General features: G+C 71.0%; 42 protein-coding genes and 2 pseudogenes (1 of these 44 running past the window's edge). 24 read left to right on the top strand and 20 right to left on the bottom strand.

Annotation, left to right across the window (positions count from 1 at the left end; genetic code table 11):
* Positions 1–82 precede the first annotated feature (82 nt).
* Positions 83–178 (bottom strand): annotated as a pseudogene (locus ACZ68L_RS32480) (LysR family transcriptional regulator); the annotation flags it as partial.
* 80 nt (positions 179–258) lie between these two features.
* On the opposite strand from ACZ68L_RS32480, the gene ACZ68L_RS32475 reads away from it, so the two are divergent.
* The gene (locus tag ACZ68L_RS32475) at positions 259–1,524 is read left to right on the top strand and encodes an MFS transporter (RefSeq protein ID WP_469584134.1); all 1,266 of its coding nucleotides are present in this window, start codon (positions 259–261) and stop codon (positions 1,522–1,524) included.
* Here the strand turns inward: ACZ68L_RS32475 and ACZ68L_RS32470 are convergent.
* Both ACZ68L_RS32470 and ACZ68L_RS32465 read right to left on the bottom strand, forming a co-directional pair.
* A complete protein-coding gene (locus tag ACZ68L_RS32470) occupies positions 1,514–1,831 on the bottom strand; it encodes a cupin domain-containing protein (RefSeq protein WP_469584131.1) in 318 nt (105 codons plus the stop codon). The two genes, ACZ68L_RS32475 and ACZ68L_RS32470, sit on opposite strands and share 11 nt — an antisense overlap.
* Positions 1,832–2,187: 356 nt before the next feature.
* Positions 2,188–2,670, bottom strand: coding sequence for a GNAT family N-acetyltransferase (locus ACZ68L_RS32465; protein ID WP_469584128.1), 483 nt, complete (start codon positions 2,668–2,670; stop codon positions 2,188–2,190).
* 231 nt (positions 2,671–2,901) lie between these two features.
* Between ACZ68L_RS32465 and pgm the strand changes: the two genes are divergently transcribed.
* Positions 2,902–4,542, top strand: a complete 1,641-nt coding sequence (pgm, locus tag ACZ68L_RS32460) for a phosphoglucomutase (alpha-D-glucose-1,6-bisphosphate-dependent) (protein ID WP_469584125.1) — start codon at positions 2,902–2,904, stop codon at positions 4,540–4,542.
* 39 nt (positions 4,543–4,581) lie between these two features.
* On the opposite strand, the gene ACZ68L_RS32455 is transcribed toward pgm, so the two are convergent.
* The gene (locus ACZ68L_RS32455; protein ID WP_469584121.1) at positions 4,582–6,267 is read right to left on the bottom strand and encodes a PHP domain-containing protein; all 1,686 of its coding nucleotides are present in this window, start codon (positions 6,265–6,267) and stop codon (positions 4,582–4,584) included.
* Positions 6,268–6,494: 227 nt separating this feature from the next.
* On the opposite strand from ACZ68L_RS32455, the pseudogene ACZ68L_RS32450 reads away from it, so the two are divergent.
* The 3 genes and pseudogenes from ACZ68L_RS32450 to ACZ68L_RS32440 all read left to right on the top strand — a co-directional run.
* Positions 6,495–6,884 (top strand): annotated as a pseudogene (locus ACZ68L_RS32450) (ATP-binding protein); the annotation flags it as partial.
* 137 nt (positions 6,885–7,021) lie between these two features.
* Entirely contained in the window at positions 7,022–7,633 is a 612-nt protein-coding gene (locus ACZ68L_RS32445; RefSeq protein WP_469584118.1) for a TetR/AcrR family transcriptional regulator, read from the top strand.
* A 75-nt stretch (positions 7,634–7,708) separates the two neighbouring features.
* On the top strand, positions 7,709–9,412 hold the full coding sequence (locus ACZ68L_RS32440) for an acyl-CoA dehydrogenase family protein (protein ID WP_469584116.1): 1,704 nt from the start codon (positions 7,709–7,711) through the stop codon (positions 9,410–9,412).
* Between the two features lie 286 nt (positions 9,413–9,698).
* Here the strand turns inward: ACZ68L_RS32440 and ACZ68L_RS32435 are convergent, their stop codons facing one another.
* Positions 9,699–10,820, bottom strand: a complete 1,122-nt coding sequence (locus ACZ68L_RS32435) for an XdhC family protein (RefSeq protein ID WP_469584113.1) — start codon at positions 10,818–10,820, stop codon at positions 9,699–9,701.
* A 144-nt stretch (positions 10,821–10,964) separates the two neighbouring features.
* Complete coding sequence (locus ACZ68L_RS32430; protein ID WP_469584111.1) at positions 10,965–11,264, bottom strand: DUF1876 domain-containing protein; 300 nt, start codon at positions 11,262–11,264, stop codon at positions 10,965–10,967.
* A 166-nt stretch (positions 11,265–11,430) separates the two neighbouring features.
* Here ACZ68L_RS32430 and ACZ68L_RS32425 point away from each other — a divergent pair, with 166 nt between their 5' ends.
* From ACZ68L_RS32425 to ACZ68L_RS32415, 3 genes are all read left to right on the top strand, one after another.
* Positions 11,431–12,261, top strand: a complete 831-nt coding sequence (locus tag ACZ68L_RS32425) for a PP2C family protein-serine/threonine phosphatase (protein WP_469584108.1) — start codon at positions 11,431–11,433, stop codon at positions 12,259–12,261.
* A gap of 66 nt (positions 12,262–12,327) precedes the next feature.
* On the top strand, positions 12,328–13,326 hold the full coding sequence (locus ACZ68L_RS32420) for an MASE1 domain-containing protein (RefSeq protein WP_469584105.1): 999 nt from the start codon (positions 12,328–12,330) through the stop codon (positions 13,324–13,326).
* Positions 13,327–13,665: 339 nt separating this feature from the next.
* Positions 13,666–15,213: an exopolysaccharide biosynthesis polyprenyl glycosylphosphotransferase gene (locus ACZ68L_RS32415; RefSeq protein WP_469584103.1), complete on the top strand. Its 1,548-nt coding sequence runs from the start codon at positions 13,666–13,668 to the stop codon at positions 15,211–15,213.
* Between the two features lie 114 nt (positions 15,214–15,327).
* On the opposite strand, the gene ACZ68L_RS32410 is transcribed toward ACZ68L_RS32415, so the two are convergent.
* Positions 15,328–16,311, bottom strand: coding sequence for a GDP-L-fucose synthase family protein (locus ACZ68L_RS32410; RefSeq protein ID WP_469584100.1), 984 nt, complete (start codon positions 16,309–16,311; stop codon positions 15,328–15,330).
* 116 nt (positions 16,312–16,427) lie between these two features.
* Here ACZ68L_RS32410 and gmd point away from each other — a divergent pair, with 116 nt between their 5' ends.
* From gmd to ACZ68L_RS32385, 5 genes are read left to right on the top strand one after another with little or no spacing between them, the layout of a single operon-like run.
* Positions 16,428–17,441 carry a GDP-mannose 4,6-dehydratase gene (gene gmd / locus ACZ68L_RS32405; protein WP_469584097.1) on the top strand — a complete coding sequence of 338 codons (1,014 nt, stop codon included), beginning with the start codon at positions 16,428–16,430 and terminating at the stop codon, positions 17,439–17,441.
* Complete coding sequence (locus tag ACZ68L_RS32400) at positions 17,438–17,749, top strand: hypothetical protein (RefSeq protein ID WP_469584094.1); 312 nt, start codon at positions 17,438–17,440, stop codon at positions 17,747–17,749. The genes gmd and ACZ68L_RS32400 overlap by 4 nt, the downstream gene beginning before the upstream one ends.
* Positions 17,746–20,007, top strand: a complete 2,262-nt coding sequence (locus tag ACZ68L_RS32395; protein ID WP_469584091.1) for a LamG-like jellyroll fold domain-containing protein — start codon at positions 17,746–17,748, stop codon at positions 20,005–20,007. The genes ACZ68L_RS32400 and ACZ68L_RS32395 overlap by 4 nt, the downstream gene beginning before the upstream one ends.
* On the top strand, positions 20,004–20,693 hold the full coding sequence (locus ACZ68L_RS32390) for a hypothetical protein (RefSeq protein ID WP_469584088.1): 690 nt from the start codon (positions 20,004–20,006) through the stop codon (positions 20,691–20,693). The genes ACZ68L_RS32395 and ACZ68L_RS32390 overlap by 4 nt, the downstream gene beginning before the upstream one ends.
* A complete protein-coding gene (locus ACZ68L_RS32385; RefSeq protein WP_469584085.1) occupies positions 20,690–21,517 on the top strand; it encodes a glycosyltransferase family 2 protein in 828 nt (275 codons plus the stop codon). The genes ACZ68L_RS32390 and ACZ68L_RS32385 overlap by 4 nt, the downstream gene beginning before the upstream one ends.
* Before the next feature lies 1 nt (position 21,518).
* Here ACZ68L_RS32385 and ACZ68L_RS32380 read toward each other — a convergent pair whose 3' ends face one another.
* Positions 21,519–22,688: a glycosyltransferase gene (locus ACZ68L_RS32380; RefSeq protein WP_469584083.1), complete on the bottom strand. Its 1,170-nt coding sequence runs from the start codon at positions 22,686–22,688 to the stop codon at positions 21,519–21,521.
* 104 nt (positions 22,689–22,792) lie between these two features.
* Between ACZ68L_RS32380 and ACZ68L_RS32375 the strand changes: the two genes are divergently transcribed.
* A complete protein-coding gene (locus tag ACZ68L_RS32375) occupies positions 22,793–24,301 on the top strand; it encodes a hypothetical protein (protein ID WP_469584080.1) in 1,509 nt (502 codons plus the stop codon).
* Here ACZ68L_RS32375 and ACZ68L_RS32370 read toward each other — a convergent pair.
* The 3 genes from ACZ68L_RS32370 to ACZ68L_RS32360 are packed head-to-tail and all read right to left on the bottom strand — an operon-like array spanning position 24,270 to position 28,464.
* Complete coding sequence (locus ACZ68L_RS32370; RefSeq protein ID WP_469584076.1) at positions 24,270–25,514, bottom strand: MATE family efflux transporter; 1,245 nt, start codon at positions 25,512–25,514, stop codon at positions 24,270–24,272. The two genes, ACZ68L_RS32375 and ACZ68L_RS32370, sit on opposite strands and share 32 nt — an antisense overlap.
* Entirely contained in the window at positions 25,511–27,202 is a 1,692-nt protein-coding gene (locus tag ACZ68L_RS32365) for a P-loop NTPase family protein (RefSeq protein WP_469584073.1), read from the bottom strand. The genes ACZ68L_RS32370 and ACZ68L_RS32365 overlap by 4 nt, the downstream gene beginning before the upstream one ends.
* Entirely contained in the window at positions 27,199–28,464 is a 1,266-nt protein-coding gene (locus tag ACZ68L_RS32360) for a glycosyltransferase (protein WP_469584071.1), read from the bottom strand. The genes ACZ68L_RS32365 and ACZ68L_RS32360 overlap by 4 nt, the downstream gene beginning before the upstream one ends.
* Positions 28,465–28,675: 211 nt before the next feature.
* On the opposite strand from ACZ68L_RS32360, the gene ACZ68L_RS32355 reads away from it, so the two are divergent.
* The gene (locus tag ACZ68L_RS32355; RefSeq protein ID WP_469584068.1) at positions 28,676–29,125 is read left to right on the top strand and encodes an FAD synthase family protein; all 450 of its coding nucleotides are present in this window, start codon (positions 28,676–28,678) and stop codon (positions 29,123–29,125) included.
* Here the strand turns inward: ACZ68L_RS32355 and ACZ68L_RS32350 are convergent.
* On the bottom strand, positions 29,091–29,822 hold the full coding sequence (locus tag ACZ68L_RS32350; protein WP_469584066.1) for a CDP-alcohol phosphatidyltransferase family protein: 732 nt from the start codon (positions 29,820–29,822) through the stop codon (positions 29,091–29,093). The two genes, ACZ68L_RS32355 and ACZ68L_RS32350, sit on opposite strands and share 35 nt — an antisense overlap.
* A 205-nt stretch (positions 29,823–30,027) precedes the next feature.
* Complete coding sequence (locus ACZ68L_RS32345; protein ID WP_469584062.1) at positions 30,028–30,723, bottom strand: ribonuclease H family protein; 696 nt, start codon at positions 30,721–30,723, stop codon at positions 30,028–30,030.
* Between the two features lie 132 nt (positions 30,724–30,855).
* Here ACZ68L_RS32345 and ACZ68L_RS32340 point away from each other — a divergent pair, with 132 nt between their 5' ends.
* Positions 30,856–31,047, top strand: a complete 192-nt coding sequence (locus ACZ68L_RS32340) for a DUF6381 family protein (RefSeq protein ID WP_469584059.1) — start codon at positions 30,856–30,858, stop codon at positions 31,045–31,047.
* Positions 31,048–31,206: 159 nt separating this feature from the next.
* Here the strand turns inward: ACZ68L_RS32340 and ACZ68L_RS32335 are convergent, their stop codons facing one another.
* Positions 31,207–31,773 carry a nucleoside deaminase gene (locus tag ACZ68L_RS32335; protein ID WP_469584056.1) on the bottom strand — a complete coding sequence of 189 codons (567 nt, stop codon included), beginning with the start codon at positions 31,771–31,773 and terminating at the stop codon, positions 31,207–31,209.
* Here ACZ68L_RS32335 and ACZ68L_RS32330 point away from each other — a divergent pair.
* The 6 genes from ACZ68L_RS32330 (at position 31,765) to ACZ68L_RS32305 (ending at position 39,235) form a co-directional block, all read left to right on the top strand.
* Complete coding sequence (locus tag ACZ68L_RS32330) at positions 31,765–32,817, top strand: antibiotic biosynthesis monooxygenase (RefSeq protein ID WP_469584052.1); 1,053 nt, start codon at positions 31,765–31,767, stop codon at positions 32,815–32,817. The two genes, ACZ68L_RS32335 and ACZ68L_RS32330, sit on opposite strands and share 9 nt — an antisense overlap.
* A 66-nt stretch (positions 32,818–32,883) precedes the next feature.
* Positions 32,884–34,263, top strand: a complete 1,380-nt coding sequence (locus ACZ68L_RS32325; protein WP_469584049.1) for an FAD-binding oxidoreductase — start codon at positions 32,884–32,886, stop codon at positions 34,261–34,263.
* Positions 34,264–34,604: 341 nt separating this feature from the next.
* Positions 34,605–35,561: a DUF6807 domain-containing protein gene (locus ACZ68L_RS32320; RefSeq protein WP_469584047.1), complete on the top strand. Its 957-nt coding sequence runs from the start codon at positions 34,605–34,607 to the stop codon at positions 35,559–35,561.
* Between the two features lie 105 nt (positions 35,562–35,666).
* A complete protein-coding gene (locus ACZ68L_RS32315; protein ID WP_469584044.1) occupies positions 35,667–36,101 on the top strand; it encodes an FAD-dependent oxidoreductase in 435 nt (144 codons plus the stop codon).
* A 95-nt stretch (positions 36,102–36,196) separates the two neighbouring features.
* Positions 36,197–37,306, top strand: a complete 1,110-nt coding sequence (locus tag ACZ68L_RS32310) for a Gfo/Idh/MocA family protein (RefSeq protein WP_469584041.1) — start codon at positions 36,197–36,199, stop codon at positions 37,304–37,306.
* A 213-nt stretch (positions 37,307–37,519) separates the two neighbouring features.
* Positions 37,520–39,235, top strand: coding sequence for a serine/threonine-protein kinase (locus tag ACZ68L_RS32305; protein WP_469584038.1), 1,716 nt, complete (start codon positions 37,520–37,522; stop codon positions 39,233–39,235).
* Between the two features lie 12 nt (positions 39,236–39,247).
* Here the strand turns inward: ACZ68L_RS32305 and ACZ68L_RS32300 are convergent, their stop codons facing one another.
* From ACZ68L_RS32300 to ACZ68L_RS32285, 4 genes are all read right to left on the bottom strand, one after another.
* The gene (locus ACZ68L_RS32300; RefSeq protein WP_469584035.1) at positions 39,248–39,889 is read right to left on the bottom strand and encodes a hypothetical protein; all 642 of its coding nucleotides are present in this window, start codon (positions 39,887–39,889) and stop codon (positions 39,248–39,250) included.
* Positions 39,886–40,596, bottom strand: coding sequence for a hypothetical protein (locus ACZ68L_RS32295; RefSeq protein ID WP_469584033.1), 711 nt, complete (start codon positions 40,594–40,596; stop codon positions 39,886–39,888). The genes ACZ68L_RS32300 and ACZ68L_RS32295 overlap by 4 nt, the downstream gene beginning before the upstream one ends.
* Before the next feature lie 113 nt (positions 40,597–40,709).
* On the bottom strand, positions 40,710–41,684 hold the full coding sequence (locus ACZ68L_RS32290) for an acetylxylan esterase (protein ID WP_469584030.1): 975 nt from the start codon (positions 41,682–41,684) through the stop codon (positions 40,710–40,712).
* Between the two features lie 622 nt (positions 41,685–42,306).
* Positions 42,307–42,678 (bottom strand): hypothetical protein, encoded by a 372-nt coding sequence (locus tag ACZ68L_RS32285; RefSeq protein ID WP_469584028.1) that lies wholly within the window; start codon positions 42,676–42,678, stop codon positions 42,307–42,309.
* Positions 42,679–42,834: 156 nt separating this feature from the next.
* On the opposite strand from ACZ68L_RS32285, the gene ACZ68L_RS32280 reads away from it, so the two are divergent.
* Entirely contained in the window at positions 42,835–43,437 is a 603-nt protein-coding gene (locus ACZ68L_RS32280; RefSeq protein WP_469584026.1) for a hypothetical protein, read from the top strand.
* 117 nt (positions 43,438–43,554) lie between these two features.
* Here the strand turns inward: ACZ68L_RS32280 and ACZ68L_RS32275 are convergent, their stop codons facing one another.
* Positions 43,555–44,559, bottom strand: coding sequence for an alpha/beta fold hydrolase (locus ACZ68L_RS32275; protein ID WP_469584022.1), 1,005 nt, complete (start codon positions 44,557–44,559; stop codon positions 43,555–43,557).
* Between the two features lie 207 nt (positions 44,560–44,766).
* Between ACZ68L_RS32275 and ACZ68L_RS32270 the strand changes: the two genes are divergently transcribed.
* Positions 44,767–45,900 carry a PP2C family protein-serine/threonine phosphatase gene (locus tag ACZ68L_RS32270; protein WP_469584019.1) on the top strand — a complete coding sequence of 378 codons (1,134 nt, stop codon included), beginning with the start codon at positions 44,767–44,769 and terminating at the stop codon, positions 45,898–45,900.
* A 20-nt stretch (positions 45,901–45,920) separates the two neighbouring features.
* On the opposite strand, the gene ACZ68L_RS32265 is transcribed toward ACZ68L_RS32270, so the two are convergent.
* Positions 45,921–46,681, bottom strand: the 3' portion of a protein-coding gene (locus ACZ68L_RS32265) for an FUSC family protein (RefSeq protein ID WP_469584017.1). 445 nt of this gene lie beyond the right edge of the window; the window shows 761 of its 1,206 coding nt (coding positions 446–1,206); the start codon falls outside the window, past its right edge — the gene reads right to left on this strand; it ends in the stop codon at positions 45,921–45,923.

The raw sequence follows: 46,681 nt of genomic DNA, 5'->3' as shown, positions 1-46,681 counted from the left end.
CCGGGTGCATGCGGCGGGCGGCAACATGCCCCGGGACGGACGGTGAACTGAACAACCTCACCTGGGACAGCGACAAGAAGACGAGGGACGGGACAACGACGAGACACCGCTTCGCCGCGCGGGTGAAGCTGCCCAATTCGGCCACCGCGACGACGTATCGCATCTGCTGAAGTTCCATCCATCCATCGTGAACCACGATCGATGGAATGAAAAACATGTGTTGGACTCATGAATGATGGATCCCCGAGGCTGAGGGACATGGCTCATTCCACACACGGGACCCGCAACCGGGCCGTCCCCCGCGTTCTCCCCGATCCGCCCGTCGCCGGCCGCGGCCTGGTCCTGCTGATGGCCCTCGCCGCAGGTCTCTCGGTCGCCGGGAACTACTTCGCGCAGCCGCTGCTCGACATCATCGAGCAGAATCTGCACATCGGCGTCACCGCGGCGGGGCTGATCGTGACCGCCGCCCAGGCCGGTTACGCGCTGGGCCTGATCCTGCTCGTTCCCCTCGGGGACATCGTGGACCGCCGACGGCTCGCCGTCGTCCTGTTCGCGCTCACCGCTCTCTTCCTCCTGCTGACCGCCGCGGCGCCGTCCGGCCCCCTGCTGATCGCCGCGACCCTGCTCACCGCGCTGACCTCCGTCGGGGCCCAGGTCGTGGTGCCGTTCGCGGCGGCCCTCGCGGCGCCGGCCGAACGCGGCAGGACCGTCGGCCTCGTCATGTCCGGTGTCCTACTCGGCGGGCTGTTCGGACGGCTGGCCTCCGGTGCGCTGTCCGAGCTCGGTGGCTGGCGGACCGTGTACGGGGTGAACGCGCTGCTCGTGGCCGTCATGGCGATACTTCTGCACAACCGGCTCCCCCGGCTGCCACGGCCGGACGACGCGGCCCCGATGCCGTACACCGGACTCCTGCGCTCCACGCTGGCCCTGCTGCGGCAGGAACCTCTGCTGCGCTGGCGGGCGGCCATCGGTGCGTTCTCCATGGCCTCGTACAGCGTGCAGTTGACGGCGCTGACGTTTCTGCTGACCCGGCCCCCCTTCCACTGGAACGCGGCCGCGATCGGACTCTTCGGGCTGGTGGGCGTCATCGGGGTGGTGGGCATGAACTTCGCGGCCCGGTTGAGCGACCGCGGCCGGGTGCAGGCCGTGTCGGGAACGGCGGCCGCGCTCCTCACCCTCTCCTGGCTGCCCCTCCTGGCCGGCGAGTCCTCCCTGTGGTGGCTGGCTGCCGGGGTGATCTCGCTGAACATCGCCCAGCAGGCGGGGCTCAACAGCGCTCAGAACGTGATCTACGGGCTCCGCCCGGAGGCCCGCAACCGGATCAACTCCGGGTTCATGACGCTCTTCTTCATGGGCGGGGCGACCGGAGCCGCACTCACCTCGGTGGTCTGGTCGCGTGCGGGCTGGGGCGGCGCCTGCCTCCTGGGCGGCACGCTGGCCGCCGGAAGCCTCGTCCTGTGGGTCCTGGAGCGCGTCCGGATGTCCTCACTCGCACGTACCGGGGCCGGCACCGTCATTCGTTGACGGTCGTCAGCAGCACCACGGCGTCCTCCAGCGCCAGCAGCCCGTGCCGCTCCTGCGGGATCGGGTGGAGCACGCCGGTGCCCAGCTCCACGTCGCCCGAGCCCGCCGTGAGGCGCACCCTGCCGCGGAGCACCTGGAGGGAGGCCGCGGCGGGTGCGTTGTGCTCGTCCAGGGCGGAGCCCGAGGTGAGGGCGATGACGGTCTGGCGCAGGGGCTCCTCATGCAGCAGGCGGTGAGCGCTGCGGCCGTGCGGGGAGGTGCGGGCCGCGGCCAGATGCTCGTCGGCGAGGGCATTCAGATCGTCCATATGCCCACTGTGCCGCAGCCCTCGCCCCCTCGCGATCCTGCGCGAGACCCACCGGCGTCGTCGACCGCCGGGGCCCGGGAGGAGTGCTGCACCGGCGCGCGGGCCCGGTGTCCCTGCGCCGGCGTCGGTGCCGCCGATCAGCGGGACGCGCGGCAGCAGGGCCGCCGAGGCCCGGCGTGGACGCACACGTCCGGACCCCTCAAGCGGCCTGGGTCGGTCGCGGACGGTGAGGGTCCGTGACGCACGGACACTCGTCCTTCGCCCTTGATCCAGTCGCCCCCTGAGCCCGATCAGCCGGACGGCCCGCCCGGGTGACGCGGATGTACCAATGCGTTCGTCCCGGACGGCGCGCACGCTCAGCCGTTCGCGGTCCACCGGTATCTGACGTCCGGCTCCTTCTCCTCGTTGCGGCTGCCGTCGTCGAACGCGACCGCGGTGAATCCGTGGCGCTCGTAGAAGGCGCGGGCACCGCTGTTGCGTTGGAAGACAAACAGGGTGAGCTCGTCGCGGGCGGTCTCGCGCACCTTGGCCAGGAGCAGTGAGCCGACGCCCCGCCGCCGTGCGTCGGGCCGCAGATACAGGTGCTCCAGCTCGGTTCCGTCGAGGGAGGCGAACCCCAGTACGTCGCCCGCCACGGTCTCGGCGATCCACACCGTTGTCCCGGGCAGGACGACATGGGTCATCCAGGCGAGCGTGTCCGCGTCGCTGTGCACCTTCGGCAGGTAGGGCATGGCCGCGGCGCGGGAGGCGAGGAAGAGCGCGGTGAGCGGCTCCGCGTCCTCGGTGGCGGCCTCGCGCAACACGACGCGGTCGGCCGGTGCGGACTCGTTCGGTGCCATTTCGTCTCTTCCCGTGCGGCCGGAACCCGCCATGTGTCGTGGTCGGCGGTGAACTGCTTCCTCGTCGTGGACGAACATATGCCGGGGCCCGGCAGTTCCTCCACCGAATTGGCGCCGCTCCTGCGGGCCCGTACGTGTCCACGGCGGGGCAGTCGCGGGCCCGCACGGGCCACCCGGGAAAATGGCGCAGGGGAAGATCGCAACGACCGACCGACACGGAGGAGTGGGCAGATGCCGCACGAACGAGCTGGACAGCCGGCCCGGCCGGAGGACCTCACAGATGTGGCACGGCTGGTGACGGCGTATTACACGCTGCACCCGGATCCGGCCGAACCGGACCAGCGGGTGGCGTTCGGCACCTCCGGCCATCGCGGCTCGTCCACGGCCACCGCGTTCAACGAGGACCACATCGCCGCCACCAGTCAGGCCATCAGCGAGTACCGGGCGCGACAGGGCACGGACGGGCCGCTCTTCCTGGGCGCCGACACCCACGCGCTGTCCGAACCGGCCCGGACCACCGCCATCGAGGTGTTCGCCGCCAATGACGTGACCGTGCTCGTCGATCCGGCCGACGGCTACACCCCCACTCCGGCGGTGTCGCACGCGATCCTCACCCACAACCGGGGCCGGACCGCGCACCTCGCCGACGGTGTGGTGGTCACCCCGTCCCACAACCCGCCCGGCGACGGCGGGTTCAAGTACAACCCGCCGAACGGCGGCCCGGCCGGGTCCGGGGCCACCGGCTGGATCCAGGAGCGGGCCAACGAGATCATCGCGGACGGCATGAAGGACGTGCGCCGGCTGCCCTACGCCCGCGCGCGGGCGGCGTCGACCACCGGGACGTACGACTTCCTCGGCGGCTATGTGGCGGACCTGCCGTCCGTGCTCGACCTGGACGCGATCCGTTCGGCCGGAGTACGGATCGGCGCCGACCCGTTGGGCGGCGCGTCGGTCGCGTACTGGGGCCGCATCGCCGAAGAGCACCGCCTCGATCTGACCGTGGTCAATCCGCTGACCGACCCCACCTGGCGGTTCATGACGCTGGACTGGGACGGGAGGATCCGGATGGACTGCTCCTCGCCGTACGCGATGGCCTCGCTGATCGGGCAGCGCGACCGCTATCAGATCGCGACCGGGAACGATGCCGACGCCGACCGGCACGGCATCGTCACCCCCGACGCCGGGCTGATGAACCCGAACCACTACCTCGCCGTCGCCATCGACTACCTGTACGCCCACCGCGAGCGGTGGCCGGCCGGCGCCGGCATCGGCAAGACGCTGGTCTCCTCGGGCCTGATCGACCGGGTCGCCGCCGGTCTCGGCCGTGAACTCGTCGAGGTGCCGGTCGGCTTCAAGTGGTTCGTGGACGGACTGCTCGACGGAGCCATCGGGTTCGGCGGCGAGGAGTCGGCCGGAGCCTCGTTCCTGCGGCGTGACGGATCGGTCTGGACGACCGACAAGGACGGCATCATCCTGGCGCTGCTCGCCTCGGAGATCCTCGCGGTGACGGGCAAGTCCCCCTCGGAGCGATACGCCGCACTCACCGCCCGGTTCGGCGAACCCGCGTACGCCCGGATCGACGCTCCCGCCGACCGCGAGCAGAAGGCGGTTCTCGCCCGGCTCTCCCCCGAGCAGGTCACCGCCGACACCCTGGCCGGCGAACCGGTCACGGCCGTGCTCACCGAGGCGCCCGGCAACGGCGCACCGATCGGCGGCATCAAGGTGACCACCGAGAACGCCTGGTTCGCCGCCCGCCCCTCGGGCACCGAGGACGTCTACAAGATCTACGCCGAGTCGTTCCTGGGCACCGATCATCTCGGCCGGGTACAGGAGGAGGCCAGGGCGGTGGTCTCCGCGGCCCTGGGCGCCTGAGCGCGTCCGGAGCCGCCTCGGGCGGCTCCGGACGGGGGGTCAGCGCACGATGTCCACGAAGACCGGGTTGGTGTAGAACCAGGTGTCCAGCCACGGATCGCCCTTGCCGGGCTCGTGCGGGAGCGGACCGTGCGGGTCGACCGCCGCGCCGAGGAACCCCTTTCCGTGCCGTTTGCCGTCGCTGCCGCGCAGCCGCAGGTAGAACGGCTCGTCCGCACGGCCGACGGGGATCCGCAGGGTGTACGTTCCGCGGCGCCCCGAGACATCGCTTGTGTGGGCGAGCCGGGTGTCCGGGGCGTGCCAGTCGTCGCGGTCGGCGGCGGGGCCGCGGACGGCGCCGCGGATGACGTCGACATGTTCGAGGCTCGGCAGCAGCCCGTGCGGATTGCGGCGGGAGGCGGCGGTCACCGTGACGGTGAGGGTGAGCCTCTCGCCGCGCCCGGCGCGCAGCCGGCCGCCGAGGGTGGCACTGTTGCCGTGCTCGCCGCGCAGCTTGACGTCGATGCCGTCGACGAGATGGCCGTGGTCGACCCAGACCCGGCCGGCCCGCAGTCCCTCCATCACGTTCCGGTAGCCGTACCGGGTGACACCGACATGTGTACGGCTGAACTGCCCTGGCCAGAAGTCGCCGCCGGGCTGCGGCTCGGTGGTGTCGTACGGGTCGGGGACGTGGCCGGTGTTGTCGAAGTTCTGGCCGGGCGGCCAGGGGCCGTTGACCCAGGTGTCCTGGGCGACGCGGTGGACGTCCGAGTTGGAGGTGATGGTGAAGAGCTTGCCCTCCGCCAGCATCGCGTCCCACAGGCCGCCGACCGTCGCGGTCGCCCAGTCGAAGCCGCCGTAGGTGACATACGCCTCCCGGGGGTAGCCGGGCCAGGAGTCGGCGGACGGTGAATTCGTGTACTCGCCGCGGATGTTGGTGTCCGGGTGCCAGCCCGGGATCGCCCCGGCCTGGGCGCCCGGAGCCCCCTCCATGCCGATCATGATCCCGGGGGCCGCGTCTCGCCAGGCGCGCATCTCGTGCGGGGAGTCGATGCCGAGCCGCATGGGGTGGTTGGCGAGGACGAGTACGTCGTCGACGTACCGGGTGCGGCGCTGTTCGGCCAGCCACGTGAGTGCCTTGACCGCGTGCGCCTCGTTGCGCGGGGTGTCGGGGTGTGCCGGGGCGCCGGCGGTGTAGCCGAGCAGTTTGCCGTCGAAGGCCTCCTCGAAGCGGGTGAGGAGCTCGACCTCGTGCCGTCCGGGCGGTGAGAAGACGGTGCAGTGCTCGGCACCGGGGATGTACCACTCCAACCCCTGGAAGATCAGCATGCGCTCGTTGTCGGCGCGGGCCTTGAGGATCTCCCGGTGTTCCCGCGCGGCACCGAACTCGGCGTGCCCGATGTTGCTGTGCTCGGTGAAGACCATCCAGTCGAGACCGAACCGCTGCCCTGCCGAGGCCAGTTGGGAGAAGGTGTACTTGGCGTCGTGGCTGTAGACGGAGTGGTTGTGGTGATCACCGACCAGATAGACCAGGTCGGGAGCCTGTCCGTGTCCGTGGCCTTGTCCGTGTCTCCGGGACCGGCTTCCCCTCTGGTCGGCAAGCGCGGGCAGCGGCAGCGACGCGGCGCCGAAGGCCGCGCCGAACAGCCCTGCGCGGCGCATCAGCGCCCGGCGGCTGAGGCCCTGGGGGTCGAGCGACTCCGCGGGAACCCGGGGATCGGCCCATTCGGGCACGGGGTGGGACATGATGCGACGTTCTCCTTCGTGCGGGGGCGGCTGCGGCCGAGGCCCGGATCGCAGGACCGCCGCCAGGAGGATTTCCTGATTCCGGAACTACCGGATGAACCGGGCCCGACGGACGGGGGTCGCTCCTGTGGCGCGCCGGTGGGCACGGCCGCGGACTGTCCGGGTGCGAGCCGGGCATCGTGCGGCGCCGGGTGCGCAGGGGCGTGCCCCGGAACGGCTCGGCGGCCGACCGGGTCGCCACCTGGGAGCTGGCCCACGACCGGACCACTCCCGCCATCGCCCGTACGCTCGTGCGCGACCGGCTCGACGGCTGGAACCTCGACGCGGAGACGATCGAGGCGACCGAACTCATCGTGAGCGAACTGATCACCAACGCCGTCCGCTACGGCACAGCCCCGCTGCAGTTACGGCTGATCCTGGACCGGACGCTCACCTGCGAAGTGCACGACAGCAGCCGGGTGTCGCCCCACCTGCGCCATGCGCGCACCGTCGACGAGGGCGGACGCGGACTGTTCATCGTCTCCCAGCTCGCCACCCGCTGGGGCACCCGGTTCGGCCAGAACGGCAAGGCCCTGTGGACCGAGCAGGAAATCCCGTCCACGGCGGACGGGTCCTGACCTCCTCACGCGGCACCCACTGCGCACGGCGCCCCTTGCCAGGGCCGTCGTGCGCACGGCCGACGACGGCCCATTGCGCCTGGAGACCCACCGTGCTTGAGTGGCAGAGGAAGATATGAATCGAGGTTCAGAGCATCGTGGCCTACCGACCCACCGCCCGCACGGAGGCGACGCGGATCGCTCACCGTGAACGGTTGCTGGACGCCGCACGGCAGCTGCTGGACGAGGGCGGATACGCGGCGGCCAGCATCTCCGCGCTCGCCGACCGGGCCGACGTCGCCACGGGCAGCGTCTACAACCACTTCGCCTCCAAGCAGGAGCTGCTCGCCGCGGTCTTCCGCCATGTCGCGGGGCACGAGCTCAGCGCGGTGCAGGAGGCCGTACGGGCACGGAGCGGGGCCGCCGAGCAGCTGCGCGCCCTGGTCGAGGTCTTCTCGCACCGTGCGCTGCGCGCCCCGCGCACGGCCTGGGCGCTGCTGGCCGAACCCGTCGATCCGCTCGTCGAGCAGGAACGCCTGACCTACCGGCGTGGCTATCACGCCCTTGCGGAATCGGCCGTCGCCGCCGGTGTCGCCTCGGGCGAACTGCCCGCGCAGAACGCGCGACTGTCGGCCGCCGCCGTGATCGGGGCGGTCGGCGAGGCGCTGCTCGGCCCCTTGTCGCCGGTCGGTGAGCGCGCCGACCCGGCGCCGTTCGTCGAGGCCATCACCACGCTGTGCCTGAGGGCGGTCGGAGCCGACGTCACCTGATCGTGTGCCGCACACGACCGCCCCGATCCCCCGCTCGCCCACCGCCCGACCGTCGACCCAGGACAGGAACCCGCGATGACCGTCACCACGCACCGGACCGGCCTTCGGCCCGAGTCCCCGGCGCCGCACCCCACCCATGAGGTCACCAACCAGGCACCGCCCCGGACCGGCCTCGACGAGTACGGCACCAATCTGCCGCTCGCACAGGCCGTCCGGACCTTCGGCGCGGCCTGGCACGAGCCGGAGCTCCACGACATCGGCACCCTCGTCGGTTCCGAGCGGTTCCAGATCGATGCGGAGCTCGCCCACACCTCTCCTCCCGTCCTGCGCACCCACGACCGTTACGGCAACCGCGTCGACGAGATCGAATTCCACCCCGCGTACCACGAGATCATCGGCGCGGCGGTGAGCCATGGCACGCACACCGCGGGCTGGGCCGACCCGAAGCCCGGAGCGGCGGTGGCGCGGGCGGCCTCGTTCATGCTGTTCGCCCAGATCGAACCCGGCCATGGCTGCCCGATGTCCATGTCGCACGCCGTGGTCCCGGTCCTGCAGCGCGACCCGGATGTCGGGCGGGACTGGCTGCCGGGCCTGCTCAGCCGCTCGTACGACCCGCGGCCGATCGCCCCGGGCAGCAAGTCCGGGCTGACCTTCGGCATGGGGATGACCGAGAAGCAGGGCGGCTCCGACGTCCGCGCCAACACCACCCGGGCCGTCCCGCTGGCCTCCGGCCCCGAGGGCCGGGCCTATCTGCTCACCGGCCACAAGTGGTTCTTCTCGGCCCCGCAGTCGGACGCCTTCCTGGTTCTGGCCCAGGCCGAGGCCGGGCTCACCTGCTTCCTCGTACCGCGTGTGCTGGCCGACGGCACCCGTAACACCATCCGTGTCCAGCGGCTGAAGAACAAGCTCGGCAACAAGTCGAACGCCTCGTCCGAGGTGGAGTTCGACGGCACGTGGGCGGTGCGGATCGGTGAGCCCGGACGCGGCGTTGCCACCATCATCGAGATGGTCAACCACACCCGGCTCGACTGTGTGCTGGGCACCACCGCGGGCATGCGCCAGTCGGTTTCCGAAGCCCTCTGGCACGCGCACCACCGCAGCGCCTTCGGTGCCCGGCTGGTCGACCAGCCGGCCATGACGGCGGTCCTCGCCGATCTGGCGCTGGAGACGGAGGCCGCGACCTGGACCGCCCTGCGTCTGGCGCACGCGTACGAGGCCGACAGCGGTGAGTCCGAGGCGATGTTCCGGAGGCTGGCCACCGCGGTGTCCAAGTACTGGATCTGCAAGCGCGGCCCGCACCACGCCTACGAGGCGCTGGAGTGCCTGGGCGGCAACGGCTACACCGAGGACTGGCCGCTGGCCCGGCGCTATCGCGAGCAGCCGGTGATGGCGGTGTGGGAGGGCTCCGGCAACGTCATCGCCCTCGATGTGCTGCGAGGCATCGCCAGGACGCCGCGGTCGCTGGACGCCTTCTGGGCCGAGCTGGAGATCACGGCCGGCGCCCATGGCGAACTGGACGCGCACATCCGCCGGGTGCGCCGTGACCTGGCCGAGGACCTGGGCGACCCGCTCGCCGCCCAGAGCCGCGCACGGGCGACGGTCGAGGGCATGGCGCTGGCTCTGCAGTCCTCGCTGATGCTGCGTCACGCCCCTGCGGCCACGGCCGAGGCGTTCGTCGCCGCCCGGCTCGGCGAGGCGCGTGGCCATCAGTACGGCGTCCTGCCGCGCGGCACCGATGCCGGGGCGATCGTGGAGCGGCACTTCGGCGGGACCGGCTGAGGCCGTCGCGGCCCGGCTGCGTCGCCGCTCCCCGGCCCGGGACGGAGCGGCGCGGGAGCCGGGGAGGGCCTCCGCCCTCCGGTCGTCCCGCGCCGGCTGCTTCGCCACCCCTACGGCCCCCTGGGACCGGTCCGCCCCCCGAGGGTGTCCGGCTCCGGCCCTCCGGGCGACCCCGGGCGTTCTGTTCGCACGGCCGTCGGTGGGTCCGGCCCGGCCGGATCGGCGAAGGCGCCTCCGCGCCCCGGGCGGGCGGTACCGTGCGGTGGCGCGGCAAGAAGCACACAGCTCACTCGGACGCACGGGTGTCGGACGGTGGCCGGTGGATCGCCCCGGTCGTGTCGGTGAGCGGGCTCCCGGTGCCGCCCCAGCGCAGTGCGACGATTTCGGCCGCGATCGACACGGCCACCTCCTCGGGGGTGCGCGCGCCGAGGTCGAGGCCGATGGGCGAGCGGAGGCGCGCCAGTTCCGCCTCGCCGAGACCGCAGTCGCGCAGCCGGGCCAGCCGGTCCCGGTGGGTCCGGCGGCTGCCCATCACCCCGATGTAGGCGGCCGGGGTGCGCAGGGCCACCTCCAGCAGCGGGACGTCGAACTTCGGGTCGTGGGTGAGTACGCACATCACGGTCCGTCCGTCGGTCTCCGCGTCGCGCACGTACCGGTGCGGCCAGTCGACAACCACTTCCACACCCTCCGGGAACCGGCGGGGGTCGGCGAAGGCGGGGCGGGCGTCGCAGACGGTCACGCGGTAGCCGAGGAACGCGCCGATCCGGGCCACCGCCGCGGCGAAGTCGATCGCGCCGAAGACCAGCATCCGGGGCGGTGGCGCGAAGGACTGGAGGAACACCGCGACGTCGTCCTCACGCCGTTCACCGTCCGGGCCGTAGTGCCGCAGGCCGGTGGCGCCCAGGGCGAGCTCCCCTCGCGCGTCGGCGGTGACGGCGGCGTCGAGGCCGCTCGCGCCCAGTGACCCGGAGACGGTGTCCGGCCCGACGGCGAGGGCGGCGCCGCGCGGGCCGGGTCCGTCGGTGACCGTGGCGGCGACCACCGGGCGGTGTTCGGCGACCGATGCGGCGACCTCGCCGAAGGAGGTGTCGAACGTCGGCGTCACGGGACGTACGAGAAGTGTGATCGCGCCGCCGCAGCTGAGCCCGACGGCGAAGGCGTCCGCGTCGCTGTAGCCGAAGGTCCGCAGCTGGGCCCGGCCGGTCTCCACGACCTCCTTGGCCAGTTCGAATACCGCGCCCTCGACACAGCCGCCGGAGACGCTGCCCACCACCTCGTCGTCCGGGCCGACGGCCATCGCGGCGCCGGGGCCGCGCGGCGCGCTGCGGCTGACGGCGACGACGGTGGCGAGCCCGAACGGCTTCCCGGCGGTGTACCAGCGGCTGAGCACCGGGAGGATCTCACGCATGGGCCGGCTCCCCTCGAACCAGTGCCGCCGCCCTCTCCGGGGCTTGCGGGCCCTGCCCGGCGGCAGGCGCGTCCGTGCGCCGGGGCACCGCCACCACGCCCCGGCGCTCTCGTCGCGATGCGGGCCCCAGGCCTTCCCGCGGGCTCAGGCCGTGGTGTCGGACCATGCGTACGGCGGTGCGACGGGGCCGCTCACGGGGCCGGCTCCGACCGATTCCAGTTCCTGGTCGGCGGCCTTCATCAGTTGTGCGGCGACATCCTTCATGGCGCGGCTCGCCGCGAGTTCGTCGCCGATGGCGGGAACGTCCACGTCCTGCGGGTTGCAGCGGGCGACCCCATGTCCCACGAGCTTTTCGGCACCGGTGTCCAGGACCGCCTCGGCCCTGGTCGTGCCGTCGTCCTCGGACAGACCGACACGGACCGTCCACTCCAGCTTGCGCGTCATCGAGCACCTCCTGCGACCGCGCCCGGACTCGGTGCGCCGCCACGACGCGGTCCTGCCCTCAGGATCCACCCGGCCGGGCCCGTTCGCGCGTTCCGTCTCGTCCTGCGGGGATCAGATCGCCGAAATAGGATGCGGTAAGTCACTTCCACCGAGTGCGGAGCGGCCCATGAACCGGCGTCGTCCTCCCCGTGCGGCGAGCGCCGGCGAACTGCTCACCACTCTGCAACAGCTCACCTCACGGGCACGCCGTGAGGTGGAGCTGCAGCAGGCACGGGTGGAGCTGGCCGAGGCGCTCCAGCGCGAGATGCTCCCTTCGGCGCTGCCCGCCCTCCCCGGGCTGCAGACCGCCGCACGGTACATGCCGGCCCGCAGCGGACTGGACATCGGTGGCGACTGGTACGACGGATTCGTGCTGCCGGACGGAGCGCTGGCGCTCGCCATCGGGGACGTGCAGGGCCATGACGTCGAGGCGGCAGCCTTCATGGGGCAGATCCGCATCGCGATGCGGGCGATAGCCGCCACCGCCGCGGACCCCGGCGAGGTCGTGGGCCGGACCAACGACCTACTGCTCTCGGTGCACTCCGGCCTCTTCGCGACCTGCACGTTCGTCCGTTTCGACCCGGTCACCCGGGAGCTCCACAGCGCCCGCGCCGGTCATGTCGCCGCCGTGTGGGCCACGGCCGACGGACGGTCCGGCTGTACCACCGACGAGGGCGGTCTGCCGCTGGGGATCCAGGCGGGTGAGCGCTATCCGGTCACCCGGCGCAGGCTGACCGGTCCCGGAGCCTTCGTCCTGGTCACCGACGGGGTCGTCGAGGGGCCCTCGTTCCCGATCGACGAAGGTCTGGACGCGGTGACGCGGCTGGTTGTCTCCCGGGCCGCGGCCGACGCCGGTGAGCTGGCCGACGCGGTGCTGCGCGCGGCGGAACAGACCGGGCACGTGGACGACGCCGCCGTTCTTGTCCTGCGGCACGGGGCCGTCCCCGGGCGCGGGTGAGGCCCGGGGACGGGCCGAGCGTGTCAAACAGCCGCCACTCGTCCGGGTAGGTGTCTGATGAGATGTGTGATCCGCAGCGAAAGAACCGGACGTACGGCCTCGGCCGCACTGCCCATCCTGGCCATCGCCGCTGTCTATTACCTGGCCGGAGGCCTCGGTCTGATCCGCGGGGTGTCCGTCCAGGGTGCGGTCGTCACCCCGTTGTGGCCGCCGACGGGCCTCGCGCTGAGCGCACTGTTCTACCTGGGCCCGCGTGTGTGGCCGGGTATCGCGCTGGGCTCCCTGTGCGTCCTCTCCACGCTCGACGACTCGGTGTCGCTCCTCACCGTCGCCGTCGTGGCGGGCAACACGCTGGCCCCGGTCTGCTCGTACCTGATACTCCGCAGGGCCGGTTTCCGCTGGGAGCTGGACCGGCTGCGCGACGGTCTGATGCTGGTCTTCCTCGGTGCGCTGGGGGGCATGACCATCAGCGCGACCGTGGGCACGTGGATGCTGGTGCTGGACGACAATCTGCCGTTGAGCGGATTCTGGCCGGTGTGGACGGCGTGGTGGTCGGGGGACGCGATGGGCGTGCTCGTGGTCACTCCGCTGCTGCTCGTGCTGCGCAGGGCGCGGATGCCGCGGATCACCGACCGGTGGATCGAGGCGAGCGCGCTGGCGGCTGCCTCCGTCGCGGTGGCGCTGGTGGCCACCAGGAGTTCACTGGCGATGATCTACCTGGTGTTCCCGCTGCTGATCTGGGCGGCCCTGCGATTCCAGCTGGCGGGGAGCGCGCCGTGCGCCTTCCTGGTGTCGGTCCTCGCGGTCGTGGCGGGAACGCAGGGCGTGGGCCCCTTCGAGGGCCACACCCTCCTTCACGTGATGGTCAATCTCGCGGTGCTCAACGGTTCCGTGGCCCTCACCGCGCTGCTGCTCGCCGCCGTCGTCACCGAACAGAGCGACATCCGCCGGAGAATCGAGCATGCCTGCGAGGAGCTGGCCGATCTGGTGGACCGTCTGGCGCCGGGAAGGTCGGCGCCGACCGCCTGGCCGTCACAGGCCGAGGACGAACCCGACGGTCTCTGACCTGGCTCACCGAGAGGCCGGACGGCCGCGCGCAGGCCGGCCCGGCAGGAGCGGTGCGCCGGGAAGCCGTCGTGGTACACGCCCTGCGGGCCGAACACGGCCATCAGCGCACATCATCCGAATCCAGCACCCTCCAAATGCGAACAGTCACGCACAGACCAAGAGATCCAGCGCGGAACGGGACGAGTTCCGAGTCAGTGTGCATGTCTGAACTTCACTGGAACTCCAGCGAAATGGCACGTGTGTGGATATCGTGCACCGAGCGAGGGCGCATCCGTCAGTCCATGGGATCGGCGGATGCGCCCCGTTTGTGGCGATGCAACTGTGACTGGGGGGTTCATGGGGCATGTCGAGCTACCCGATTCGGACAGATCAGGACCTGTGGGACTGGCGGGGGCGCCACGTCCGCGGTCTGTGTCGAATCGGCCTCGCAGCAAGGAACTTGACGATCTGTGGAGGGCGTCGACCGTACAGCGCGAACGTTCGGAGCCGGCGGCGAAGAAGAGCCGGACGGGCCGGCTGCTGCCGGCCGTCATCGGCGCCGAGCTTCTGGGCCTCGGAATTCCGGCATGGCTCGTCCTGCGGACCGGGGAGCAGTCCCGGGCGGCGGTCGCCGCGGCCGTGGCAGCACTGGCCTGGTCCGGGGTGCGAGCCGCGCGCGGCCGGTACGCGGCCCGGCCTCCGGGCGGTCCGCCGGGAGTACTGAGCACGATCGGCGACTGGCTGCTGCTCATCGGCGTGCTCGCCGTGGCGCGGGCCATGACCGGCGATTCGGTCGATCCCGCGACAGCGGTCGTGGCACTGCTCCCCGGCCTGTTGGTCGGCGTCGCCGCGTGGGGGGCATGGCGGTTGCCGTGGCTGGGGCGGCAGCGGCGGGCCGCTCGGCGGGTGCTGGTGGTCGGGGAGGCCACGGGGGTGGAACGAGCGGTGCGACTGCTCGGTTCCCGCACGGATCACCCGTACACGGTGGTGGCCGCCGTACCGGTGGGAAGCGCACCGTTGCGTTGCGAGGTCCAGGTGCCGGGCCGGCTCGCACCGGCACCGGCCGACGACGACGCCTCGACCGTGCTGGGCGGGGCCTTCGCCCATGACGCGGACCTGGCTCTGGTGGTGCCCGGACCACAGCTCTCCGAGGAGCGGCTTCGACAGCTCTTCTGGGGTCTGCACGACGGCGGGCTTCCGCTGTCCGTGCTGTCGGAACTCTCCGGCATCGCGGCCGGCCGGATACGACCGGCCGCCGCGGCCGGGCTGACTCTGCTGCATGTCGCTCCGCCACTGCGCCGGGGGCCACAGGCGGCCCTGAAGGCCGTCGTGGACCGCGTCGGCGCCGCGCTCGGTCTGCTCGTTCTCGCGCCCTTGCTCCTCCTGATCGGGACGGCCGTGCGGCTCGGTTCCGACGGACCGGCGTTCCACCGCCAGATCCGCCAAGGGCAGCACAACCGGCCGTTCACGATGTGGAAGTTCCGGACGATGGTGGTGGACGCCGAACGTCACAAGGAGCAACTGATCACGGCGAACGAGAACGACGGGCCGATGTTCAAGATGCGCCGCGACCCCCGGGTGACCGGAATCGGGCGCCTGTTGCGGCGGAGTTCGCTCGACGAGTTGCCGCAGCTGATCAATGTGCTCCGGGGCGACATGTCGCTGGTCGGTCCACGCCCCCCGCTGCCGGAGGAGGTGTCCCGCTACGACGAGCGCGAACTGCGACGACTCGCGGTCAGACCGGGGCTGACCGGCCTGTGGCAGGTCAGCGGACGCTCGGACCTGTCCTGGCACGAGACCGTCTCACTGGACCTGTGGTACGTCGACAACTGGTCGGTGGCCACGGACATGGGACTCATGGCCCGTACATTGCGCGCCGTCACCGACGGCCGCGGGGCGTACTGAGAACGGCGGCGGTCGATGCGAGGAGTACGAGAACACCGGCCGTACGGGGCCGGGGGGACGGGCGGCCGTCGCGTCGCGGCGGCCGGCCCGTGCCGGACGGCCCGTCGGGTCCGCTCAGACCTGCGCGGCCGTCTGCTCCAGCCACCAGTCGTACGTGCGAGCGATCCCGTCGCGCAGTGCGATCCGCGGTGCGAACCCGAGGGAGGTGAGAAGGGAGACGTCGAGCAGCTTGCGGGGGGTGCCGTCGGGCTTGGCGGCATCCCATTCGACGCAGCCCTGATATCCCGTCACCTCACCGATGGTGTGGGCGAGTTCGCGGATGGTCAGATCCTCGCCGCAGCCGATGTTGACGGGGTCGTCACCGTCGTAGCGTTCCAGCAGCAGAAGGCACGCGGCGGCCAGGTCGTCGACGTGCAGGAATTCGCGGCGGGGGTTCCCGGAGCCCCAGAGCGTGACCGCGGGCGAGCCGTCGCGCCGCGCCTCGTGGAAGCGGCGGATCAGCGCGGGCAGTACGTGCGAGGTCTCCAGGTCGAAGTTGTCGCCCGGTCCGTAGAGGTTGGTGGGCATGGCGCTGATGTACGAGGCGCCGTACTGCCGGCGGTAGGACCGGATCTGCACGATTCCGGCGATCTTGGCCAGCGCGTATGCCTCGTTGGTCGGTTCCAACGGGCCGGTGAGCAGGGCACTTTCGGGGATCGGCTGGGGGGCGCGCTTGGGGTAGATGCAGGACGAGCCGAGGAAGAGCAGCCGCTCGACCCCGGCGGCGTGCGCTCCGGCGACGACGCTGAGCTGGATGCGCAGGTTGTCCTCAAGAAACTGCACCGGATACGTGCTGTTGGCCATGATCCCGCCGACCTTGGCGGCGGCCAGCACCACGGCGTCGGGGCGGACCTCGCGGAGAAACGCCCCGGTCCGCGTGGTGTCCCGCAGATCGAGGCGGTCGCGGTCGCGGGTGATCACCTCGTACCCGGCGTCGGTGAGGCGGCGCACCACCGCCGAGCCGACCAGGCCGCGGTGGCCCGCGACGAATATGCGGGCGCCGGGCCGCAGGAGGGGGCGGACGGATTCCTGGGGAGGGCCGGGGAGATCAGTCGTCATGGCTCGGATTGTGCCAGCAGCCACCGGCCGCGGTGACGTTTTACCGCAGATCACTCAATTCCCGATATTTCGGCGAGTACAAACAGCCTTTCAGGCGACCACAGGAGGGGGGAGTCGTGGCGAAGACCGCGCTCATCACCGGCGTGACCGGACAGGACGGTTCGTACCTGTCCGAGCTGCTGCTCGACAAGGGGTACACGGTCCATGGACTGATACGCCGCTCGTCGAGCTTCAACACCGAGCGGATCGATCACATCTACCAGGGCCCGGACGAAGAGAACAGATCCTTCGTCCTGCACCACGCCGACCTCGCCGACGGGGTCGCGCTGGTGAACCTGCTGCGTGACATCCGGCCCGACGAGGTCTACAACCTGGGTGCGCAGTCGCACGTCCGGGTCTCCTTCGATGCACCGCTGTACACCGGCGACATCACGGGGCTCGGCACCATCCGGCTGCTGGAGGCCGTCCGGGCGAGCGGTATCGACACCCGTGTCTATCAGGCGTCGTCGTCGGAGATGTTCGGCGCGACCCCGCCGCCGCAGAACGAGAAGACCCCGTTCCATCCGCGCAGCCCGTACAGCGTCGCCAAGGTCTACTCGTACTGGGCGACCGTCAACTACCGTGAGGCGTACGGGATGTTCGCGGTCAACGGGATCCTCTTCAATCACGAGTCCCCGCGCCGCGGCGAGACCTTCGTGACCCGGAAGATCACGCGTGGGGTGGCCAGGATCAAGGCGGGTCTCCAGACCCACCTCCACCTGGGCAACCTCGACGCCGTGCGTGACTGGGGCTACGCCCCCGAGTACGTCGACGCGATGTGGCGGATGCTGCAGTGCGACAGTCCGGACGACTACGTGGTGGCCACCGGCGAGGGGGTCAGCGTCCGGCAGTTCCTGGAGTACGCCTTCGCCCACGCGGGGCTGGACTGGCAGGAGCATGTGCGCTACGACGCCAAGTACGAGCGTCCCAGCGAGGTCGACGCGCTGATCGGTGACGCCGCCAAGGCCGAGGAACTCCTCGGCTGGAAACCGGCGGTGAGGGCGCGGGAGCTCGCCAGGATCATGGTCGAGGCGGACATCCGCCAGCTGTCCGACCAACTCGCCGGAGCAGCCGTACGGGTGGACCGATGAACCGTCCGGCCGCCTTCCACCGCGGCACCGCCGTGCCGGTCACCCTCGCGTGGCCCGGTCCGGCGCTCCCCCACAGCACCCGGCCGTCGCACCCCACGACCGTGCCGGGGACCATCACGGACGCCTCCTCGGTCTCCTCCACCGGCCGTCCGGTGGATCCGAGCGCGTCCGCACCGGTCCGGACCCCGGTCCCGGACCACTCACTCGCCCTCGCCGACAGCGGGACAAAGCGTCTTCGCCGTCGGCCGGACGAGGCAGCAACCGCGGCCTTCCGGCCGCAGCTCGTTCTCACCTTCGGAGCTGAATGATGAACGGAAGTACGGGGCGCAGACCCACCGGACACGGCCGGGCACGGGCCGTGGCCGCCGCGCTCTGCCTGCTCGCCGGCGCACTGACCGCCGCCACGTCCGGGGGCTCCCCGGCCGCGGCCCTCACCCCGCCGGTCTCGCTGACCGCGGACGATCTCACCACCTGGCAGACCAACGGCATTGTCTGGTCGATGGCCGCGTCGGACGCCGGTGTCGTCTACGCCGGCGGCACCTTCTCCACCGTCCGGCCGCCGGGCGCGGACGCCGGTACCTCCGAGCAGCCCGCGGTGAACTTCGCCGCGTTCGACGCCGCGACCGGTGTGCCGACCGGCTGCAGCCTGTCGTTCACGCTGTCTTCGGGAACAGCGACCGTACGGGCGCTCGCACTCTCCCCGGATCAGAAGACACTTTACGTCGGTGGGCAGTTCGGGGCGGTGAGCGGCGTCGGGGTGAGCAATATCGCCGCGATCGACACCGCGACCTGCACCCCGCGCCAGGACTTCAAGTTCTCCGTCTCCGCGACGGTGCGGGCGCTGGCCGTCACGGCGGACACCGTCTATCTGGGCGGTGACTTCAACACCGTGGCGGGGCAGACCCGGAACAAGTTCGCCGCGGTCACCACCGGCGCCGCGCTGAAGCCGTGGAAGGCCAACACCGACGAGGTGGGCAGGGCCCTGGAGCTGACGCCCGACGGCAGGCACGCACTGCTCGGCGGCGACTTCTTCACCGTCAACGGCACCACGTCGCACGCGCTGGCCGTCGTGGACGCCACCACCGGGGCCGTCGTCAAGAGCTACCCGGCCGGCTTCATTCCGAACACCTCCACGGTGCAGGACCTGGCCACGGACGCCACCGGCTTCTACACCGCCAACGAAGGCACCGGAGGCGGTGTCTTCGACGGCCGGATCGCGCTGAACCTGAGCAACTTCGAGCAGCGTTGGCGGGACACCTGCCTGGGTGCCACACAGGCCGTCCTGGTACACAACGGGGTTCTGTACAGCGGGAGTCACGCGCACGACTGCTCCAGCATGGGCGAGTTCCCGGACCAGCCGCGCAAGCACCTGCTGGCCCAGTCGGTCGACGATCCGAAACTGCTCCCGTGGTTCCCGGACACCAATGACGGCATCGGGGAGCCGGTCGGGCCGCGGGTGATGGCGCAGACCGACAAGGGCGGCCACCACTACCTGTGGGTGGGCGGCGAGTTCACCACCGTCAACGGTGCCCGCCAGCAGGGCCTGACGCGGTTCGCCGACGGTCCGGACACCGGGGCGCCCTGGGTGCCGAACGTCAGCCTGTCCACGGTCGCCCCGGGCAAGGTGGAGGTCAACTGGCAGGCGAGCTTCGACGCCGACGACGGGGAACTCACCTACCGGATCTACAAGGACGGTGCGAGCACCCCGGTGTACACCACGACCGGATACTCGCTGTTCTGGGACCGGCCGCAGCTGAGGTGGACCGATACGGACGTGGCCCCGGGCGAGACCCACTCGTACCGGATCAGCGCGAGCGACGGCACCAACACCAGCGCCAAGTCGCCCGCTCTCTCCGCCACCGTGGCGTCCACCGCCGAGAAGTACCCCGCCAGGGTGCTGGCCGACGGCGCGTCGCTGTACTGGCGGTACGACGAAGGCACGTCGACCTTCGCAGCCGACGCCGGCGGCGGACGGGACAACGGATTCCTGCGCAACTCCCCCGCCTACCGGCAGACTCCGGCGGCGGTCGCGGGTCCCTCGACCGCGATCGGCTTCAACGGAACGACCCAGTACGCCTACAGCAACAAGCTTCACCCGCAGCCCACCAGATTCTCCGTCGAGACCTGGATCAGAACGACGACGACCAAGGGAGGGAAGATCATCGGCTTCGGCAACGTGACCATGCAGAACAGCACCAGGTACGACAAGCAGGTGTACATGCGCGACGACGGCCAGCTGGTCTTCGGCGTCTACAGCGGCGGCACCAGGACCATCACCGCTCCCACCGCCTACAACGACGGCGCCTGGCACCATGTCGTCGCCACTCAGGGCACAAGCGGCATGGCCCTGTACGTGGACGGGCAGCTGCGCGCCTCCAGCGCCCTGTACACCACCAACGAGGACTACAGCGGCTACTGGCGGGTCGGCGGGGACAACCTGAACAACTGGCCCAGCCGGCCGACGAGCAACTTCTTCGCGGGGCAGGTCGACGAGACCGCCGTCTACCCGACCGCGCTGAGCAGCTCGCAGGTCAGTGCCCACTACGCCCTGAGGACGGGTGGATGAGGTATCCGTTCCTGGCCGGTGCCGCCGTCGTCGTACTGACGGCGGCGCTGGCCGCCTGCGGCTCGTCCCCCGAGGGGCACGAGGAGGCGAACGGCGCCGGGCCCCCGTCCGGCCGGACCCCCGTCACCGCCTCTTCGGCCGGCCCCGGGGCCACCGCGTCCAGCGGCCCCCCGGCACGGCGCACGAGCGAACCGCCCAGACTGCCCACCGATGAACTCACCCCGGCCACCGGCACGTTCACCAAGAAGCAGAAGGAGTACCTCGTCGACCGGGTTCCCAAGGGGATGGATCCGGCGGCGGTGCTCCAGACCGGTCAGGAGACCTGCGACAGGCTGACGTACCTCGTGAAGGTCGACCGGGACACGGCGGTCGGTGCGATCGTGACGGGCGAGATCGCCGACGCGGAGCCCGCCGTCGCGCAACTCTGCCCCCGCCACGGCGACCTGGTGCGGGAGGCCTCACGGGGGTACGCCGACGGCGCGTACGAGGGCGAGCGGGTCCGGCCGGGCCGATACCACGACGTCACTCCCACCGAGAGCTGCACCTGGCAGATCACCGGGGCGAACGGCAGGACCCTGGCGTCGGGCTCCTCCGGGAAGCGGACCGGGATCACCGTCCCGAAGGCGGCTCGTGCCTTCACCTCCACAGGCTGCTACGCCTGGCTGCCGGAAGGAGACCTTGGATGAGCAAGCTGCCGATAGCCGTGGCGATCCCCACGAAGAACGAGGGGCTCAACATCGCCGAGGCGGTCACGTCGGTGCTCGGCCACTTCGAGGCGGTGGTCGTCGTCGACTCGCACAGTACGGACGACACGGCGAAGATCGCCGAGGAATGCGGGGCCGAGGTGATCACGTACACGTGGGACGGCGGTCATCCGCGCAAGAAGCAGTGGTGCCTGGACCATGTCCGCACGGACCTGGACTGGATTCTGCTGCTCGACGGCGACGAGCGGCTCAGTCCCGGTCTGCTGGCCGAACTGCGGCAGATCTTCGCCGATCCCGGGGCGCCGAGGCCGGCGGCGTACGACATTCCGCTGGGCTACTGGTTCTCCGGGAAGCGGCTGCGGCACGGCTACACCATCCGCAAGCGGTCGCTGACCGATCGCACCCGCTGTCACTACCCGGAGGTGGGTGATCTGGAGGCGCCGGGCATCGGCGAGGTCGAGGGCCACTACCAGCCGGTCGCCGAGTCGGTCGGCTCGCTCCGCCATCCGATCGAGCATCAGGATCTCGACCCGGTGACCGCCTGGTTCGAGCGGCACAACCGCTACTCGGACTGGGAGGCATGGCTGGAACAGCATCCGGAGGTCAAGGAGCAGGTGCGCAGGGTGAAGTCCCGCCAGGGGCAGCTGTTCCACAAGGCGCCCTTCAAGCCCCTGGTGTCGTTCGCGTACATGTACGTGTACCGACGGGGCTTCCTCGACGGACGGGCGGGGCTCGACTTCGCCCTGGCGATGAGCTTCTACCGCTGGCAGATCGCGCTGAAGTCCCGTGAGGGAAAGACCGTGTGACTCAGGCCGGCCGACGGCCCCTCCGGCGGACCACGTCCTCGTAGGTCCGCCGGAGGGTCCGGGTCACGACGTCGATGGTGAAGTGCTCATTGACCAGGTCCCAGGCGGCTTTGCCGGCCTGTGCGTTGGCCTCGGGTTCGAGGAGTTCCAGCACCGCGCGGGCGACCTTGAGGGCGTTGTCCCCGTCCTCGCCGACCCGGCTGTCGATCACCCGGCCCGCCCCGGCCCGCGCCACATCGGGGCCGAGACCACAGGTGCGGGTGATGACGACGGGTGTGCCGACGGACATCGCTTCGAGGACGGAGACACCGAGGGGCTCCTCGATCGACGGCAGTACGTACACATCGGCCCGCCGTCCCGCTGCCAGCACCTCTTCATGGCCGAGCGGTCCCACCTGGTCGAGGGATGCCATCACCCCTAGTCCGCGGGCGAGTTCCAGCGTGGCGGACAGCGCTCCGGTGTCTGGTCCGGCCAGCACGAACCGGGCGTCCGGGTGCTCGGCCAGGACCGTCGGCATCGCGGCGACGAAGTCCTCCGGGCGCTTGCGCTCCTGGATCCGGGCCAGGAAGAGGACGGTCGGTGGCCGCCCCGGCGTACGGGCGGGCCGCGGCTCCTGCGGCTTCACCCCGTTGACCAGCCGTACGGTGCGGGTCAACGCGACCGGCGCGGCGACGGCGTTCACATCGAGTCGTTCCGTTTCGGTGAGATGCAGTACGGCGTCGGCCTCGCGCAGCACCTTGCGCACCCCGAGCAGATCGGTCAGCTGCGCGACCCGCTTCTCGGTCGGGTCCACCATGCCGTGCGTCTGGACGACCAGCGGTGTGCCGGAAGCCAGCGCGAGCAGTGCGACGGGGAGCGTCACCAGGTCACGCATCAGATGGACATGGACGAGATCGGCGCCGCGCATCATGCGGCGGGCGGCGAGCAGCAGCGCGCCGGAGGTGATTCCGCTGACCTCGAACACGGGGAGCACATGCCGGGCCCGGAAGAGATGGACGGGTACTCCCTCGACCTCGCGCGGCAGTGACCCTTCGAAGCCGTCGCCCAGTGCCATGATGCGGGCGTCGTCGCCTCCGGCCCGCTGGACCTTCGACAGGTTGAGCGCCACCCTGGTCGGGCCGCCGAACGCGTGATCCGGGGTGTGCAATGTGACGACGTGCAGGATCTTCACCAGGTTCCCCTCAACCTCGGCCGACCTTTTACAGACTAGTCATCCAAACCCCCCAAGTGGGTTGATTCGTTAGAGTGTTCACAGGTCCACGGAACGGGGAGCACATGACGTCCGTGCACGGGGCGGCGCCGACCGCCCCCGTAGCGGAGCACGGCCCGCACGACCCGGTCCGGCCGCCGGCGAAGCCCATGTCGTGGGCCATGCTGTCGCGCGCCCTGGCCGTGCCGCTCATTCTCGGGCTGGTCTGTTTCCTGCCCGCGGTGATCGCCGCGCAGCCGGGTACGGGCGTCCGGGACACCGCGTACTGGCTACAGCTCGTGCTGACCTGCTACGCCGGTGCCCGGCTCGCCACGATGATTCTGTCCACCCGGCGGCGTCTGCTGCAGGGCGTCTTCTGGATGTTCGTGTACATCGCGATGGGCGTGGCGCCCTTCGCGCAAGTGGTCATCGGCCAGACCCCGACCCCGATGGTCGGGCCCCGGTCGGATCTGGTGACGGCCATCGCGCTGATCCTGGTGGGGTGCGCCGCGTTCGACCTCGGGGCGCTGCTGGCGTCCCGGCGTCCACTGCGCCGCCGGACCACCGCTCGCTCGGGGAGCGGTCCGGCGACCGCGCACCGGGGGCGGCTCAGGCTGCTGGTGCTGCTCGCGTTCGCGGCGAGCGGCTACTACGTCCTGAAGCTCGGCGGGCCCGCCATCTTCTTCACCAGCCGTCAGGAGATCAGCGCCTCGGTCGCGGTCAGCGGCGTGACGTCGAGCCAGTCCAATGTGGGATCGGCCTTCCTCAAGGGCTTCGGCACAGTGCCCGCGCTGCTCGGGCTGCTCTTCTGCACCCGTCGCCTGGTGACCTCGCGCAGGGCCCGGCGCTCCCCCTCGACGGTGCTGGTCTGGTGTGCGCTGCTGGTCCTCAACGTCATCGTCAACAACCCCGTCTCCAACGCCCGTTACTGGTTCCTGACCGTGCTGATCTCGCTGCTGTTCACGGCGTTCCCGAGCAGCGCGGCGATGTACCGGTCGGTACTGGCCATGGGCGTGGTCGGGGCACTGGTGCTGTTCCCCTACGCGGACCGGTTCCGCTACGACAGCGCCGGGTACCGTCCGGTGGACTCGTCGTCGGCCTTCGAGCCGCTGGCCACCAAGGACTACGACCAGACGGTGATGTTCGCCAACACCATCACCTGGGTCGACACGCGCGGCCACACGTACGGACGCCAACTGGCGGGCTCCGCCCTCTTCTTCGTGCCCCGATCGGTGTGGAGCGGCAAACCGGAGGACACGGGGGTGCGCGTCGGGCAGTGGATGGGGATGAACATGACCAACCTGTCGGCACCGCTGTGGACCGAGCTCTGGGTCGACTTCGGTGCCCCGGGCATGGTCGGCGCGCTCGCGCTCATCGGATACGCCGCCGCGCGCACCGACCGGCGCTATGCCCGCGCCGTCTCCCGGGACGGCCCCGGCAGCGTGCTGGCCGTCGCCGCTCCACTGATCGCCGGGTACACCTTCATTCTGTTGCGCGGGCCACTGCTGCAGTCCGTCGGGAAGCTGGCGATCGGGGCGCTCTGTCTGCTGCTGGTCTCGAGCTTCAGGAACCGGAGCGGACGGCGCTCGCACTGACGGGCGCCTGTGCCACGGCGCTGCGGCGTCTCAGCCGGGCGACCCGGGTCCAGGTGGCCACCGCCTTGCAGACGGACCCCAGGCACAGGCCCCAGGCCGCACCCGGCACCCCACCCAACGCGTAGCCGCAGGTGAGGAAGGCGACGGCGGCGAGCGAGAAGACCACCTGGATGGAGAGAGTGGTGCGCGGGTCGAGCATCCGGAGCGCCAGCAGTCCGCAGGTCCCGACGGCCATGGCCGCGTACTGGCTGCCGGTCGCCGGGAGCAGGGCGGCCGCCGTGGGCCAGGTGTCGCCGAGCAGGTGGCGGCCGATTCCGTCGGGCAGCAGGGCGAGTGCCGTGGCCCAGGCCCCCGCGGTCAGCGCCAGTACGGCGGCGAGCGTCGCCGTGGCGCGTACCCGGCGCCGTTCGCAGGAGAGCCGTCCGAGCAGCGGCGGGCCGAAGCCGGTGGTCGAGGTGAACAGCACGTTCAGCGGCCCGAAGAGCGTGGTCGCGCCGCGCAGGGCCCCGACCACCAGTGGGTTGCCGACCGCACCGAGTCCGAGCACGGAGAGTTGGCTGGTGGCGTTGCCGACCCCGAACTCGACCACGAAGCGCCGTCCCAGGTGCCCCTTTCGCAGCAGGGCCTTCAACCGCAGCGGTGTACCGGCCACCCTGCGGTGCAGCAGGGCGGCCGACAGCAGCAGGGCGGGCAGCGCGGACAGGCCCCAGACGGCGACGAGCCGGGCCGCCGGAGCGCCATCCGGCTGCATGGCCAACGCGCCCAGTACGCAGGCCAGTCTGAGCACATCGCCGCCCAGCGCCAGGTGTGGCAGTTGCAGGGTGGAGAAGGCGTAGCGCATGGTGTCCTGTCCGAGGACCACCGGCAGGACGAGTCCCAGCGTCATCAGGGCGCGTGCGGTGGCCCCCGGGAGCGGCAGACACACGGCGGCGAGCAGGGCGCCGAGCGCGGACGCGGCGAGCAGGGTGAAGGCGACCGCCGACCGGCACGCGCCGCCCACCTCGTCTCGCTCGCCGCGCCGCAGCACGAGCGGCTGCCCGGTGTAGGCGCCGAAGACGCCCAGGAGCACCGTGAAGACGAGATAGACCGCCGAGAAGCGGGCGAAGTCGGCCACGGTGGAGAGGCGGGCGGCCGCCACCAGTACCAGGATGTTGGTCAGCGCCGCCACGCCCTGGTCCGCGACCGAACAGACGATCGCGGTACGTGCCTTCATCTGTGTCCCGCGGTGGAGTCGAAGGTGCGCAGGCCCAGCGTCTCCGTCGGGTCGCCGGTGTGCCCGGGGTCACCGCGGCCGTCCCCGCCGCCCCGGCCGGGCGCGGAGCCGGACCGGCCACCGCCCGCGCGGCGCTTGCCCGCCTTCTTGCGGGCCCTGCGCTCGTGGCGGCTGCGGCCGGGGTGCAGCAGGGCGCCGAGCACCGTTCCACCGGCCGCCTCGATGATCTCGCGGATCCGTTCCAGGTCGCTGCGGTGCACCTCGCGCGGATCGCAGACCACGACGACGCCCTCCACCCGGTCGATCAGCGCGACGGCGTCCGCGAACGACAGCACGGGCGGGGCGAGCACGATGACGACGGCGTCCGGCCGGTCGCCCTCGGCGACGATCCGTCCGACGGGCGCGGAGGTGAGGGCGCGCGGCACATTGTCCGTGCGCCGGCCCGCTATCAGGGTGAAGGCGCCCGACCCGGGTACATCCACGTTCATTCGGCTGTCCGACGGCCAGGCCTGCTCACCCTCCGTCGCCCAGCGCGGCCGGGCGCCCTGCACGGCCGGGCCGAGGTCCCTGGCCAGTGAGGGGGTACGCAGATCGGCTTCGACCAGGAGTACGTCGCGTCCCATCTCGGCGAAGGCCGCGGCCAGGTTGACCGCCGCGGCGGCCGCCGCGGCGCTGTCCCCGCGCGGGGCCGTGACCAGGAGTCTGCGGCGCTGGGCGAACGACGGGTCGTAGGCGAGCCGGAAGGCGACCGCCCGGTACTCCTCGGCCAGCCGGCTCCCGCTCCGCCCGATGGCGAGCAGCGTGCCCGCGGCCGCCCGCTCCCTGGGCAGGGTGCCGAGCAGCGGGGCTCCGAGGGAACGGACCAGTTCCCGGGTGGAGCGCACGGCCGGGTCGAAGACCAGGCGCACCCAGGACAGCAGCAGCCCCAGCGCCAGCCCGACGACTCCGCCGAGTCCCAGCAGCAGGGGAAGCCCCGCGCCGGTGGGCTTCGTGGGCGCCACGGGCTTCTTCGTCAGGTAGCCGGGAGTGGTGTCCAGGGCACGCAACTCCGAGATCTTCCTGCTGAGTTCGGAGATCGAGACGACGAGGTTGGCCCGTGCGCTGGTGACGTCGTTGCTGCCGACGGCCTGCTCCGCCAGCTGGTCGCGCTGCTCGGTGAGCGGTTTCAGCTGGGCGCGGTAGCCGTCGACCATGTTGGCGATGCTGTCCTCGGTGCGCTGTCTGCGGATCTCCAGATAGGCGTCGGCGAGCGCCTCGGCCCGCGCCTTCGCCAGGGCGGGGGTGCGGCCGGTGTACGAGAAACGGAGCACGAGGGTGTTCGGCGGGTTCGTGACCTGGAGCCCGGACAGCAGTGTCCCGACCTCCACGCTGTCGCCGTGCCGGGCCAGGGCACCGACGGCCAGGGTGCCCACGATGTCGCTGACCGCGGTCTGCCGCTCGGAGCCGATGTTGATGCCCTTGTCGGCGGAGGCGCCCGCGGCGAAGGGGTCCGAGGCGGCGGAGCGCACGACCACCTCGCCCGTCGACGTGTAGCTGTCCTCGCCGCTCAGAGCGAGCCAGCCGCCGCCGAGCAGCCCGAGGACCACGCCGGAGGCGAGCAGTGCCCGGTAGCGCAGGAGCTGGCGGAACTGGTCCCGCAGCAGGGCGGGTTCGTCCTGGTCCTCCAGGGTGCGAATGGGCTGGGTCATCGGTGTGGTCTCCCTTGTACGTCGGCGAGGACCTCGGTGAGCAGTGCGTCGAAGCGGGCCAGGCCCGCCTCCCGGCTCAGGTGACGTGCGACGTACCGCGGCCCGTTGGCGCCGAGCGCGTCCGCCCCGGCCGGCGCTTCGACGAGCTTGCGTACGGCCGACAGCAGCGCGGCGGGGTCCTCCGGCGCGACGAGGATCCCGGCGCCGGACCGGTGCACCTCCTGGGCCGTCCCTCCCCCGTCGGCGACCGAGGCCACGACGGGCCGGCCCGAGACGAAGTACGAGGTGAGTTTGGAGGGGACGCTCATGTCGAGCACGGACGCCCGCTGGGTCACCGCGAGCACATCGGCGGCGGCGAGGACGTCCGTGAACTCGTCGGCGCCGGCCGGCGGCAGGAAGTCGAGGTTGCGCAGACCCGCCGCGCGCCCCAGCAGCGCCTCGCGCTGGTTCCCGTCCCCCATCAGCACGACGCGGATTTCCGGCGCGAGCCGGGCCGCGTCGACGAGGACCTCCAGCCCTTGTTTGAGCCCCATGTTCCCGGAGTGCAGGACCACGGGAGTGCCCTCGCTCCAGCCGAGCCTGGCCCGCGTGCCGGCGCGGTCGGCCGAAGGGGCCCGGACGTGCGACCAGTTCGGGACGGTACGAATGCGGCCGGGGTCCACGCCGTACGCGGTGACGCGCGGGACGAAGGTCTCGTGGATGACTCCGACGAGGGCGGCGCCGCGCAGCGCGTACCGTTCGGCCGCCGAGGCGACGGCCGCCGCCCGGCCGCCTCCCCGGATTCCGCTCTGCGCGGCGGCCGCACCCATCAGATCCTGTACGACCGGTATGTACGGGACCCGGTGGCGGCGTGCCAGCCAGGCTCCGACGACCCCGCCCGCGAGGCTGGGCATCTGCGAGATCACCACGTCCGGCGGACGCGAGACGGGCGGCGCCAGCAGCCCGTGACCGAGCACGGTGGCCTCGAACGCGGCCCTGCGCAGAGCGGTCTGCCGGGACGGCACATGGTGTCTTCGCCGGTGGACGGTGACCCCCGCCCGCGTCTCGACGGCCCGCCATACGCCCCGGTACTCCGCCTCGGTCCGCCAGGACGGGTAGTGCGGCATGCCGGTCAGTACATGGGTGTCGGCCCCGGACGCGGCCCAGTGCTCGGCGAGCTGCGCGGCGTACGGGCCGATGCCCGTCAGCTCCGGCGCGTAGTTCGTCGAGACGACCAGCAGCGTGCGGCCTTCGAACGGCTTGTGACGATCGGCATCGAACATGGACGCTCGCCTTCCCCCCGGAACATTCTGTGTTCCCCCCAAGGAACAGCCCCAAAAGCGAGCTTATCCGTTCACGAGATGCGCAAGTGGTCTTCACAGTAAGGTCGTTGCACCATCAACACCGATACCGATATCCCGCGGCACCGGATGCCATGTCCGGACAACTGCCCAGGGACACGGACATCACGTTCACCGTGGGGGGAGAGAACGGATGGTGCACAGGGTCGGCTACGCGCCGGGGGTCTACGACCTGTTCCACATAGGGCACCTCAACATCCTGCGGCATGCCCGCAGCCAGTGCGACTACCTCGTCGCGGGAGTCGTCTCGGACGAGATGGCCGCGCTCGCCAAGGGCCACAGACCGGTGATTCCGCTGCCGGAGCGGCTGGAGATCGTGCGCAGCGTCCGCCATGTGGATGCCGCGTTCGTCGAGACCGTGCCCGACAAGGTCGAGACCTGGCAGCAGGTCAGGTTCGACGTCATCTTCAAGGGGGACGACTGGCGGGACACGGAGAAAGGCCGGCGGCTGGAGCACGACTTCGCCGAGGTCGGCGTCGAGGTGGTCTACTTCCCGTACACCGTGCACACGTCCAGCACCCAGCTGCGCCGGGCACTGGACGCCCTCGTCAGTCCGCCGTCCGGAGCGCTTTCAGCTCCCTGAACCACTTGACGAGGAACGCCACGAGGAACAGCGCGTGCACGACGGCGAGCGCGGCGTAGCCGACGCGGAACGCGGTCCGGTCGCCGAGCAGCAGGAACACCAGGCAGAACACTCCGTAGTCGGCGGGCAGCAGGGCCACGGCACGCACCCGGGACACCGGGGCCGGGGCGCCGTCGCCCGGTGCGGGCCGTGCGCCCGCCCTGCCCAGCTGTTCGCGCAGCAGCCCCGCGCAGAAGGTCAGCACGGCGGTGAACAGGAAGCCCAGCGGCAGGAGCAGCCAGCCGTCGGACGGCAGAACGGAGAACCGCTGGAACGAGATCAGCACAGCGGTGTGTACGAGGATCATCTTGGCGCAGTCCACGACATGGTCCAGCCACTCGCCGTCCGGGCCTCCCCGGCCGGTCAGCCTGGCCAGCTGGCCGTCGGCCGAATCGAGGGCGAAGCCGACGACCAGACCCGCGTACACCGTGACCGCGAGCCCCCAGGACGGCCGGACGAGTGCCACCGAGGCAATGGCCGCGAAGGTGAATGCCGCACTGAACAGGGTGACTTGATTGGGTGTCAGTCCTATGCGGTACGCACCTGCCGCGAACACCCGCCCGGCCGGGCGGTTCACGTACCGCGAGTACAGCGACACCCCCTTGGCCGTCTTCTGCGCACCGCGCAATTCGCGCAGAACCGTGGCTGTGCTTTCCATCCGCCCCCCAGCGTGTCCCTGTATCCCCGGCGGCGTCGGCGGTGCGCCGCGGACGCCGCCGTCGGAGCCGCATCATGGCATGCGGGCCCGCATGCGCGTGGCCACTCGCCCGCTCCCGTCCGCGACCCGGCCCCACCCGGCCCGAAGGCCCCGCCCGGCCCGAACCGGCCGCACCGTCCGTACGAGCCCGGGTGGGGGCCGCGGCTCAGGCGGGCGCGGTGCGGCACTCCGGGTGGCCCCAGCCCTTCGGGTTCTTGGCGATCATCTCCTGTGCCGCATAAGGCTTTCCGCAGTGGCAGCGACCGGCGAACTTGGCCCGGATGGTGCCGCCGGAGCGTGCGGGGCGTGCCGAGCCCCCTGCTCTCTTCACCAGGGCGCCCTTGCCCCGTCCTTCGGTCGCCCGCGCGGGGGCGGGCGTCGGGAGCTGCGCGGAGCCGTGCGCGGTACCGGCCGGCCGCTGTGCCACCGCGGCCTCGCTGGCCGCCTGGTCGGCGAGGGCGTTGAGCGGGTCCCCGTCGACCTGGTGGGCGGGCACGTAAACGAAGTTCACGGCCCGGCCGGTCAGCAGGGCCTCGATCCCGGCCACCAGGTCGCGGTTGGCCACGGGCTTGCCGGCCGAGGTCTTCCAGCCGTTGCGCTTCCACCCGGGCAGCCACTTGGTCACGGCGTTCATCGCGTACTGCGAGTCCATCCGCACCTCGATCACCACGGAGGGGTCCGTGGACTCCAACAGCTCACGCAGTGCCGTGAGTTCGGCGACGTTGTTGGTGGCGGTCCCCAGCGGTCCCGCTTCCCAGCGCTCCGGACGCCCCTGCGCGTCGGCCACGACCCACGCCCAGGCGGCAGGCCCCGGATTACCCTTCGATGCCCCGTCACACGCGGCGATGATGCTCTCGTTCATGCCCTTGATCATGCCAGCGCCGCACCGCCCCTCCCGCACACCGTGACACTGAGTGACGATTCGAGGTGCGGTGACGCGACGGCACTGGTTCTCTGATGGAGCCCGCTCTTCCCAACCGCACAAGGAGCGATGATGAGCGTTGCACGTGAATCCGGTGACCGTGCGCAGGAGCTGCGCGACAAGGCCCGGCACATGACCGAGGCCGCGGAGCGCACCACTGACCCTGAGCAGCGCCAGCGGCTTCAGGAGAAGGCCCGGAAGCTGCAGGAGCAGAGTGAGCAGCAGGGCAACATGGGTGGCGGGAACATCCGCCCGCCCAAGTAGCACCTTCGCACGCAGCACCCGCCTCACGTAGTACCTGTCTCACACGAACGGCCGACGTCTTGCCGCTCTTCCATGGGTGAGTGGCAAGCCGTCGGCCGCCCGGCCCCGCTATCCCGGCACATCGGCAACGCGGCGATCGGTCTCCCGTTCAGAACCGCTTCAATACGGGTGCTTGTTCGCCTTGTTCGCCCACGCCTCGTAAGACGTGGCCCCCAGCTCGGGATGGAACTGTTCGAGAGTGATGCTCCGCCGGTCGGGGGGTTTCGCGAAGTCCTCGTACTGGAAGACATCGTCGAAGCCGATCTCCTGAGTCGCCTTCCAGTCACAGCTGTAGTAGACGGCACTGATCCGGGACCAGTAGATGGCGCTCATGCACATCGGGCACGGGGCGCCACTGGTGTAGATCGTGCACCCCTGCAGCATACGAGCGCGCTCGGGCACCACGTCGGGGGAACCTTCCGGGCGAGGCACCAGCTTCAGGGTGTAAGCGTCCTGGTACGCCTCGGAAATGCTGGGCGCCTCGGGATTGAGCAGCTGAACCGCCTTACGGATGGCCTCCACCTCACCATGCGCGGTCGGATCGGCCGTGAGAAGTACACGGTTCTGCCCGCGGGCGATGATCTCGCCGTCGTTGGTGATCACCGCACCGAACGGTCCGCCCCAGCCGTTGTCGACGGACTCGGTAGCCAGTCGAACCGCTTCGGCCATGAACTCCTTGTGTCCCATCTCAAGATCCTCCCGCTCACCGAGGCGGAATTTTCCCCTATTTGTCCGATAACTCCTTTTAGAACTAGACTACTCGGCATGAGTACCCGTGCAAGCCGTGGCCCCAGCGGCAGCGCGACGGTCGTGATCTCCCAGAGAGTCCGGGCCGGCCGGGACGAGGACTACAGGCGCTGGCAGGAGAAGACCAACGAGGTCGTACGAAGCTTTGACGGTTTCCAGGGAACGGAGTTGTACCCGCCGGCCTCCGCTGAGGAGAACGAGTGGGTCGTCGTATTCCGCTTCTCCCGTGTCGAGCAGCTGACCGAGTGGCTGGACTCGAATGCGCGTCGACAACTCCTCGACGAAGGCCGCCCGCTGTTCGATGGAGCCTCCACGCAAGAGGTGCTTTCCGGTGGTACGCCGACCGAGGATGTCGTCACGGCGGTCGTATCGCACGAAGTACGGCCGGGGCGCGAGCAGGAATTCTTGCACTGGCAGGACAAAATCCTCAAAGAACAGGAGAAACATCCTGGTTTCATGGGGTCGGAGCTGTTCAGGCCGGTAAAGGGAGTTCAGGACCGCTGGGTGGTCGCCTTCCGTTTCGACACACGCGAACACCTTGAGGAATGGCTCGGATCCGAGGCGCGCGAAAAGCTTCTGACGGAAGGCCGCGAGTACTTCGGTTCCTACAACGTGCGCAAGATCGGATCGGCGTTCGGCGCCTGGTTCCGCTTCGGTGCGGGCGCGGAGGAAGAGGCTCCGTCCAACTGGAAGCAGGCCATGTCCGTGGTACTCGCCCTGTATCCCACGGTGATGATCCTGAACCTGACGGTCGGTGACTGGCTCGGTCGCCTGGGAGTGCCCGGGTATCTCGCTCTGTTCATCAGCAACGTACTGAGTGTCAGCGTGCTGACCTGGCTGCTGATGCCGCTGGTCACCCGAGCGCTCGCCTTCTGGCTGCTGCCCACCAGGGCGCGCTCCGCCGGTGTCCACGTAGCAGGCGCCGCGCTCGTCGCGGTGTGCTACCTGGTGATCATCACCGTCTTCGCCCTGACCACGAGTTAGGGGCACGGCGCACCGCATCCTCAGCTTCGTCCACAGCCGTAGCCGTGCAGGTCCGGGAGTCTTGTGATGCGTGACAGAGAACTGGCCAGAGGGATCGAAGGGGAGCTCGTCCAGCGCGGCGATCCCGACTACGACGCGATCCTGGCAGCCATGGTGTGGAACGGGCGCAAGCCCGAGCGATTCCCGGAACTGATCGTGCGTGCCGCTTCGGAACGGGATGTTCCGGGGGCCATCGGGCTGGCTCGTCGCCTCGGGCTCCGCATCGCGGTGCGGGCGGGCGGGCACAGCTGGTGCGGCTCTTCCGTGCGTTCCGACGGCATGCTCATCGACCTCTCCCGGCTGCGGCGGTGCGACATCCACATGGCTTCTGCGACGGCGACCGTGCAGCCGGCTGTCACCGGCAGTGAACTCGCTCCGGAACTCGCGGAGCGCGGCTTCTTCTTTCCCACGGGGCATTGCGGGTCGGTCGCCGTCGGCGGATATCTCCTCGGCGGAGGTCTCGGCTGGAATTCCGGTGTCCTGGGTCCGGCCTGTCGGAGCGTCCACGAAATCGAAGCCGTGACCGCGGACGGTGAAACGGTCCGGTGCAACAGGGACGAGAATCCCGACCTGCTCTGGGCGGCGCACGGAGCGGGTCCGGGTTTCTTCGCCGTCGTCACCCGTTTTCACCTTCGCCTGTACCGGCTGCCCGGGGCGGTCATGTCGACCACGTTCACCTTTCCCCTCGCAGCTCTCGAAGAGGTGACGAACTGGGTCACCGAAACCGCGCGCGATCTCGAACCGATCGTGGAATTGTCCCTCGTACTCGCAACAGCCACCCCGCACATGACGAGAGCGAGGCCTCGGCCGAAGGTGGTCACCGTCGCCGCCACCGCTTTCGCGGATTCGCGCGAGCAGGCCGTCCAGGCCCTCGGGCCGCTCCGGAACTGCCCCTTCGCCGATCGGTCCCTTTTCCGCGGGACGGACGAACCAACGTCCCTCAATGCCCTCTACGAGGCCTCCGGCGACATATGGCCCGCCCATCACCGCTACGCGGCCGACACCCTGTGGTCCGACTCCGGCCTCGGGGCGCTGTTGTCCGGGCTCAGCGACGCGATGGAGCGGGCCCCCTCCGACAAATCCCTCGTCCTGGCACCCGTGTCGCCCGCGTCGCACCATGAGGAACTGCTGCGCGACATGGCGTTCTCGGTGCTCGGATCGAGCTACGTCGTCCCGTACGCCATCTGGGACGATCCCATGGAAGATGACATCAACGCCCGTTGGCTGCGCGAGACCATGAGCACCGTGGAGCCCCTCGGGACGGGGCACTACATCGGCGAGGCCGACCTCACCGCCAGCCCCACCCGCGCGGAGCGGTCCTACACGGCGCGCGACTGGCGACGGCTGCAGGAACTGAGGGGCCGGTACGACCCGGAGGGTGTCTTCCACTCCTACCTCACGCCCTGAGGCACCTCGGCCGACGGAGGAAGGCCCCGTCGACACCTCGGCCGACGGAGAGAAGCCCTGTCGCTCACCCTGGGTCACGACATGGCCGCCTCGGATCATTTCCGTCGGACGCTGCGGCAGTCGGTCACGATCACGTGTTTCCGCCGGAGCGGTCACGGGCCTCTGGCGATGTGAAGAACTCATGGCCGGTCCTCCGCACGCGCCGACCGGATCGATCGCCCGCGGCCGAGCAGCGCCCGGGCCGGGATGCGCCTCTGCTCATTGAGGCTTGTTGACGTTCCTCCGGTGCAGGGCCTAGCTTGCGGTAAGCGCTTTCCGATCGCACTCGGGAGACTTGGGACATGGGCGGTCCACTTCGCATCACGCACGCCCACGGGGACCGGATCACGGTCACGGAGGAGCGGGGCGGCATCGATCTGATCAGCTATGTCTACCGTCCGGAGGCGGCCTGGGAGGCCCCGAAACCGTACGTCCACCCCATGCGCACACTGGCCGATAACGTTGTCACCGACTATCGGCCCAATGATCACCGCTGGCACAAGGGCCTCCAGATGACGGCCTCCCATCTGTCCGGGCAGAACCTGTGGGGAGGCAACACCTATGTGCACGGCCAGGACTACCGGCCGCTGCCCGAACGGGTCGGATCGATGGCACACATCGGGTTCGACGAGGTGGCGGCCGATGCCGGACACGCGGTCATCGCGGAGCGCCTGAGCTGGCGCCACCACAACGGCACGCACTGGGCGGACGAGCAGCGGCGCGTCGAACTGCACGACGTGGAGTACGCCGAATCCGACGCCGGTGCGGCAGCCACCGGAGGCAGTTGGACGCTGACCTGGTCGAGCGCGATCACCAATCGGCGCACCGAGCCGCTGCACTTCGGCAGCCCCACGACGCACGGCCGGGAGGCGGCGGGCTACACCGGTCTCTTCTGGCGCGGGCCGCGCGCCTTCCGGGGCGGGCGAATCCTCGGACCGGAGGGCTCGGGTCCAGAGTTGATGGGGACACAGGCGTCGTGGCTGGCCTACGGCGGTGAGCACGACGGTGCCGACGGCCACGCCACACTGATCTTCCGGCACGCCCCGGAGAACGATCACGCGGGAGAGGGCGGGACCCACCCGGCGCACTGGTTCGTCCGCAACGAGCCCTTCGCGGCCGTCGCCCCCTCCTTCGCGTTCTACGACGAACTGGAGCTGGCCCCGGGCGACACCCTGTCCCGCCGCTACCGGGTCACCGTCACGGACGGGGCGTGGGGCCGGGAGCGCATCGCCGCGTACCTCGCGGAGCACCCGTGGTGAACGACGGCACGGACCGCCTCGCGACCCTGTTGAAATGACGCGTTGACCGCCACCACACTGGGATCAACACCGATTGACGCGTAAATCGCGGAAGGAAGTGGCCGGATGGGTACGTCCGGGCCCAAGTACGACTCCTACCGGCGCAATTATCCGCTGTGCCCGGGACCGTACGCCGATCCGCTGCTCGGTCCCGGCCTCAGTACCACCAGTCATCTGAGCCATGAACCGCACGCCGCGCTCGTCGTCGTCCAGGAGCTGCTCACCCCGCATCTCGCCGCGGGCCGCCTCGCCCCGCTGCTCCGCCACCGTCCGGTCGCGGCCGAGACGGACGGGGACCGGGTGACGGTGGTCACGCTGGAGGCCGCGGACGGAGAGCTGCTGACGGTCAGTGCCCCCTACGTCATCGACGCGACGGATCTGGGCGACGTCGCTTCCTTCCAGAACCGGCTGAGCGACTCGCTCGGCCTCGCCCTCGACTGGCCGGACGGGCTCCGCACCGGACCTGTGTCCAGCGCCGGGGCGCTCTACGCCACTCACTGAAACCAGCTGCCTTCCTTTCGGGAAGAGCAGCGTACGGACTCCGGGAAAACGCTTACCCATCCGACGGCTCACGCCCTCAGCCTGGACGGCCCCCTGTGACTGTGTCTCCTTACCGCGTACTGCTCGTCGGCACGGGCAACATCGCCCGCGTCGTCCACATGCCCGCGTTCCTCGAACTCCCCTCGGACTTCCGCGTGGTCGGCGCCGTCGACGCCGATCCCGCCACGGCCCGCTCCTTCGCCGCCGACTTCGCGCTCCCCCACCACTCCACCGATCTCACCGCCTCGTTGAGCGGGGTCCGTCCCGACCTCGTCGTCGTCGCCTCGCCGCCCGTCGCCCACCGGGAGCAGGTCGTCGCCGTACTGCGGGCCGGCGCCTGGGTGTGGTGCGAGAAGCCGCCCGCGCTCAGCCTCGCCGAGTACGACGCCATGACCGCCGCCGAGGGCAAGGACGGCCCGTACGCCCCGATCGTCTTCCAGCACCGGTTCGGGTCGGGCGCCGAGCACGCCAGGGCCCTCATCGCCTCCGGCGAGCTGGGTGCGCCGCTGGTCGCCCACTGCCAGACCACCTGGTACCGCGACGACGCCTACTACGCGGTCCCCTGGCGCGGGAAGTGGGCGACGGAGGGCGCGGGCCCCGCCATGGGGCTCGGCATCCACCAGATCGATCTGCTGCTGGAACTGCTCGGGGACTGGGCGGAGATCCGGGCCATGGCGGGCAGGCTGGCCCGCGACGTCGAGACCGACGACGTCACCACCGCCACCGTGCGCTTCGCCTCGGGCGCCCTCGCCACCGTGGTCAACAGCGCCCTGTCGCCTCGTCAGCTGAGCCATCTGCGCATCGACCTGCGGGACGCCACGATCGAACTGAACCATCTGTACGGGTACGGGAACGGCGACTGGACGTACACCCCCGCGCCGGGCGTCGAGCCCGGCCGGGTGGTCGGCTGGACCTCCCCTGCCGAGGACGTCCCCAGCTCGCACGCTGCCCAACTCCGTTCGCTCCTGACCGACATGCGGGCGGGCCGACGGCCCAGAGCGAGCGCCGGGGACGGCCGCCGCTCCCTGGAACTGATCACCGCGATGTACAAGGCGGCGCTCACCGGCCGCCCCGTCCTGGCCGGTGAGATCGTTCCGGGCGACCCCTTCTACCAGGCTCTGCACGGCTCCGTGCCCGGCTGGGCGCCCGAGGAGCCGGGACGGTGACCGACCACGGGGACCACGACCAGGGCCCCCACGTCGACCGCGCTGCTGCTCGCCTTCGTCCGCGGAGGTGGCGGGCGATGCGGTACGGCTGCGGCTGCGGCTGCGGCTGCGGCTGTTCCAGATCACGACGCTGCGGCTCACGCCGAACGACGGCGTGTGAGGGGTTCGGGGTGGGTGCGCACCGCTGCGGTCCCGCCCCGTACCCTCTGTTCCATGAACGCTGGGGGGTCCGTGCGCCGAGTGATCGACGACCGTTTCGAGCTGGTGAACAGGCTCGGCAGCGGCGGCATGGGCATGGTGTGGCGGGCTCATGACCTGGCCCTGCACCGCGATGTGGCGCTCAAGGAAGTGCGGCCCCCGGACCCCGCTCTGGCCGAGAACGATCCGGAGTCGGCACGGCTGCTGCGGGAGCGGGTGCTGCGGGAGGCCCGCGCGCTGGCCCGGCTCGACCACCCGGGTGTCGTCACGATCCACCACATCGTGGACGGCGGCGAGCACGCGTACCCGTGGATCGTGATGGAGCTGGTGCCCGGCGCCTCGCTCGCGGAGCGTCTGGCCGAGGGGACGCTCGACCCCGTCGAGGCCGCCGAACTCGGACGCGGGGTGCTGTCCGCGCTGCGTGCCGCCCATGCCGCCGGCATCCTCCACCGTGACGTCAAGCCCGCCAACGTACTGCTGCGGGCCGACGGCAGCCCGGTCCTCACGGACTTCGGTATCGCCGCGGTCCGTGAGTCGACCAGTCTGACGGCGACCGGCTCCATCATCGGTTCCCCCGACTACATGGCGCCGGAACGCATTCGCGGTGACGAGGGCGATCCGGCGTCGGACCTGTGGTCGCTCGGCATGATGCTGTACGTGGCCGTGGAGGGCGTGCATCCGCTGCGCCGGGCGACCACGCTGGCGACGTTGGCGGCCGTGCTCGACGAGGAGATCCCGCCGCCCCGGCAGGCCGGCCCACTGGCTCCCGTGCTGACCGCGCTGCTGACCCGGAACACGGCGGCGAGACCAGGCCCCGAGGAACTGGACCGGATGCTGGCAGCGGTGAGTGAGCCGGTCGCGGCGCCGCCCCGGCAGGGCCCCGGAGTTCCGCAGGATGACGCACCGCCGCGCCGGGAGCCTCCCACGCTGCGGGACGCGGTGCCGGCCGGCCCGACCACGGTCCTGCCCACCGCCCCGGTCCGGCGCCCGGCGCCCGGGGCAGGGGGCCGACCGCTCGGCACACCCGCGCGTCCCGAGCCCGCGACGCTGGGCACGCGCGAGATCCGCCGCCGGGTACGGCGGGGCCGTGCCACCACGGTCACCATCACTCTCGCCGGGACTGCCCTGACCGGCGTCCTGGTGTGGACCCTGCTGCCCGGCCCGGACACGCGCGCTTCCGGCAGCGCCCCGTCCGCCCCGGACCGGGTCTCCCGCGGCCCCTCGGCCGCCGGGAGCGACGGGGCGAAGGAGACGGCGCGGGAGAAGCCTCCGACGAAGCCGAAGAACCTGCTGACGCCCGCCGGGGCCCGGTCGGTCATCGCCGCGCTCAAGCCGGTGATGGGTGGCAGCCGGATCACCTCGTTCTCGCTGTTCGAGGTGCACGCGCGCGCCGAGGCCCCGGTCGCGGGCAACAAGAGCCTGTACGACGTCTACACGTACCGTGACGGGAAGGCCGCCCGCGAACGCGCGGGCGGTACCCTCCCGCAGGGCGGCAAGGCGGTGGACCTCGAGAAGTTCGACTGGGACGCCCTTCCGGCGTTGATGCGCCGGGCGGACAAGGTTCTCGGCGTCACCAAGCCCACCAGCCACTACGTGGACATCGATCCGGCCTCCCCGTTCGACGACTACCAGCCGACCCTCAGCGTCTATGTCTCCGACGAGTACGGCGGCGCCTATCTGAGGGCCGACATCAACGGCAAGGTGCTCAAGGAGTATCCGCGCGGCGGCTGACCCGGGCGGCGGTCAGCCGACCAGCCGCACCAGCACCAGCAGCACGGCCGCGATCGCCACGCCCACCACCAGCGTCCTGAGCCCGGCCGGGGCACCGCCCGCGCGACGCTTCACCCCGGCCGCCGGCGGGGTGAGGCCGTGCGCGCGGGCCAGCCACTCGCGCGGCGGGTTGTTGGGGATGACGACCCGCCAGGGCTGCTCGGGGTCGTACTCGACGACCGCCCTGGACCTGTGCAGCAGCCCTTGCAGGTCGAGGGGGTGACGGACCTCGATCCGGTACGGGGGCAGATCGTCCGGCACCACCGTCAGGTCGAAGGCGAACACGGAGTCCACTGCCTGCCCGTCGGTGGCCGGCCGGCCGTTCTCCTTGTTCACGGCCTTCACCCCGTTGACCACTGCGGGCGCGAAGGCGCGCGGGCCGCCGGAGCGCAGCCCGGGGGCGGCGACGCCCGACTCCATGTCCTCGGCCGCCTTGCCGTACGCCGTCAGGGCCAGGGCCGTCACGGGGAGCGCGAGCATCAGCAGCCACCGGGGGCCGTCCACAGCGCCCTGGACGAGCGCGGCCAGCGCGAGACCGGTGCCGAGCGCGGACACCACGGTGAACAGCCTGAAGAAGCCGCGCAGGGAGGACGCGGTGGAGATCGACGTGGTCATGAGAGGCGCAGCACCTTGCGTCGGGGAATGACGACCCTGGTGTGAGCCGGGTCGTCGGGACGGTCGGCGTCGTACAGGGCGCGGACGTCCCGCTTGAGGGCGACGCGTTCCACGACGGCCGGGACCTCGTGGCGCACCCCGGTCGTGTCGTCGAAGACCACGGTGACCTCGCCGTACTTGCGACCCACCGACCGCCAGCCCTCCAGCACCGCGTCGGCCGTGGTGCAGCGGCGGGAGAGCCTGCGCAGCCCCGCGGTGCGCCGCAGGCTGACGGCCGCGCCCCACCAGGCGGCGAAGCAGCCGACGCCCCCGACGGACCACAGGAAGGTGAGCCATGCGGAGACGGAGAACTCACCGACCGGGAAGAAGAGGTGGAAGGAGGTGGTGGTGCCGTAGTCGACCAGGTCCTCCGCCAGCGCGTCGTGCCAGCCGGCGATCGCGGCGACGGCGCAGAGCGCGACCATCGCCCCGGGGGCGGCACGGTGCAGGAAACGGGCGGAGAGCAGACCGAGGACGACAGCCGAGCCCACTCCGACGATCGGGGCCGCCGACGCGAACTGGTCGCTGGCGCAGCCGCCGGTCCCGTCGCAGCTCCATCGTACGGAGACGGCCTCGTGACTGGCGATGTACCACATCATCCAGACCTGCCACACCATCAGCGCGCAGGCGACGGCCAGCATCGCCTGCCCGTAGGCTCTCTGCCGCACTGTCCGCCCTCGTCCTTGCCGCGTCGCAGGGCCATGACGTGCCCCGAGGGACGATATACGTGCTGTCCACGGTCTGTCCGTGATCCACAACACCCGCCGGACCGCGGCAGGGCTCAGCCGGCCTCTTCCAGGGTCTTCGGCACCCAACGGAGTTGAGCGGCCTCCTGGAACATGGCGCCGCCTTCGTGTCCGTTGAACGGGTAGACCTCGATCTTCTTCTCACCGCCGTACGCGTTGTGGGCGGCGAAGACCGTGGACGGCGGACAGGTCTGGTCCTGCAGGGCTACGGAGAACAGCGCGGGGGCTCGGCCCCTCGCGGCGAACGACACCCCGTCGAAGTACGACAGGGTGCGGAAGACGGTCTCCTCCTTGCCTCGGTGCATCTTGAGGTAGCGGGCTATCTCCGCGTACGGGTCGGCGTCGGTGAGGGTGACGGCCCGTCCGAAGTGGCAGAGGAACGGTACGTCGGTGGCGATGGCCGCCACGTCGGGGACGAGTGCACCGACCGCGAGGGTGATGCCACCGCCCTGGCTGCCGCCGAGCGCGACCGTGCGGGTGGGATCAGCCAGCGGATGGGAGCGGGCCGCTGCCACGGCGCGCACGGCATCGTCGAAGACCCGGCGGTAGTAGTAGCTCTCGGGGTCCTCGATGCCCCGGGTCATGAAACCGGCGTGGGAGGGGCCGGAGCCGACCGGGTCGGGGGTGTCGCCGACGTTGCCGCCACTGCCCTGGCCGCGTACGTCCATGATGAAGTGGGCGAAGCCGGCCAGCGGCCACATGCCCCAGCAGTGCGGGAGGCTGCGACCGCCGTTGTAGCCGTGGAACTGGACGATGAGCGGCAGCGGGCCGTCGGCGTGCGCGGGGGCGCTGAACCAGCCCTTGACCGGATGGCCGCCGAAGCCGGCGAACGTGGTGTCCCAGGTACGCAGACCGGTCAGTCCCGTGTCGACGGGTTCGAAGGAGACGGCGGGGGCGTGGGCACGGGTCTCGGCCAGGGTCGTCGACCAGAAGGCGTCGAAGTCGTCCGGTTCGTCGATCCGCGGCCGGTAGTCGCGCAGTTCGTTGAGCGGCAGGTCGAACAGGGCCATGGTGCTGCTCTCCTCGTGGTGGGACTCGGAACAGTGTGACGTGCGACGGTGTGACATGGAGCGCGGGGCCGGGTGCCGTCACCGGCAGGTAGGCGAGGATACGGAACAGTGTGCCGCCACACCGCAGTTCGGCGATGAGCACCGCGAGGAGGAGCGGCGCCGGGAGGCCGATCACCAGGGCGAGCACCGCGAACAGCGCGGTGTTCTTGACCGCCGTCCACAGCAGGGGGTCCTCCAGCACATGCCGGAAGTTGTCCAGGCCCACCCATTCCGCGGGACCGACCAGATTGGTCTGCTCGAAGCTGAGCCGGACGCTCTGGACGATCGGCTACCAGGAGAAGCACAGCACCATCGGCAGGCCGAACAGAAGGGTGGTGGCACCTCCTCGCCTGGCCCAGTGGACGAGGCGTTCCGCCGGGCCGCCACGATTCGGGGAGGCGTCCGGCGGCGGCCCGTCCGAAGTCCCCGGCCGGGGCACCGAGGGGGCGGTGGACGGCCGTTGCTTCGTCCGGTCCTTCCGGGTGCGGTTCCCGGCGGGCGCCACAGGCGCGTGTGACCTGCTCGTCGACGTCTCGTCGCCTCTCCTCGTGCTGTGCTCAGTGCCTGACGTACCCGAGACGCCTCAGTTCTGCGCGCGCTCCACCTGGGACGTGACCTGCGGGGCAGCCTTCTTCGGCTGCTCGACCGGATCGGCGTTCTCGCGCGTCAGTACGGCCTGCACGGCGCTGTCGAGGGCCTTGTAGACGTTCTGCGTCTCGACGGGCGGCTCGATGGCCGGCTCGTACTCGTTGAGTGCCTTGGCGTACGGGGCGAAGTGTGCGACCGGCACGTTGGCCGGCTTGTCGAGCGCGGCTTGGACCGGGGCGGCGATGGCCGGCTTGCAGAACGGGACGGTCGGCGCACCGACGCCGGACGGTGAGCGTGGGCACCGGGAGCTCTTCGCCCGGAGCCCGTCGCCGGAGACGGGCACCGCGTGGCTGGACGCGGTCACCACGCTGGGCAGTGTGAACCACCAGGACACCTGGCTGCAGCGGCGCCCGCTGCTCGGCCACTGGGTACGCCCCGACGGCACCCCGGACATCTGCACGTCCATCTGCTGAAGGACGACGGGGCGGAGGACTTCGACTTCGCCTCGGGGGTGATCTCCACCGTGCGGAGCGGCCCGCATGTCGCCTGGCTGACGGGCTTCGCCTGCCCGGCGGGCGACCGGCACCACCACCTCGACATGATCCGGCCGGGTGACCGGTTCCGGGCGCGCTCACCGCGGCTGGTGGTGGACCTGATCGGCGCACCACCGGTGCCGGAGACGTCCGCGGTCGACGGCGCTGTCGATCTCGATCTGGGGACGGCACGGCTGGCCTTCAGGCTGGCCGGGGCCGGCTTCGGCGGCCATAGGCCGACGGTCCGGCTGGTCCCGCGCGCCGACGGGATGCGGATCGAGGTCGTCCTCTTCGAGAGCGCGAGCCCGGCGGAGCTGGACTGGACGGCGCTGGGCGACACCATCGCGGCGGGGTCCCTCTCCCTCGTGCCGTCCGCCACGGGGCCGTCCGGGGAGCAGGTGCCGGAGCCCGAGGTGGACTGCGTCGGCGACTGCGCCGAGGTCCGCTGGACGACCCCGCGGGGACGCCGCCTCACGCTGAGCGGCGGCCGGTCGGTGGTGTCCCGCGAGGAGCACGCCGCGCTGTACTCCGCGACACGGGACGGCGCGGCGCCGCCCTCGCCCCGCCTGTCGGAGTCCCGGCTGGTTCCGTAGTGCTGCGACCCGAGTTGTTCCCTCCACGGGGCGGATGGCACATCGGTGGTCCCGTGCCGTGCGCGGTGCGGACCGATCCCGGGGACCGGCCCGCACCCGAGCCCTCACCGATGGGTGTCAGAGGGCTGCGCCGGGCCCGCTGCCGGCGGCCCGACGCCTGCGGACGGCCTTCACGAGGCCCGCGCCGGTCAGGACGGTCACGCCCGCGAGTCCGCCGAAGCAGGCCAGGACCAGCGTGCTGGTGCCCGTCGAGGCCATGGTGGACGCGGCGGGTGTGTTGTCGCCGGCGGCCTTCCGTACGAGATCGGCGACGGCGTCGGGGCGCGACACCATCGCGACGTGCGAGGAGTCGACCTCGACGGTGCGGGACTTGGCCCGCTTGGCCTCGTAGCGTTCGAGGTCCGGGGCGATGGCCTTGTCACGGGTGGCGACCAGTGCCCAGGACGGGATGGTCCTCCAGGCGGCCCCCGCCGCCCTCTCCATGAACGCGGCCCCGTTGATGGGGCGTTGGGCAGCGGCCATGACAGCCGTAGTACCCGACGGCACGTCAGCCGCGAAGACGCCGTGGAACTTGTCGGGCCGGATGTACAGGTCGGCCCCTTCCCTACCGTCGGCGTCCGGGAACGGCACCGGCTTCAGCGCCGCGTTCAGCTCGCTTCCCGCGAACTTCGCGGACAGATCCGCCAGCCTCTCCCCCTTGTCCGGCATGAGCGCGGAGACGAACACCAGCGACTTCACCTGCGGGTTCCCCGCGGCGGCATCGCTGATCACCGCGCCTCCATAGGAGTGCCCGGCCAGCACGATCGGACCCCTGATGCTCTTCAGCACACTGGCTATGTACGCGGAGTCATGGGCGAGCCCGCGCAGTGGATTGGCCGGCGCCATGACTTCGTAGCCCGCACGTTGCAGTCGTTCCGTCACGCCGTTCCAGCTTGAGGCGTCGGCGAACGCGCCGTGCACCAGCACCACCGTGGGCTTGGTGCCGGCCGTGTCGGCGCCGCCGTCGGCCGCGACGGCCGCGGGGGCGGCGGCGAAAGCCGCCGTGGTGAGTGTGGCGGCGACGATCCGCGCGCGACGCCCGGGTATCCGTGTCCGCGGGGCGAGGAAGGCCGAGACGGTCATGCTGTTCTCTCTTCGTCGAGGAGCGGTTGGTGGGCCCAGCGTTTCCAGGCCCGGCCGGAACGGCGCGACACGAGAAGCAGGCGGGTGAAAGCGGCCGACCGTCCGGGTGAGCTCCGGGCGACGCAGCGTGACGAGGGGGTGTTGCCGGGCCGCGTCGATCCGCTGTCACGGGGCGCGGCGGCGGACCGGGTGGGGTATCCCGTAAGCATGGGTTCCCAGCCGTTCCCGCAGTTGTTCCGCAAGACCCGAAGGCGCAGGAACGCTCTCGTGGCGATGCCGTTCGCGCTGATCGCCGTCGTCACGGTGGTCGATGTCTTCTCGCCACCGGATGTGCATCTCGGCCCGTTCCTGGTGGCGGCTCCCGCGGTGGCCGCCTCGTTCACCGGGCCTCGCATGACCGCCTTCGTCGGTGCGGTCGCCGTGCTGGCCCAGTCCGGGGTGGCCGTCATGCGCAGCAGCATCAACGACCTCAACCACACCTACCAGATCGTCGCACTCGTTCTCATCTCGGTCTTCGTCACCTTCTTCGCCCGGCTGAGGGAGCGGAACGAACAGGCGGTGTCCCAGCTGCGGTCGGTGGCCGAGGCCGCGCAGCAAGTGGTCCTGCGACCGCTGCCCGCACGGAGCGGCCCCCTGCGCATCGCCTCGGTCTATCTGGCCGCGGAGGCGGAGGCCCAGATCGGGGGCGACCTCTACGCCGCCGCCCGCACCAGCGACGGAACCCGCCTGATCATCGGTGACGTCCGCGGCAAGGGACTGGCCGCCATCGGCGAGGCGGCCAGTGTCCTGGGGGCATTCCACGCTCTTTCCCGCCAGGAGTCGCACCTGCCCGACCTGGTGGCGCGCCTGGAGGCGAGCATCGCGCCGGACCAGCAGTACGCCGTCGCCACGGACGGGGACGGGAACGACGACCATGAGCTCGCGGAGTCCTTCGTCACCGCGGCCGTTCTCGACATCCCCGATGCCGCCGCCGAACTGCGCCTGGTCAGCTGCGGTCATCCACCGCCGCTCCTGCTGCGTGCCGGAGAGGTGATCCCGCTCGATGTGCGGGTACCCGCCCCGCCGCTCGGGCTGGCGCATCTGCTGGTCACCGAACACATGGCGGAGACGTTCACCTTCGACGTCGGCGACACCCTGCTTCTGTACACCGACGGCGTCATAGAGTCCCGGGACCGGTCAGGGGTCTTCTATCCGCTCCCGGAACGGGCCGCGTCGCACTGCGGCAGCGGGCCGGGCTCGCTGCTGGAGGCACTCTGCGCCGACCTGGTCCGCCACGCCGGGGGGCGTCTGGGCGACGACGCGGCCATGGTCGCCATCGAACGGCTTCCGGCCTCCGGATAGGGCCGTCCGCCCGCGCCGTCTCAGTCCCGGGTGCCTCGCAGCCGTCGCGACACGGCGTGCAGCCAAGGATGACGGTCGTGCGCCTGCGCGGAGCGCCGGTCGAGCTCTTTGCCGAGGCGCTCCGTGCGCTTGTCGATGTCGAGCTCGTCCAGAATCCGGTCGACCTCGGCGAGCAGGGCCCCGTGCAACTGCCACTGCCTGGGGTGTTCCTGGACGTCTTCGAGGAGCAGGTCCGCCACCCGGTCCCGGGTCGCGCGGCTGACGGCGAGCGCGCGGGCCAGCCGGTCCTCGGCCTCCTCCGCGTTCTCCGCGACCGGAGTGGTGATCAACTCCGAGAAGCTCTCGATGGCGTCGGCCATCTGTCCGAACAGTTCCCTGAGGGATTCGGCCACGTCGGCGGGGAACAGGGTCTCGTCGGTACGGGCCTTGGCCAGGTCGGTGAGTGTGCGTGACAACACCCGCAGCACCACGGCACAGATCTCCAGGGTGTCCAGGCCGGTTCGGAGCACGACCCGGTAGAGCAGCCCCTGTCTGACGCGTGGATTGAGGGTGAGGCCCTCCTCGGCCTGCCGCAGCGAGGCGTCGACCTCCACGATGTCGTGGTCCAGCCGGCGGGCCTCATGGAGCCGGTCGGCCGCCCGCTGGACGGAGATGTGCCCGTACACGTCCTCTCCCATCGCACGGAACAGCCGCCCCATCGCCCTGGCCAGGCTGTCGATGGAGGCACCCGCGGACTGCGCCCATACGGGTGGCGCGAACAGCAGGTTGAACAGCAGTCCCA

The organism is Streptomyces sp. NPDC104309, assembly GCF_055584025.1.
The sequence above is the reverse complement of the archived record's forward strand: the minus strand, read 5'-3'. Positions and strand labels throughout refer to the sequence as shown.

Coding starts and splice junctions, on each gene's coding strand:
- ACZ68L_RS32435 (WP_469584113.1), bottom strand. CDS start 10,820: ATGCGTGAGATCCTCCCGGTGCTCAGCCGCTGGTACACCGCCGGGAAG.
- ACZ68L_RS32270 (WP_469584019.1), top strand. CDS start 44,767: ATGGGTTCCCAGCCGTTCCCGCAGTTGTTCCGCAAGACCCGAAGGCGC.
- ACZ68L_RS32385 (WP_469584085.1), top strand. CDS start 20,690: ATGAGCAAGCTGCCGATAGCCGTGGCGATCCCCACGAAGAACGAGGGG.
- ACZ68L_RS32345 (WP_469584062.1), bottom strand. CDS start 30,723: ATGAACGAGAGCATCATCGCCGCGTGTGACGGGGCATCGAAGGGTAAT.
- ACZ68L_RS32360 (WP_469584071.1), bottom strand. CDS start 28,464: ATGTTCGATGCCGATCGTCACAAGCCGTTCGAAGGCCGCACGCTGCTG.
- ACZ68L_RS32300 (WP_469584035.1), bottom strand. CDS start 39,889: ATGACCACGTCGATCTCCACCGCGTCCTCCCTGCGCGGCTTCTTCAGG.
- ACZ68L_RS32395 (WP_469584091.1), top strand. CDS start 17,746: ATGATGAACGGAAGTACGGGGCGCAGACCCACCGGACACGGCCGGGCA.
- ACZ68L_RS32365 (WP_469584073.1), bottom strand. CDS start 27,202: ATGACCCAGCCCATTCGCACCCTGGAGGACCAGGACGAACCCGCCCTG.
- ACZ68L_RS32320 (WP_469584047.1), top strand. CDS start 34,605: ATGGGCGGTCCACTTCGCATCACGCACGCCCACGGGGACCGGATCACG.
- ACZ68L_RS32375 (WP_469584080.1), top strand. CDS start 22,793: ATGACGTCCGTGCACGGGGCGGCGCCGACCGCCCCCGTAGCGGAGCAC.
- ACZ68L_RS32315 (WP_469584044.1), top strand. CDS start 35,667: ATGGGTACGTCCGGGCCCAAGTACGACTCCTACCGGCGCAATTATCCG.
- ACZ68L_RS32465 (WP_469584128.1), bottom strand. CDS start 2,670: ATGGCACCGAACGAGTCCGCACCGGCCGACCGCGTCGTGTTGCGCGAG.
- ACZ68L_RS32415 (WP_469584103.1), top strand. CDS start 13,666: ATGGGGCATGTCGAGCTACCCGATTCGGACAGATCAGGACCTGTGGGA.
- ACZ68L_RS32425 (WP_469584108.1), top strand. CDS start 11,431: ATGAACCGGCGTCGTCCTCCCCGTGCGGCGAGCGCCGGCGAACTGCTC.
- ACZ68L_RS32350 (WP_469584066.1), bottom strand. CDS start 29,822: ATGGAAAGCACAGCCACGGTTCTGCGCGAATTGCGCGGTGCGCAGAAG.
- ACZ68L_RS32290 (WP_469584030.1), bottom strand. CDS start 41,684: ATGGCCCTGTTCGACCTGCCGCTCAACGAACTGCGCGACTACCGGCCG.
- ACZ68L_RS32305 (WP_469584038.1), top strand. CDS start 37,520: ATGAACGCTGGGGGGTCCGTGCGCCGAGTGATCGACGACCGTTTCGAG.
- ACZ68L_RS32390 (WP_469584088.1), top strand. CDS start 20,004: ATGAGGTATCCGTTCCTGGCCGGTGCCGCCGTCGTCGTACTGACGGCG.
- ACZ68L_RS32335 (WP_469584056.1), bottom strand. CDS start 31,773: ATGGGACACAAGGAGTTCATGGCCGAAGCGGTTCGACTGGCTACCGAG.
- ACZ68L_RS32400 (WP_469584094.1), top strand. CDS start 17,438: ATGAACCGTCCGGCCGCCTTCCACCGCGGCACCGCCGTGCCGGTCACC.
- ACZ68L_RS32325 (WP_469584049.1), top strand. CDS start 32,884: ATGCGTGACAGAGAACTGGCCAGAGGGATCGAAGGGGAGCTCGTCCAG.
- ACZ68L_RS32440 (WP_469584116.1), top strand. CDS start 7,709: ATGACCGTCACCACGCACCGGACCGGCCTTCGGCCCGAGTCCCCGGCG.
- ACZ68L_RS32275 (WP_469584022.1), bottom strand. CDS start 44,559: ATGACCGTCTCGGCCTTCCTCGCCCCGCGGACACGGATACCCGGGCGT.
- ACZ68L_RS32340 (WP_469584059.1), top strand. CDS start 30,856: ATGAGCGTTGCACGTGAATCCGGTGACCGTGCGCAGGAGCTGCGCGAC.
- ACZ68L_RS32410 (WP_469584100.1), bottom strand. CDS start 16,311: ATGACGACTGATCTCCCCGGCCCTCCCCAGGAATCCGTCCGCCCCCTC.
- ACZ68L_RS32475 (WP_469584134.1), top strand. CDS start 259: ATGGCTCATTCCACACACGGGACCCGCAACCGGGCCGTCCCCCGCGTT.
- ACZ68L_RS32470 (WP_469584131.1), bottom strand. CDS start 1,831: ATGGACGATCTGAATGCCCTCGCCGACGAGCATCTGGCCGCGGCCCGC.
- ACZ68L_RS32430 (WP_469584111.1), bottom strand. CDS start 11,264: ATGACGCGCAAGCTGGAGTGGACGGTCCGTGTCGGTCTGTCCGAGGAC.
- pgm (WP_469584125.1), top strand. CDS start 2,902: ATGCCGCACGAACGAGCTGGACAGCCGGCCCGGCCGGAGGACCTCACA.
- ACZ68L_RS32455 (WP_469584121.1), bottom strand. CDS start 6,267: ATGTCCCACCCCGTGCCCGAATGGGCCGATCCCCGGGTTCCCGCGGAG.
- ACZ68L_RS32355 (WP_469584068.1), top strand. CDS start 28,676: ATGGTGCACAGGGTCGGCTACGCGCCGGGGGTCTACGACCTGTTCCAC.
- ACZ68L_RS32370 (WP_469584076.1), bottom strand. CDS start 25,514: ATGAAGGCACGTACCGCGATCGTCTGTTCGGTCGCGGACCAGGGCGTG.